Annotated in this window: 48 protein-coding genes; 32 read left to right on the top strand and 16 right to left on the bottom strand. The window is 66.2% G+C overall.

Annotated features, from left to right (window positions below):
* Window positions 1–380: 380 nt before the first annotated feature.
* From AC3WJE_RS12635 to AC3WJE_RS12620, 4 genes are all read left to right on the top strand, one after another.
* Window positions 381–761 carry a VOC family protein gene (locus AC3WJE_RS12635; RefSeq protein WP_493731158.1) on the top strand — a complete coding sequence of 127 codons (381 nt, stop codon included), beginning with the start codon at window positions 381–383 and terminating at the stop codon, window positions 759–761.
* 64 nt (window positions 762–825) lie between these two features.
* Window positions 826–1,293: a pentapeptide repeat-containing protein gene (locus tag AC3WJE_RS12630; protein ID WP_493731157.1), complete on the top strand. Its 468-nt coding sequence runs from the start codon at window positions 826–828 to the stop codon at window positions 1,291–1,293.
* Entirely contained in the window at window positions 1,290–1,637 is a 348-nt protein-coding gene (locus AC3WJE_RS12625) for a DUF488 domain-containing protein (RefSeq protein ID WP_493731156.1), read from the top strand. Before AC3WJE_RS12630 ends, AC3WJE_RS12625 begins: the two co-directional genes overlap by 4 nt.
* 503 nt (window positions 1,638–2,140) lie before the next feature.
* Window positions 2,141–3,136, top strand: coding sequence for a glycoside hydrolase family 53 protein (locus AC3WJE_RS12620; protein ID WP_493731155.1), 996 nt, complete (start codon window positions 2,141–2,143; stop codon window positions 3,134–3,136).
* 216 nt (window positions 3,137–3,352) lie between these two features.
* Here the strand turns inward: AC3WJE_RS12620 and galA are convergent, their stop codons facing one another.
* The 4 genes from galA to phhA form a co-directional block, all read right to left on the bottom strand.
* The gene (gene galA, locus AC3WJE_RS12615) at window positions 3,353–5,908 is read right to left on the bottom strand and encodes a beta-galactosidase GalA (RefSeq protein WP_493731154.1); all 2,556 of its coding nucleotides are present in this window, start codon (window positions 5,906–5,908) and stop codon (window positions 3,353–3,355) included.
* A gap of 149 nt (window positions 5,909–6,057) precedes the next feature.
* A complete protein-coding gene (locus AC3WJE_RS12610) occupies window positions 6,058–7,188 on the bottom strand; it encodes a glycoside hydrolase family 53 protein (protein WP_493731153.1) in 1,131 nt (376 codons plus the stop codon).
* Between the two features lie 38 nt (window positions 7,189–7,226).
* Entirely contained in the window at window positions 7,227–9,923 is a 2,697-nt protein-coding gene (locus AC3WJE_RS12605; protein ID WP_493731152.1) for a TonB-dependent receptor, read from the bottom strand.
* 475 nt (window positions 9,924–10,398) lie between these two features.
* Complete coding sequence (gene phhA / locus AC3WJE_RS12600) at window positions 10,399–11,289, bottom strand: phenylalanine 4-monooxygenase (RefSeq protein ID WP_493731151.1); 891 nt, start codon at window positions 11,287–11,289, stop codon at window positions 10,399–10,401.
* A 131-nt stretch (window positions 11,290–11,420) separates the two neighbouring features.
* Here phhA and AC3WJE_RS12595 point away from each other — a divergent pair, with 131 nt between their 5' ends.
* A complete protein-coding gene (locus AC3WJE_RS12595) occupies window positions 11,421–11,903 on the top strand; it encodes an Lrp/AsnC family transcriptional regulator (RefSeq protein WP_493731150.1) in 483 nt (160 codons plus the stop codon).
* A gap of 145 nt (window positions 11,904–12,048) precedes the next feature.
* Window positions 12,049–12,279: a hypothetical protein gene (locus AC3WJE_RS12590; RefSeq protein ID WP_493731149.1), complete on the top strand. Its 231-nt coding sequence runs from the start codon at window positions 12,049–12,051 to the stop codon at window positions 12,277–12,279.
* Window positions 12,280–12,502: 223 nt separating this feature from the next.
* Here AC3WJE_RS12590 and AC3WJE_RS12585 read toward each other — a convergent pair whose 3' ends face one another.
* Together AC3WJE_RS12585 and AC3WJE_RS12580 are read right to left on the bottom strand one after the other, a co-directional pair.
* Window positions 12,503–12,838 (bottom strand): hypothetical protein, encoded by a 336-nt coding sequence (locus AC3WJE_RS12585; protein WP_493731148.1) that lies wholly within the window; start codon window positions 12,836–12,838, stop codon window positions 12,503–12,505.
* The gene (locus tag AC3WJE_RS12580) at window positions 12,807–13,829 is read right to left on the bottom strand and encodes a patatin-like phospholipase family protein (protein WP_493731147.1); all 1,023 of its coding nucleotides are present in this window, start codon (window positions 13,827–13,829) and stop codon (window positions 12,807–12,809) included. Before AC3WJE_RS12580 ends, AC3WJE_RS12585 begins: the two co-directional genes overlap by 32 nt.
* Window positions 13,830–14,248: 419 nt before the next feature.
* Here AC3WJE_RS12580 and AC3WJE_RS12575 point away from each other — a divergent pair, with 419 nt between their 5' ends.
* Window positions 14,249–16,519, top strand: coding sequence for a TonB-dependent receptor (locus AC3WJE_RS12575; protein ID WP_493731146.1), 2,271 nt, complete (start codon window positions 14,249–14,251; stop codon window positions 16,517–16,519).
* An 8-nt stretch (window positions 16,520–16,527) separates the two neighbouring features.
* Window positions 16,528–17,850 (top strand): metal-dependent hydrolase family protein, encoded by a 1,323-nt coding sequence (locus tag AC3WJE_RS12570; protein WP_493731145.1) that lies wholly within the window; start codon window positions 16,528–16,530, stop codon window positions 17,848–17,850.
* A gap of 88 nt (window positions 17,851–17,938) precedes the next feature.
* Here the strand turns inward: AC3WJE_RS12570 and AC3WJE_RS12565 are convergent, their stop codons facing one another.
* The 3 genes from AC3WJE_RS12565 to AC3WJE_RS12555 form a co-directional block, all read right to left on the bottom strand.
* A complete protein-coding gene (locus AC3WJE_RS12565; protein WP_493731144.1) occupies window positions 17,939–18,862 on the bottom strand; it encodes a LysR family transcriptional regulator in 924 nt (307 codons plus the stop codon).
* Between the two features lie 171 nt (window positions 18,863–19,033).
* Window positions 19,034–19,873: an acid phosphatase gene (locus tag AC3WJE_RS12560; protein WP_493731143.1), complete on the bottom strand. Its 840-nt coding sequence runs from the start codon at window positions 19,871–19,873 to the stop codon at window positions 19,034–19,036.
* A gap of 184 nt (window positions 19,874–20,057) precedes the next feature.
* Window positions 20,058–20,882, bottom strand: coding sequence for an ABC transporter ATP-binding protein (locus tag AC3WJE_RS12555; RefSeq protein ID WP_493731142.1), 825 nt, complete (start codon window positions 20,880–20,882; stop codon window positions 20,058–20,060).
* A 135-nt stretch (window positions 20,883–21,017) separates the two neighbouring features.
* Between AC3WJE_RS12555 and AC3WJE_RS12550 the strand changes: the two genes are divergently transcribed.
* The 4 genes from AC3WJE_RS12550 (at window position 21,018) to egtD (ending at window position 25,071) form a co-directional block, all read left to right on the top strand.
* The gene (locus AC3WJE_RS12550; protein WP_493731141.1) at window positions 21,018–22,223 is read left to right on the top strand and encodes a DesA family fatty acid desaturase; all 1,206 of its coding nucleotides are present in this window, start codon (window positions 21,018–21,020) and stop codon (window positions 22,221–22,223) included.
* Entirely contained in the window at window positions 22,220–22,594 is a 375-nt protein-coding gene (locus AC3WJE_RS12545; protein ID WP_493731140.1) for an EF-hand domain-containing protein, read from the top strand. Before AC3WJE_RS12550 ends, AC3WJE_RS12545 begins: the two co-directional genes overlap by 4 nt.
* A gap of 204 nt (window positions 22,595–22,798) precedes the next feature.
* Entirely contained in the window at window positions 22,799–24,088 is a 1,290-nt protein-coding gene (egtB, locus tag AC3WJE_RS12540; protein WP_493731139.1) for an ergothioneine biosynthesis protein EgtB, read from the top strand.
* Complete coding sequence (gene egtD, locus AC3WJE_RS12535; RefSeq protein WP_493731138.1) at window positions 24,085–25,071, top strand: L-histidine N(alpha)-methyltransferase; 987 nt, start codon at window positions 24,085–24,087, stop codon at window positions 25,069–25,071. Before egtB ends, egtD begins: the two co-directional genes overlap by 4 nt.
* A gap of 21 nt (window positions 25,072–25,092) precedes the next feature.
* On the opposite strand, the gene AC3WJE_RS12530 is transcribed toward egtD, so the two are convergent.
* The 3 genes from AC3WJE_RS12530 to AC3WJE_RS12520 form a co-directional block, all read right to left on the bottom strand.
* Window positions 25,093–26,382, bottom strand: coding sequence for a type II toxin-antitoxin system HipA family toxin (locus tag AC3WJE_RS12530; RefSeq protein WP_493731137.1), 1,290 nt, complete (start codon window positions 26,380–26,382; stop codon window positions 25,093–25,095).
* Window positions 26,379–26,879: a helix-turn-helix transcriptional regulator gene (locus AC3WJE_RS12525; protein WP_493731136.1), complete on the bottom strand. Its 501-nt coding sequence runs from the start codon at window positions 26,877–26,879 to the stop codon at window positions 26,379–26,381. The genes AC3WJE_RS12530 and AC3WJE_RS12525 overlap by 4 nt, the downstream gene beginning before the upstream one ends.
* Before the next feature lie 137 nt (window positions 26,880–27,016).
* A complete protein-coding gene (locus tag AC3WJE_RS12520) occupies window positions 27,017–30,667 on the bottom strand; it encodes an indolepyruvate ferredoxin oxidoreductase family protein (protein ID WP_493731135.1) in 3,651 nt (1,216 codons plus the stop codon).
* Window positions 30,668–31,039: 372 nt separating this feature from the next.
* Between AC3WJE_RS12520 and AC3WJE_RS12515 the strand changes: the two genes are divergently transcribed.
* Together AC3WJE_RS12515 and AC3WJE_RS12510 are read left to right on the top strand one after the other, a co-directional pair.
* Window positions 31,040–31,603 carry a tetratricopeptide repeat protein gene (locus tag AC3WJE_RS12515; protein ID WP_493731134.1) on the top strand — a complete coding sequence of 188 codons (564 nt, stop codon included), beginning with the start codon at window positions 31,040–31,042 and terminating at the stop codon, window positions 31,601–31,603.
* Between the two features lie 72 nt (window positions 31,604–31,675).
* Complete coding sequence (locus tag AC3WJE_RS12510) at window positions 31,676–32,593, top strand: AEC family transporter (RefSeq protein WP_493731133.1); 918 nt, start codon at window positions 31,676–31,678, stop codon at window positions 32,591–32,593.
* A gap of 114 nt (window positions 32,594–32,707) precedes the next feature.
* Here AC3WJE_RS12510 and AC3WJE_RS12505 read toward each other — a convergent pair whose 3' ends face one another.
* Entirely contained in the window at window positions 32,708–34,189 is a 1,482-nt protein-coding gene (locus AC3WJE_RS12505; RefSeq protein ID WP_493731132.1) for an AAA family ATPase, read from the bottom strand.
* 221 nt (window positions 34,190–34,410) lie between these two features.
* Between AC3WJE_RS12505 and AC3WJE_RS12500 the strand changes: the two genes are divergently transcribed.
* From AC3WJE_RS12500 to AC3WJE_RS12460, 9 genes are all read left to right on the top strand, one after another.
* Window positions 34,411–35,043, top strand: coding sequence for a ParA family protein (locus AC3WJE_RS12500; protein ID WP_493731131.1), 633 nt, complete (start codon window positions 34,411–34,413; stop codon window positions 35,041–35,043).
* A 22-nt stretch (window positions 35,044–35,065) separates the two neighbouring features.
* Window positions 35,066–35,542 (top strand): SixA phosphatase family protein, encoded by a 477-nt coding sequence (locus tag AC3WJE_RS12495; RefSeq protein WP_493731130.1) that lies wholly within the window; start codon window positions 35,066–35,068, stop codon window positions 35,540–35,542.
* A 66-nt stretch (window positions 35,543–35,608) separates the two neighbouring features.
* Entirely contained in the window at window positions 35,609–36,283 is a 675-nt protein-coding gene (locus AC3WJE_RS12490; RefSeq protein WP_493731129.1) for a YceI family protein, read from the top strand.
* Window positions 36,280–38,244, top strand: a complete 1,965-nt coding sequence (locus AC3WJE_RS12485; RefSeq protein ID WP_493731128.1) for a phospholipase D family protein — start codon at window positions 36,280–36,282, stop codon at window positions 38,242–38,244. Before AC3WJE_RS12490 ends, AC3WJE_RS12485 begins: the two co-directional genes overlap by 4 nt.
* Window positions 38,245–38,295: 51 nt before the next feature.
* Complete coding sequence (locus AC3WJE_RS12480; RefSeq protein WP_493731127.1) at window positions 38,296–38,724, top strand: hotdog fold thioesterase; 429 nt, start codon at window positions 38,296–38,298, stop codon at window positions 38,722–38,724.
* Window positions 38,725–38,911: 187 nt separating this feature from the next.
* On the top strand, window positions 38,912–39,715 hold the full coding sequence (locus tag AC3WJE_RS12475) for a lysophospholipid acyltransferase family protein (RefSeq protein ID WP_493731126.1): 804 nt from the start codon (window positions 38,912–38,914) through the stop codon (window positions 39,713–39,715).
* A 20-nt stretch (window positions 39,716–39,735) separates the two neighbouring features.
* A complete protein-coding gene (locus tag AC3WJE_RS12470; RefSeq protein WP_493731125.1) occupies window positions 39,736–40,719 on the top strand; it encodes a YheT family hydrolase in 984 nt (327 codons plus the stop codon).
* A gap of 592 nt (window positions 40,720–41,311) precedes the next feature.
* A complete protein-coding gene (locus tag AC3WJE_RS12465) occupies window positions 41,312–43,384 on the top strand; it encodes a tetratricopeptide repeat protein (RefSeq protein ID WP_493731124.1) in 2,073 nt (690 codons plus the stop codon).
* 112 nt (window positions 43,385–43,496) lie between these two features.
* On the top strand, window positions 43,497–44,111 hold the full coding sequence (locus AC3WJE_RS12460; protein WP_493731123.1) for a YbhB/YbcL family Raf kinase inhibitor-like protein: 615 nt from the start codon (window positions 43,497–43,499) through the stop codon (window positions 44,109–44,111).
* Window positions 44,112–44,275: 164 nt separating this feature from the next.
* Here the strand turns inward: AC3WJE_RS12460 and AC3WJE_RS12455 are convergent, their stop codons facing one another.
* A complete protein-coding gene (locus AC3WJE_RS12455) occupies window positions 44,276–45,067 on the bottom strand; it encodes an undecaprenyl-diphosphate phosphatase (RefSeq protein WP_493731122.1) in 792 nt (263 codons plus the stop codon).
* Window positions 45,068–45,303: 236 nt separating this feature from the next.
* Here AC3WJE_RS12455 and glnA point away from each other — a divergent pair, with 236 nt between their 5' ends.
* From glnA to AC3WJE_RS12415, 8 genes are all read left to right on the top strand, one after another.
* Entirely contained in the window at window positions 45,304–46,713 is a 1,410-nt protein-coding gene (glnA, locus tag AC3WJE_RS12450; protein ID WP_493731121.1) for a type I glutamate--ammonia ligase, read from the top strand.
* A gap of 311 nt (window positions 46,714–47,024) precedes the next feature.
* Window positions 47,025–47,363 (top strand): P-II family nitrogen regulator, encoded by a 339-nt coding sequence (locus AC3WJE_RS12445; RefSeq protein ID WP_140724935.1) that lies wholly within the window; start codon window positions 47,025–47,027, stop codon window positions 47,361–47,363.
* Between the two features lie 72 nt (window positions 47,364–47,435).
* A complete protein-coding gene (gene amt, locus AC3WJE_RS12440; protein WP_493731120.1) occupies window positions 47,436–48,842 on the top strand; it encodes an ammonium transporter in 1,407 nt (468 codons plus the stop codon).
* 218 nt (window positions 48,843–49,060) lie between these two features.
* Window positions 49,061–49,822, top strand: coding sequence for an N-acetylmuramoyl-L-alanine amidase (locus AC3WJE_RS12435; RefSeq protein ID WP_493731119.1), 762 nt, complete (start codon window positions 49,061–49,063; stop codon window positions 49,820–49,822).
* 51 nt (window positions 49,823–49,873) lie between these two features.
* On the top strand, window positions 49,874–50,926 hold the full coding sequence (locus AC3WJE_RS12430; RefSeq protein WP_493731118.1) for a two-component system sensor histidine kinase NtrB: 1,053 nt from the start codon (window positions 49,874–49,876) through the stop codon (window positions 50,924–50,926).
* Window positions 50,919–52,346 (top strand): nitrogen regulation protein NR(I), encoded by a 1,428-nt coding sequence (gene ntrC, locus AC3WJE_RS12425; protein ID WP_493731117.1) that lies wholly within the window; start codon window positions 50,919–50,921, stop codon window positions 52,344–52,346. The genes AC3WJE_RS12430 and ntrC overlap by 8 nt, the downstream gene beginning before the upstream one ends.
* Before the next feature lie 62 nt (window positions 52,347–52,408).
* The gene (locus tag AC3WJE_RS12420; protein ID WP_493731116.1) at window positions 52,409–52,978 is read left to right on the top strand and encodes a superoxide dismutase family protein; all 570 of its coding nucleotides are present in this window, start codon (window positions 52,409–52,411) and stop codon (window positions 52,976–52,978) included.
* Window positions 52,979–53,031: 53 nt separating this feature from the next.
* Window positions 53,032–53,655, top strand: a complete 624-nt coding sequence (locus tag AC3WJE_RS12415) for a superoxide dismutase family protein (protein ID WP_493731115.1) — start codon at window positions 53,032–53,034, stop codon at window positions 53,653–53,655.
* Window positions 53,656–53,751: 96 nt separating this feature from the next.
* Here the strand turns inward: AC3WJE_RS12415 and AC3WJE_RS12410 are convergent, their stop codons facing one another.
* Both AC3WJE_RS12410 and AC3WJE_RS12405 read right to left on the bottom strand, forming a co-directional pair.
* A complete protein-coding gene (locus AC3WJE_RS12410) occupies window positions 53,752–54,183 on the bottom strand; it encodes an acetyltransferase (RefSeq protein WP_493731114.1) in 432 nt (143 codons plus the stop codon).
* A 79-nt stretch (window positions 54,184–54,262) separates the two neighbouring features.
* The gene (locus tag AC3WJE_RS12405; protein WP_493731113.1) at window positions 54,263–55,150 is read right to left on the bottom strand and encodes a hypothetical protein; all 888 of its coding nucleotides are present in this window, start codon (window positions 55,148–55,150) and stop codon (window positions 54,263–54,265) included.
* Window positions 55,151–55,253: 103 nt separating this feature from the next.
* Here AC3WJE_RS12405 and AC3WJE_RS12400 point away from each other — a divergent pair, with 103 nt between their 5' ends.
* The gene (locus AC3WJE_RS12400; protein WP_493731112.1) at window positions 55,254–56,534 is read left to right on the top strand and encodes an acetyl-CoA C-acetyltransferase; all 1,281 of its coding nucleotides are present in this window, start codon (window positions 55,254–55,256) and stop codon (window positions 56,532–56,534) included.
* Window positions 56,535–56,658 lie beyond the last annotated feature (124 nt).

Here is a 56,658-nt window from a genome sequence, read left to right as displayed (position 1 = left end):
TACAGGGGTCGCCAACGGCCCTACGCCATGTAAGGCCGTGCCCCAAACCTGTTCGGAATCCGCAGCACCGCGGCTTTCAGGCCGAGCAACGTTGCTCGTAAGGTGATCGCTGGTGGCCCGGGCGATTGCACCACGTACAGGCCGTTGAAAGCGTGGTGAATGTTGCTCTTGTCGGCTGAGTCGGGTGGTTCGTGAGCTCGTAGTGGCAAAGGAACCACTGGGTTTTCAGGCACGCTGGTATCCGTTTCGGTGTCCGTTCCACGGACTAGTTCAAGACCAGCAAGGCAAGTCGCCGAAGCCTGGCGTATGGTGATGCCCGATTGTTCCAGGCCCGTCTGACCTGGACGTCGCCTCCATTCCGTCAATCGGCGAGAGATGTCATGCACCATTCCCGACTTTGCGCACTGCTCATCGACTGCAACACCGCGGATATCGACCAGGCCGCCAACTTCTGGGCGGAAGCGCTCGGCCGCCCCGTGGACCCGGATCATCCGGGCACTCGCGGCAATTACCGGATGCTCGAAACACCGCAAGACGAGCCCGTCGTCCAGATCCAACGTGTCGATCACGAGAGCAGGGTTCACATAGACATCGAAACCGATGACATTCCCGCCGAGGTGGCTCGCCTGGAAAAACTGGGCGCTACCGTTGTCAACCGGATGGAACGGTGGACCGTCATGCAGGCACCCACCGGGCAGCGTTTCTGCGTGGTCCGGATACAGCGTCCTGGGTTTCCCAAGAATGCGACACGCTGGGCCTGAGTCAGACCACGCGCAGGTGGATTACCATCACCGTAAAAATTGATCCAACGGATTCTGGAAGCCAATGATAAAAATAACGTTCGAAACGGGAGAGCAAATCAACTTAAGCATTGATAGCCTGGAGTTTGCAGACCTGAGTGGTATGGAGCTTCATCGAGCCTTATTTGCGAACCAGAGGCTCGCAGGGACCAAGTTTGTGGGCGCAGACCTTCGTAACGCGCTATTCGATGGTGCAGACATGCAAGCTTGTGATCTACGACAGGCTCGTTTGATGAACGCCCTGCTTGTACGCGCCGATTTGAGAAGTTCCGATCTTCGGGACTCTATCTTGGTAGGGGCCGTTCTGGATGGCGCTGATCTAAGGGGGGCTGATCTGAGCGGGGCTGATATTGGATTTTCGAGCTTCAAGGGCGCTGATGTTCGTGGGGCCAAAATGCTGTGTGAAAGAATATTTGAGGCGGATATGAGCGACATCATTCGCGACGCCGATACGGTGTTCCCTGAAGGATTCAAGCCAGCGACGACCCAATGACGGTTTCCCTCAAACGTGTCTACGAACCGGCGGCCGCGAGCGACGGCAAGCGCGTTTTCGTCGAGCGCCTCTGGCCGCGCGGGATGACCAAAGAGGCCGCCGGGATCGATCTGTGGTTGAAGGACATTGCACCGTCCCCCGCACTGCGCACATGGTTCGGGCACGAGCTCGATAAGTGGGACGAGTTCCAGGCGAAGTACCGCGCCGAACTCGAAGGCAGCCCGGAGTTGGCGGAGTTGCAGGCGCTTGTGCGCCAGGGACATGTGACGCTGCTCTACGCGTCCAGGGATGAGCGACACAACAGCGCGCTCATCCTCAAGCGGGTTCTTGACGGAGCGGTGTAACCGGCTCCGCTTTATGCTGCCAGCGACCCGGCACGCGCCATGGAATTTTCGTTTTTCATCGATGCAGAAGCCGCTTGATCGGTATCGACCATGCCGTGAATTTTTGCTGCGTCGCAGCTTCACTCCCCGGCATGAAGACCTGCATACAGCTGGGTATTTCCACACCACATAGCTCTGACCCAACAATTCATTTGTGCGGCTCGAAGGGCGTTCCTACTCTCGCCTCGTAGCGATGGACATGACGGCGCGTGCGCGCCGTATTCCGCCCCGGCAGGATCCCTGACCGGATGAGAAGCGCATTGGGAGGCGGCAGGTTTTTGTGCATGGAAGTACTGCGCGAGTGGAGGCTTCGCGCAGTCGCGACTGTATGTACCACGTGTATGTACCAAACGAACGATCCGTGAAATCCATCGTGCAGGCCGCCGGCCCTGCGCCGCGCAGCGGCGTATCCGGACCGGCCCGATCGATGCCGTGTTCAAAACCAATCTGGGGAGGGATTTCTCATGCGTTTTTCGAAGATGATCAAGGTTGCCTGGTTGTTGGCGTTGCCGTTGGTATTCCAGGCCGGCTCGGCGATGGCTCAGTTCGCCAAGGGCGCGGACGTGAGCTGGATAAGCCAGGAAGAGTCGAGCGGTTATGTGTTCCGCAATGCGTCGGGCGTGCAGACCGATGCTTTCACGCTGTTGAAGAACAGTGGCATCAATGCGGTGCGTCTGCGTGTGTGGGTGAATCCGTCCGGCGGCTGGTGCGATGGCGCGGACACGCTCTACAAGGCCAAGCGTGCGGCGGCGCAAGGCATGCGCATCATGATCGACTTCCACTACAGCGACTCCTGGGCCGATCCGGGCCAGCAGACCAAGCCGGCGGCGTGGACCAGTCACGCCGGCTCGACGCTGGTCAACGACGTGTACACGCACACCTACGGCATCCTGAACTACCTCAAGTCCAACGGCATCACCGTGAGCTGGGTGCAGGTGGGCAACGAGATCAACAGCGGCCTGCTGTGGCCGGACGGCAAGGTCAACAACTTCAGCACGATCGCCAATCTCATCAACAGCGGCTACAACGCGACCAAGGCGGTGTACCCGAACGCGCCGGTGATCGTGCACCTGGCCAACGGTTATGACAATGCGGTTTTCCGCTGGTTCTTCGACGCGTTCAAGGCCGCCGGCGGCAAGTGGGACGTGGTCGGCATGTCGCACTATCCGGCCGCGAGTTCGTGGCAGACGAGCAACAGCCAAATCAATACGAACATGCAGGACATGGTGTCGCGCTACGGCAAGCCGGTGATGGTGAGCGAAGTGGGCATGGACTGGCAGCAGGCCAGCACGTCCTACTCGATGCTGGTCGATCTGATCGCCAAGAACAAGGCGCTCGGCTCGAATGGTCTCGGCGTTTTCTACTGGGAGCCGCAGGGATATCCGGGCTGGCAGGGCTATACGATGGGTGCGGTCAATGCCAGCGGCCAGTTCACTCAGGCGATGAATGCTTTCAACTGAGGTGGCTTGATCCACGGATGAAACAACGAGGCCCGCAATCGCGGGCCTCGTTGTTTTGGACGCTCGTTTTGGTTTTTCTTCGTCATTCCCGCGAAAGCGGGAATCCAAGGACGTTGTTGCTCAAGGGAGCTAACGTCCTTGGATGATCAGCCATTCGGCTGCTGAAAAGCTTCTCCCGCTTTCGCGGGAATGACGATTTCGAGCTTGCTCAGGCTTTCAAACCACGAAAGGCCGCGCACGCGTGGCTTGCACCGGAATTCGCAACGTCGCCGGCTTCAATCCCGGCGAGGTGGCCTGCAACGTGAGCGTGCCGGTGTCGCGGCTGGCCTGGACGATGGCCATGCACAGGCCGTTGAAGGCCTGGCGAGTGTCAGCCTTGTCGGCCTCGTGACTGGTCGGATTGCCGTTGCCGACGCCGAGCAGGTGTCCGGGGCCTTGCACCGCGAAGCGCACGGCGTTGTCCGCAGTCGGCACGACGCGGCCCTGTGCGTCGACGATCTCCACCGCCACCACGCTCACATCCTCGGCATCGGCCGATAGCGCCGGGCGATCGGTACGCAGGCGGATGCCGGCAGCCGGCCCGGCGGTCTGCCGGATTTCGGTCAGCACGACACGACCGTCGCGATAGCCACGTGCTTCGATCTCACCGGGTGCATAGCGCACCCGCCATTCGACGTGGCCGTGTCGCGGCACCTGTTGTTGGCCCTGGCTGACGCCGTTGACGAACAGTTCCACCGCGTCGAGGTTGCTGTGGCACCACACGTCGACCAGGCCGTTGGCGACCTCGGGCAGCAGGCCGTCCCAGTTCCAGTGTGGGAACAGGTGCAGCACCGGTTCGCGCGTCCACTGTGCGCGGTAGTACCAGTAGTTGTCCTTGGGGAATCCGCAGGTATCGAGTACGCCGAACTGCGAGGCGACATTGGGCCAGCGGTTGTACGGCGTGGGTTCGCCGCGATAGTCGAAACCGGTCCAGATGAAGCCACCGGCTACCCACGGCCGCTCGGCCACGAATGCCCACCACGATTCCGACGAGGATGCCCACCACGGGTAGTTGCCGTCGTAGGCGCTGGTGTAACCGCGCGTGTCGTCATTGAGGTATTCGCCGCGCACCGACACCGCGCTGGCAGTCTCGCTGCCGTAGACCGGGATATCCGGAAAACGCATGTGGAATTCATCCATCTGGTTGGTGCGGTAGTTGAAACCGACCACGTCCACGACTTTGCCGACGCCCTGGTCCCAGCCCTTGTCCATCGCGAAGGTGCTGAGCCGGGTCGGGTCGAGCCGGTGTGCCAGGTGCTTCATGCTGCCGACGATGCGCGCGCCGCGCGCGGTGACCATCTGCGGTTCTTCGTTGCCCAGCGACCACAGCACCACACACGGATGGTTGCGACCACGCCGGATCATCGCTTCCAGCTCGTGCAGCGCTTCGGCATCGGAGGACATGCGCCGGGTTTCGTCGATCACCAGCATGCCCAGCCGGTCGCAGATTTCCAGCAGCTCCGGCGTGGCCGGATTGTGGGCGCTGCGATACGCGTTGCAGCCCATCGACTTGAGCTGTTCGATGCGCCATTCGTTCAGACGATCGGGGATCGCGGTGCCGACGCCGGCATGGTCCTGGTGGTTGCAGGTGCCGTGCAGCTTGACCGTCTCGCCGTTGAGCAGGAAGCCGCGCTTGGGATCGAAGGCGATGCTGCGTACGCCGAAATGGGTGTCGACCGCATCGCGGCAGACATCGCCTGCATGCAGTTCGGTGACCATCCGGTAGCGTTGCGGGGTTTCGAGTGACCATAGCGCAGGCGTGCCCAGCACGATCGCCTGTTCTACGTGGCCGGTCTCACCGGGCCGCACCACGAGGGGTTGTGCGGCCTGACGAATGATTTCGTGGCCGTCAGGAGCAATCGCGCGCGTGACCACCGTGCATTCGATCGCCTCGGTGCCGTCGTTGCGCACTTCGCTGAAGACCTGTGCGATCGCGCGGCCGTCATGGATCTCGCTGCGCACGAACACGCCGTGGCTGGGCACGTGCAGCGGATCGGTGCGGCGCAGCCAGACATGGCGATAGATGCCGGCGCCTTCGTAGAACCAGCCTTCGCCGAGGGTGGCGTCCACGCGTACCGCGATGACGTTGCGCGCGCCGTAGTCGAGCACGTCGCTCAGATCGACTTCGAAGCCGGTGTAGCCACTGGCGTGATGCGCGACGATGTGACCGTTGCAGAACACCACGCAGTCGCGGAACACGCCGTCGAACTCCAGAGTGATGCGCTTGCCCAGATCGGACTCGGCGATCTCGAAGGTGCGCCGATACCAGCCGATGCTGGTCTCCGGGAAGGTGCGGCCCAGCGGCTTGTAGCCGTGCGCGGCGGCCGGATCTTCGCCTTTGATGCCCGCCGAGGCCGGATCGGGCTGGAATGGCAGCTCCACCGCCCAGTCATGTGGCAGATCCAGCGATCGCCAGCCGCTGTCGTCGAAATCCAGCATCGCTGCATCGGCGGTCTTGGCGCCGGCCTTGGCGTAGGTGTACTGGAACGTGCCGAAGTTGAAGTCACGCGCCGGATCGTTGGCATGCCCGAGGTGGAAGCGCCAACCGAAGTCGAACAACAGCCGCTCGCGCACGCTGGCGCTGGTGGCGGTTCCGACGCTGGTCGGCATGCGTGCGGGCGACGTGGCGGCAGCAGCGGGCAACGCCAGGCCGAGGCCGACCGCCGGGATGGATGCGCCTACGCCACTGGCCAACATGGCGCGCAGCAATTCGCGGCGGTTCAGTTCTGTCATGGAGTTTTCCTTTGGCGCTGTTTGCGTTTGGTGGGAAAGAGTTCCCTGAAGTAATTGAGCTGCCGGAGCCGGGAAGCTTCTGTGGGAGGGACTCCGGGTAGCCCTAGGCCACCCAGAGTCCCTCCCACAAGATCATCTACACAGCACGATCAGTGCCGCTTGTCCCAACCATAGTCATGCCGCGCGAAATCGATGCCGGGCAGCAGCTCATTGCCATGCTGGAAATCGAAGAAGCTGGCGTTCTCCCACGAAGAACCCACGCCCCAGCGCGTCTTGCAGGTGTTGCTGGTCCAGGCCGGTTCCCAGTACACGACACCGTTGCCGCCGTTGTCCACGACCAGCTGGGTCAGATCGACCATGTAACGCAGCTGGCCGTCCGGCGTGGCCGGATAACCGGCGATCAGCGAATCCTCGCCCAGCAGGTTGTGCGATTCGTCACCGGATGCGAGCGTCCACGGATAGGCGGTTTCCACCACCATCACGTCGGCTTTGTAGCGTCCGCGCAGGCGCTTGATGGTCGCGCCCAGCTCCGCCATCGACCACTTCGACCACTTTCGGTAATAGCTGATGCCGATCATGTCGAAGTCGGTGACGCCGGCCTTGGCCGCATCGGCGAACCAGGGCTCGACATACTCCGGCTGGGCGATGTGCAGCATCACCTTGGGCTTGATCTTGGAATGCGCACCGGCATCGCGTACCGCCTGGATGCCGGCATTGAACAGTTTGGCGTTGCGCGTCCAGTTGATCGGACTCTTCTTGTCCCACGCTTTGTAATCCATCATCTCCGGATTGGTTTCGTTGCCGACCTGCACCAGCTCCGGCATCAGCCCCGATCGATCCAGCGCCGCCAAGGTGTCGTAGGTGAAGTTGTAGAGCGTGCGTGCCAGGTCATCGACGTCCTTGATCTCGGCCCAGGCCTTGGGAATGAGCTGCTTTTCGCCGTCGGCCCAATCGTCGGAATAGTGGAAGTCGAGCAGCACCTGCATGCCCTGCTCGCGTGCGCGACGGATGGTTTTCTTGACGTCGGACAGATCGCTGTAATTAGTCCAGCGCGCATCGTTCCACAGCCGCACCCGCACCAGGTTCGTGCCGTGTTCCTTGAAGATCACGAACGGATCCTTCTCCACGCCTTGCTCGCGATAACGCACGCCGCAGTCTTCCATCTCGTTGACGTAGGACAGATCCGCGCCCAGGTACAGCGGATGGGCGGCCTCGCCGGCCCAGGCCGGCAGGGCGACCAGCGCCGCTGCCAGCAGGATGGCGCGCGGCCATCCTTTCATCGTGGTTGCCACAGGTATTCCTCCTTGCACAGCGACGTTCAGAATTTGAACGTCGCTTCGAGCGCAAACCGCCGTCCGAACAACTGGTAACCGCCATCGTCCATGTTCGCCAGCCGGTAAGGCAGGTTGTCGGTATAGGCGCGCATGGACTCGTTGGTGAGGTTGCTGACCTGCAGCTTCACGCCCCAATGGTCGGTGATCTGCCAGCCCACGCTCGCATCCCAGGTGCCCATGCTGTCCAGGCGGACCAGGCTCGCCGCGTTCCAGCCGTACACCGTGGTGTAGGGGCTGTGGTAGCTGTAGCCCACGCGCGCTTCCACCTTGCCGTTGCTGTACCAGAGATCGGCGGTGCCGGTCTTGCGGGCCAGGCCGCTCAGCGGCAGCGGATTGTTGGCCGGCGAGAACTCCTTGAGGTCGGAGTCGACGTAGGAGAAATTCGAATAGATGCCGAAGTTCTCCATGTGCGGGATGAACCAGAACGGAGTCTGGAAGGTCAGTTCCACGCCGTTGATGTGGCCGCCGCCGCCGTTGAACGGGCCGCTGATCAGGTAGTCATAGCCATTGATGGTTTCGTGCGCGGTCTTGTAGCCGATGCTCGAATCCACCCACTTGCGATAGACCGCCAGTGCGGCCAGTGCTTCCTTGCGGAAGTACCACTCGTAGGACAGGTCGAGCTGCTTGGCACGGAACGGGTCCAGCTTGGGGTTGCCGCCGCTGCCGGTGAGCTGGCCGCTGACCGTGGCCGGATTGTCCAGATAGCGGCCGGTGCGCAGTTCGTCCAGGGGCGGACGCGCGACGACCTTGGCGGCCGACAGGCGCAGGATCTTGTCTTCGGCAAGCAGGAAGTTCAGCGTCGCGCTCGGCAGCACGTCGGTGTAGTGGTTGCTGGTCTGGCTGGGCGAGTAGCTGGTGCCGTCGAGCGTGTCGTAGCCGGTGCTGGTGGTACGGGTGTTGACCAGGCGCACGCCGGCGTTGCCGGTGACGTCGATGCCGAACCAGTTGCTGCTGAAGTTGGCCTTGGCGAAGGCTTCCTGCACCTTCTCGTGGACCTTCCAGTGATCGAGCATCTGTTCGGTCAGCGCCGACGGATCGAAGCCGCCGAAGGCCTGGTCGGCGATGGCGTTGAGGTTGCCCGCGTACGCCGCCGGTACGTTCAGACCGGGGATGTTCACTTCGTGGTACAGCCCGTCGTAGGCAGAGATCGGCTGGTCATAGTCGGCGTAGTTGGCCAGGTAATGACGGTTCTGCTTGACCCGGTCGGAGGCGCGCACGCCGAACTCGATGCGGTTGATGGTGCCATCCAGCTGGCGGCTGGCGTTGAGGGCGACGGCGCCGATGCGATCGCGCAGCGACTGCGGCTCGTCGCTGCCGGAAACGCCCCAGGTCGGCGCGGACGAGCTGGCCGAGATCCACGGTGCGTGGCCGGGCGCGAAGTCCCAGGAGATGCTGTCCGGGTTCAGGCCGAACACGACCGAGCGCCAACTGTTGGTGCGCTTGGCCTGCGAGATCGACAGATCGGCATCGACGGTCCACACATCGCCGGTCCACTTGCCGTTGAGGCCGCCGGCCACCAGCGTCTTGACCTCGTTGTACTTGGCAATCACCTGATCCATTTCCAGCGGGGTGCCCCACTCGGAATTGATCATGGTGCCGCCAACCACGTTGTGGTCGATCATGTGCACGGACGAGCCGGGTTGGGCGTACGGGTTCCACCAAGACCAGATGCTGTAGTCCCAGTTGCGGTACCAGGTCTGCATCTGGTCTTCGTCGATGCGTACCTTCGAATACAGTGCGTCGGCCTTCAGCTCGAAGTTGCCGCTGCGCCACTGCAGCGTGGCGGTCGCGCCGGTGCGGGTCTGGTCGATCAGCTTGAGCTGATCGGCCGCGCCCCAGGGGGTGTAGTCCTTGACGCCGTCGCCGTCCACGTCCATCGCGCTGGCGTCGTCGGTGTAGCCCCAGCTGCCCATCAGCGCATTGGCGTTCTTCTGCTTCTGGTAGGTGGCGCCGAGCGCGATGGCGAGGTTGTCGTTGAACTTGTGCACCCAGCTGGCGCCGAGGCGGCTGCCCCACGGGCTGTAGCCGTCCACGTCCTTGCCCTGGTCGTAGAACACCGGTCCGGCGGTGCCGACGAATTGCGGGCCGGTGTAATCCAGCGGGGCGATCGTGGAGATGTCCACGGTGGCGGCGATGCCGCCCGCGATCAGATCGGCCGACGGTGTCTTGTAGACCTTGACGGTGGAGACGATCTCGGTCGGGAACACCTCCCAGCGCACCGCGCGGTCCGGCTCGGACGAGGCGATCTCGCGGCCGTTGACCGTGCCCATCGTCATGCGCGGGCCGAGGCCGCGCACGCTCGCCAGGCTGGCGTTGCCGCGGTCGAGCGTGGCGGTGACACCCGGCAGGCGCGCCAGTGCCTCGGCGACGGTCACGTTGGGCATCTGGCCCATGTTGTCGGCCGAGATCACCTCGACCACGTGATCGTCCAGTTGCTTGACCGATACGGCCTTGTCCAGCGCCGCGCGCTGGCCGGTGACCACGATGCTGTCGAGCGTGGTGGTGGAGTCCGTGCTGGACTGGGTGTTTGCGGCAGACGGCGATGGGCTCGCGGTCTGCTCCTGTGCCTGCGCGCTGAAACAGGCGAGCAGAGCCAGGGCCAGCATGGAGACCGGCAGTTCGCGGACAAAATCATGACGTGCCGACCGACGTTGCGGACGACGCTTATGCTGCGACGGCATCGTTTGTTCCCTCCCAGGACAAAGTTACCGATGGATATTGGTCAGCGGCCGCCGTACCCACGCGCTATCGCCGCAGGGCATGGCTCCGCTGGTGTCAGATGGTGTTTGCCGGCGCAATCGGCCGGGTCGTGCAATGACGATGTCTCATTATCTTTGACGCCACATGGGCGCCTCCCACAACACCCGCGTGGTGGTGGCGATGATTCGCCGCAAGCCGACGTGGATGACCGGCGGCATGACAGCCGCCGGCAAGAAATGAGACTAGGCGACACAGCTATGCAACGCCAATGAAATATTCGGTACCAGTTATATGGATTTTTGATGATGCTTTGCACCATGGGAAATGGCGCGAAAGGGGCGCGAGAAAGTGCGTGCGGGAGGAAGCGAGGGTTCGAAACTCCCAGAAACGTCATTCCCGCTTTTGCGGGAATGACGGGTAGAAAAAAAGGGTGTCAGGCGATCGCGCTATCGAGACTCACACGTCCCCACCATCACTCCAACCTTCACCACTGCCCCGCTGGAACACGCGATCGTCAGCAAGCACATCACCCGCGCCATGCGTCGGCGCTTCACGCAGGCCTGCATAGATCGGCGTGAAGTCCGGCGCAGTCGCCTGCATCAACTGCTCGAAGCCATCGATCACGAAATAGGTCTTCTGGTAACTGTCGATGCGGTAGCGCGTGCGCATGATCCGTTCCAGGCCGAAACCGATGCGGTTGGGCGCGGACGATTCCAGTGAGTACAGCGATTCACCCTTCGACGACACAATGCCTGCGCCATAGATGCGCAGCCCGTCCGGCGTGTTGATCAAGCCGAACTCCACCGTGTACCAGTACAACCGGGTGAGGTTCTGCAGTGCCTCCGGGCCGATGCCGTGCGCCTTCACGCCGCCGCGGCCGTAGGCCTGCATGTAGTCGGCGAATACCGGGTTCATCAGCAGCGGTACGTGGCCGAACAGATCGTGGAACAGGTCCGGTTCGGCGATGTAGTCGATCTGGTCCGGGCGACGGATCCACCAGGTCACCGGGAAGCGGCGGTTGGCCAGGTGCTCGAAGAAATCCAGTTCCGGCAGCAGGCCCTCGACACCGACCAGCGTCCAGCCGGTGGCCGCACCCAGCACCTCGTTGAGCTGGTCGAAGCGCGGGATCGTGCGCGCATCCATGCCCATCTCGTCCTGTGCGCGCAGGAACTCGTCGCAGGCGCGGCCGATCAGCAGCTCGCGCTGGCGCGCGTAGAGCGTGCCCCAGGTGCGATGGTCGTCGGCCGAGTAGCTCTCCCACGGTTGCTCGACCACGGCGGTGGCATAGACCGGCACGTAGCCCTTGTCGGTGAGCTGGTTCTCGACACGGCGGGGAACGGCGTTCATCGCGGGCTCCAGGGAATGAAACAGGTGTCCTGCACGATAGCGGAGCAGCGCCGCAACAGGCTTGCGAAAGTTGCGTGGATAGCCGTATTGAGCGCAATCTTGTTGCGTCCATTGGTTTTGCAGCGCAACACATGGCCGCCTCGATCCCGCTCGACCGCACCGATCTTCGCCTGCTGGCCCTGCTGCAGACACAGGGCCGCACCAGCAACGCCGACCTGGCCGCGCAGATCAACCTGTCGCCCTCGGCCTGCCTGCGTCGCACCCAGCGACTGGAGGCGGCCGGGATCATCGCCGGTTACGGCGCGCGATTGGATGCGCGCGCGCTGGGGTTGGGCTTGCAGGCGTTCGTGCGCGTGCAACTCAAGCAGCACGGCCAGGCCGACATCGAGCGTTTCGCCGAAGGCGTGCGTGGTTGGGACGAGGTGGTCGCGTGCTGGGCGCTGACCGGTGACATGGACTACCTGCTGCAAGTGCAGGTGCAGGATCTGGAGCATTTCTCGCGTCTGCTGCTGGATCGTCTGCTCAATGCGACCGGGGTAGCCGACGTCAATTCCAGCTTCGTGCTGCGCACGGTGAAAGAGCCGGTCGCGCTGGCGTTGTCGCATCTGGGTTAGCTGGTTTGTCGCTGTGTCGCCGCGCATCGATGCTGCGCGGGGATGGAGTGTGCGTCGTGATCGGCCTAGACTTGCCGCCGCGCGCCCGGGACAGGGCGGTGTATCGGCTTGGACCAAGGACGGGGGCGTCAAGATGGATGTGGGTATGGATAAGCCTGCGGCGGAGTACCGCGTGAGTGGGGTGTTCTTTGCCAGTGGACCGGGATTCTGGGAGGCCCGCCCGGCGTTCTGGTTGTTTCTGGCGGTGGCTGCGTTGTCGCTGGTGTTCGTGTCGCGGATGCTGGGGTGGAGTGGGTTGTCGGTGTTGTTGCTCGGTGCCTGGGTTAGTCGGCGTGGGTGGCGGCATCGGGAGGTGCGGAGGTTGGCTTCGGGGTAGCGCTTTTGGCGGCTGCGGGCTGCTTCTCCGTAATCTCACTACCGTCGTCCCCGCGAAGGCGGGGACCCAGTGACTTCCGCTCCATCTATCTGCCGTCCTCTGCCATCTCTCTACCGTCATCCCCGCGAGAGCGGAGATCCATGGACGTTGCTTCTTAGGTTTGAAGTTGCTGTGACAGCAAAGGCAAAGGCAACAGCCAAGGCTTTCGCTCCTTCGGAGCGAGTCACCTTTCTTTGCTCGTGCAAAGAAACGTAACCCAAAGAAACACGCCCCAGTCCTCGCGCCCTTCGCTGCGCTGCGGGTTCACTCCGCCAGCGGGATTTTCTGACGCGGCATCCATGCCGCGGCAGAAAACGACGCACATCCATGTGCGTCGCCCTTCGGGTTTTTCCCGCTGGCTCCGTCGCTGCGGATGGGGGCCCCGGGAAGTCAAAAGAAAAAGCAAAATCACGAGCAACAGCAACAGCAACAGCAACAGCAACAGCAACAGCAAGATCAACCGCAGTCTGCTGCGGTCGTTGCGTTCTTCAGTTGCCGGGCGCCACTGCGCAATCACCATCGCGGCGCATCAGCTTGCTCAGCCTTGAGCGGTTTTCCAGGCAGTCGCGATACGCGGCTTCGGCGGCCTGTTGGGCGGCGGTGCGTGCTGCGTCGGTGCGCTGGGACTGCAGTTGTGCGATCGCGGCGCGGATCTGTGGCATGGCGGCCATCGTGGCGCGTTCGCCTTCCAGGATCGCAGCGTTGCGTTGGGTGAAGTCGGCGGCGCCGATGTCGAGTACCTTCGGGCGGATCACGATGTCGGCGCGCTTGAGTTCGGCTTCGCCCAGGCGTTGGCCCATGATCGCGATCGAGCGGTTGACCGTGCCCAGCAGGTCGCCGGGATTCTTGCCGTTGGCCTTGCTGGAGATGTCCACGGCGATGACGAACTCGGCGCCTAGTTGGCGCGCGGCGTCCACCGGTACCGGGCTGACCACGCCGCCGTCGACGTAGTGGTACTGGCCGATCGTCACCGGCTCGAACACGCCGGGAATGCTGCTCGATGCGCGCACCGCCTGACCGGTGTTGCCACGCACGAATACGGTGCGCTCGCCGTCCTCCAGGCGCGTGGCGACGACGGCGAACGGCTTGGCGAGCTTCTCGATCGATTTACCGCCGACCTGCTGGTTGACGTAGTCCTGCAGCTTCTGGCCCTGCACCAGACCGCCGGAGAACAGGCGCACGTCGCGGATGCTGGTCTGGTCCAGCGCCACGGCCTTTTCCTGCATCTGGAAGGCGTCCATGCCGCTGGCGTAGAGCGCGCCGACCACGCTGCCGGCGCTGGTGCCGGATACCACCGCCGGGGCAAAGCCGTTGGCTTCCAGCATCTTGATCACGCCGATGTGGGCGAAGCCCTTGGCGGCGCCGCCGCCGAGGGCGATGCCGATCTTCACCGGCTTGGTGTTCTGTATCTGCGGCGGCGGAGTGGCGGCGGCCGGTCGCGGCGCGTCGTGCGCGCAGGCGCCCAGCAGGGCGAACGTGAGCAGGGCCAGCGACAGGCGAAGCGGTTTCATCGGTGAATGCGGAGGGGGCGGGCGGGCAGCATAGCGCTCGCGATCGCACCCGCACAGGCGGGCCCGGTATGTCAGGTTATTCGGCGGCCGTGATTAAAAAATCTGATGGTGATGCCTGGATCGGGCGGGGTCTTCAGCGCTCTTCCCGGTCATGACCACGGTCTGGGGCCATTTAAGCCTCTTCACGCCGACTTAACAGGCAAATCTGGTGATAACCAGAAGTCATGCCAATCAGAAAATCTGCATTGGCTGACACTGGACTTGCGGGGCATGCTCGGGCTGGACATATCGTCGCGGATGTCCAAGTGCCGCGATGCCACGGGGAAAATCTTCGATCGTTCTTTCATCGCCGGTGAATTGGCGGGATCCCCTATTGTCCGCGCTGTCCCCGCCGCCCCCTACCTGTGCGAGGAATTCCCATGCTGGCCCGTCATCGTTCGCGTTGTCTGCTCCGTCCTACCCGCCTGGCGTTGTGTACCGCGCTTGGGCTGCTGCCCGTTGTCGCCGCCGCGCAGGAGGCGCCATCCGCTGACGGCGCGCAGCCACAAAGTGCGGGCATCACCCTGGACACCATCACCATCACCGCGACCAAGCGCGCCACCAGCGTGCAGGACACACCGCTGGCGGTGACCGCGATCACCGCTGAAACGCTGAAGGACACCGGTGCGGTCGACGTGAAGGACTACGCCCGGCTGGTGCCCGGCCTGAGCGTGCAGGACAACGGGCCGGGTGCCTCGCGCCTGTCGATGCGCGGCATCTACTCGACCGGCGAGGCCACCACCAGCCTGTATTACGACGAAACCCCGGTCAGCGGCACGATGGGGACCACCAACGATGCCGGCGGGCGCAGCCCGGAGCTGGACCTGTTCGACGTCGAGCGGATCGAAGCGCTGCGCGGCCCGCAAGGCACGCTGTATGGCTCCAGTTCGATGGGCGGTTCGGTGCGGGTGATCTTCGAGAAGCCGTGGCTGGACAGCTTCGCCGGCAAGGTCCAGACCGGCTACGCGGTGACCGAGGGCGGCGATCCGTCCTGGAACACCCATCTCATGCTCAACCTGCCGCTGATCAAGGACGTGCTGGGCGTGCGCGCGGTGCTCTACAAGGGCCACAGCGGCGGTTACATCGACAACACCTACCTCGGCAAGGACAACGTCAACGATGCCGATCGCGAAGGCGGCCGGCTGATGCTGCGTTACAAGCCGACCGACGATCTGACCATCGATGCGAGCTTCTCCAGCAGCAACACCGAAGCCGGCCCGGCGTTCTGGTCGCCCCGCTCGGGCGTGCGCTACGCCTCGGTCGCGCGCACGCTGGCGCCGTACGAGGACCACACCCACATCTCCAACGTCACCCTCAACTGGGATCTGGGCTGGGCCACGCTGACCGGCGTCAGCTCGTATTTCGATCGCACCTCGCTCTACAGCATCGATACCACCCAGCTGTTCGAGTTGTACGCGGCGGCGCTGCCGGCTTACCGCAGTTATCTGCAGAGCCTCAGCCCGGCGGTGCTGCTGTATTCGGGCACCACCCGCAACTGGTCCAACGAGTGGCGGTTGGCGTCCAATGGCAACGAGGTGCTGGACTGGACCACCGGCGTGTTCGCCGAGAACCGCCGCAACGGCCTGTTCAGCGAGATCGCACGCGCCAATGCGGCCACCGGCGAGGCGCTCACGCCGTACCAGCTGGTCATGCGTCGACACATCTACGATCAGCTCAAGCAGCAGGCGGTGTTCGGCGAAACCACCTGGCATGCCACCGACAAGTTCGATGCGACGCTGGGCCTGCGCTACTACCGCTACGACAAGCTGGTGACCGGCTACATCGACATCCCGATGGCGTTGATCGGCGCGCCGCTGCGCAGCCTGTCCTCGGTCAAGGCCGACGAGAGCGGCTGGCTGAAGAAGCTCAACCTCGCCTATCACGCCAGCAAGGGGCTGATGTTCTACGCCACCGTCGCCGACGGCATGCGTCCGGGCGGCGCCAATCAGGTGATCGGGTTGAGCGAGGCGCTTACTGCGTACCGCAGCGACAGCCTGTGGAACTACGAGCTGGGCGCCAAGACCAGCTGGCTGGACGACAGCCTGCGTCTGAACGCGGCGCTGTACCAGATCGACTGGAAGGACATGCAGATCACCGGCGTGACCGCCAATGGCTCCTACGGCTTTCTCACCAACGCCGGCCAGGCGCGCATGCGCGGCAGCGAGTGGGAGCTGACCTACCGGCCGCTGGCGGGGTTGGAGCTGGGCGCCACCGCCAACTACATCGACGCCAAGCTGGTCGCCGATCAGATCAACAACGATTTGCAGGTGACCAGCACGCTGGGTCGCAAGGGTGATCGCATCCCGTACATCCCGCGCCTGACCGCCAGCCTCTACGGCAGCTGGCGCTGGTCGCTGAGCAGCACGTTGGACGGCATGGCGCGGCTGGACAGCAGCTACGTCAGCGAGGCCTATTCGACCTTCCGCCCGACCGATCCGGCGCGCGCACGCTTCGGCGACTACACCACGGTGAACGCACGCGTGGGCGTGGAGACGACCGATGGACGCTGGAGCGCCTATCTGTATGCGAACAACCTGTTCGACCGCTTCGCCGTGGTCACCGCCAACTACAACACCGCCTTCTATCCGCAGGGCATGGCCTATAGCCTGACCCCGCGCACCATCGGCGTGGACCTGCAATACAACTTCTGAGGATGCTGATGAAGACCAAGTCCTACCATCCCCGTCGCCGCGTGCTGGCGACCTGCCTGGCGCTGCTGGCCTCGCCGGCCTGGGCCGGCGATGTGGTGATCCACGCCGGGCGCTTGATCGACGGCACCGGCGCGGCACCGCGCGAGAAGGTCTCGATCGTGATCCACGACCAGCGCATCCAGTCGATCCAGGATGGCTATGTCGAGGTGCCCGGCGCGCAGGTGATCGAATTGCCGAACGGCACGGTGCTGCCCGGCCTGATCGACGCGCACCTGCACATCACCTCCTCCAACCTGGATCCACCACAGCGCACCACCGCCGCGGCGACCGCGCTGCAGTCGGTGGAGAACGCGCGGCTGACCCTGCTGGCCGGCGTCACCTCGGTACGTGATGTGGCCGCTGCCGACGTCACCGTGGTGGTCGCGCTCAAGCGCGCGATTGCCAAGGGCACCATCCCCGGCCCGCGCCTGTGGGTGTCGGGGCAGGCACTCGGCCCGACTGGCGGGCATATGGATCCGAGCAACGGCATGTCGGCGGAATGGGGCGATCATCCGGGCGACTGGAAGAACGGTGTCGTCGATGGTCCCGATTCGGCCGTGCGCGCGGTGCGCTGGATGCACCAGCAGGGCGCCGACCTGATCAAGATCGCGCCGAGCGGCGGCGTCGCCAGCGAGGGCGACGATCCCAACGCGCAGTTGATGAGCGATGCCGAGATCAAGGCGGTGGTCGACACCGCGCATGCGCTGGGCATGAAGGTGGCCGCGCACGCACACGGCAAGCAGGCGATCGAGAACGCGGTGCGGCTGGGCGTGGACTCGATCGAGCACGGCACCTTCGCCGACGCGCAGACCTATGCGTTGATGAAGCAGCACGGCACCTTCATGGTCGGCACCCAGACCGTCGGCCACGACATCTACGCGATCGCCAAGGCGCACCCGGAAAAGCTTCCGCCGGGCGTGGCCGAAAAGACCATGGCGGTGACGCCGGTGCTCGACCACAACGTCGCCGCCGCCTACAAGGCCGGCGTGAAGCTCGGCGCCGGCAGCGACAACTTCGGCGGGCTGGCGCCGTTCGGCAGCGACACCCGCGAGTTCCAGTACATGGTCGAGAACGCCGGCGTGAAGCCGATGGACGCGATCGTGATCGGCACCCGCAACAACGCCGAGCTGATCGGCGCGAGCGCCGACATCGGCACGCTGCAGGCGGGCCGCTACGCCGACATCATCGCGGTGCCGGGCGACCCGCTGGCTGACATCAAGCAACTGCAGCAGGTGCAGTTCGTGATGAAGGGCGGCAAGGTCTATAAGAGCGAAGGGAAGCCCACGCTGTAGGCGTGGGCGGGATTCGGGATTGGGGATTCGCAAAAGCGGGTTTGGCGGGGGTTTTCGTTTTTACGAATCCCCAATCCCCAATCCCGAATCACCCAAATCGGGGGTACCGCTTGATCAGCGCCGTGTGCAACAGCTCGAACAAACGCGCGGCATTGCCGGTCAGCAGCGCGTGGTCGACGCAGACCATCGCGACGTAGGCATCGGGCACCGGTTCGGCGATCTCGATCGCCTGCAGGTGCTCATTGATCGCCAGGCTGGGCAGTACGCCTGGTTCGTAGCTCATCCGCGCCAGCAGCGCGATGGTGTCGCTCTCGGTCAGCAGGTGGCTGCTCAGCAGCAGCGAGGAGCATTCGGTGATGCGCTCCGGCAGCGGCAGGCCGTTCTGCTGGAACAACTGGTAGAACACCGAGTTGGGGTCTTCCGGGTCGTCGGCGGTCTGCCAGTGCGCGCCATGCAGCTCGTGCAGGCTGCGCGCGTTGCGCAGCGGATGCCGGACGCCGGCCAGGATCTGGGTCGGCAGCCGGCAGATCAGTTCCCATTGCAGCGGTGAGGGCTGCGCCGGCAACTGCGAGATCAGGCCGAAATCGAGCGCGCCTTCGCGCAGCGCCGCCAGGATCTGCGCCGGACGCAGTTCGCGCACGTGCAGGCGGGTACGTCCGTGCGCGGCCAGGAACGCGCTGATCGCCCCGCGCACCGGCGGTAGCGCAGCGGTGGCCGAGGTCACCCCGATCGCGATGTCGCGATTGGCCTGGCCCTTCATCTCCTCGATGTCCTGGCGTGCGCGGCGCAGGTCTTCCAGCGCATGCCGCGCATGCACCAGCAGGCGCTCGCCGTAGGCGGTCAGGGTCACGCCGCGGTTGCTGCGCACCAGCAGCATCACCCCCAGCTCGGCTTCCAGTTCCTTGATCGCCCGGCTCAGCGCCGGCTGGGTGACGTGCAGGACCCGCGAAGCCTCCTGCAGGCTGCCGGTCTCCTGGACGGTGAGCAGGGTGCGCAGTTGCTGCAGCTTCATTCGGTTCGCACGCGGAGGGGAGCGGATGACTCTAGACGATGCTGATGCCATGTGGAGACGCTCCAGGGGGCGCCACCTCATGAGCAACCGGGTTCCGTAGGAGCGGCTTCAGCCGCGAGGGGCTTTCCCGGTAGAGCCTCATCGTGGCTGAAGCCGCTCCTACGAAATCTGTTACAGCGCGCTGTCGGGGCGGACCTTCAGCACCTCGGTCTCGGCCGCGCAGTCCTGCGCCGGCTTCAAGCCCTGCGCGCGGACGGCGGCGATTTCCTTGCGTGCCGCCGCCAGGTCGCTGCGGAACGCGGCATCGTCGTGCAGCCGTGCCACCGTGGCCGCGCCCATGAAGCGGCCTTCGAGGATGTCGCTCTGCCAGTGCACATTGCACACCAGCCGGCTCTCGCCGTAATTGCGCCCGCGCGCCTGGATCGCATCGGCATGCGTCGGGTCGATCTCGCTCAGGATCAGCGCCCAGGCCCAGCCGATCGAGGTATGCCCGGACGGATACGAGCCGTTCTTGCGCAGTCCGGCTTCATCGTCCGGCGTGCAGGTGGGCTGATCGTTGAGCATGAACGGACGCGGGCGCTGGTAGTGGTTCTTGGCGGCCTTGGTCGCCGCGCTGGCGTCGATGCGGCTGCGTTCCAGCAAGGTGTACAGATGTGGCGTGTGTTGACGGTCGATCGGCACCCCGACCGCACAGGCGAAGTGGTCGGCCCCGGCCGGGAAACTCAGGTCGGCGTCACGGGTGGCCTGCACGAAGCGCGGTGTGCCGCGCAGCGCCAGCGCCTGCTTGCTCACGGCTTCGTCGAGCGCGAAACCGGCCGATCCGGCCGCCGGCGGTGGCGGCACCAGCGCCAGGCTGTCGGGCACCGCGTTGGCGGCGAGGTAGCCGATCGCCTTGGCCTCGCCTTCGTGCGCGCTGCCGGCGGTGGTGTGCGGGGTGCTCGAACAACCGGTCAGCGCCAGGCTTGCGAACAGAGAGGACAGGGCGATAGTGCGCAGGCGGGCAGAGGGCATGGATGTTGGCTGGATGTGTTCTTGAAACGGGAGAAGGAAAGGCCGGGTTAGGTTCGATGTGGGCGAGCCTGGCAGAGTGGCTTCAGCCTTTGTAGGAGGGACTTCAGTCCCGACAGAAGCTATCGGTAAAGCATCGGGACTGAAGTCCCTCCCACAAAGGATCACCGGCCCATATGGGCAGCTATCAGCCCGCCACCGCCGAATAACGCCCATCCTCACACTGCACCCGGATCGGGCCGTCGAACACCGCCGAAAGCTTCTCATCGGTCAGCAAGGCATCGCGTTCGCCATCGGCAAAGATGCGGCCGCCCCGCAGCAGGATCACCCGCGTGATCTCCGGCACGATTTCCTCGATGTGGTGGGTCACCAGCACCAGCGTGATGCCCTGCTGGGCGAGGTGGCGCATGGTCTCGACCAGATGCTGGCGGGCGATCAGGTCCAGCCCGGTGGACGGCTCGTCCAGCAGCAGTGCCTGCGGGCGGTTGACCAGCGCCCGCGCGATCAGCACGCGCCGGGTCTCGCCGGCCGACAGCTCGGCGTAGGGGCGATGCAGCAGCGGCAATGCCCGGGCCAGTGCCAGTGCCTCGCGGGCACGCTCGCGCATCGTCTCGCTGACCTCGCGGTGGGCCGGCACCACATAGCTGGCGAAGAACCCGGTCAGCACCGCGTCTTCCACCGTCAGCCCCGGCATGTCGGCGAGGTTGACGCTGAGGTCGCCGGTGACGATGCCCAGCTGTGAGCGCAGCCGGTCGACCTGCCAGCGGGTCTGCCCCAGCACCCGTACCGGCGCCTCGCCGGTGGCGCGCGCCAGCGGATACAGCTCGCGGGTGATCAGCTTGATGAAGGACGACTTGCCGCAGCCATTGGGGCCGAGGATCGCGGTGTGCTGGCCGGCGTCGATGCGCAGGCTGAGTTCGTGCAGCACCTTGACCTGGCCGCGCATCACGCTGGCGTGGTCGAGTTCGATCAGAGCGGGTGAAACGGCGACGGCATGGGCGGCTACGGACATGAATGCGGAGTCTGGCGGCATCGTGAGGGATCGCCTGAACGACATACGCCGGCGACGGGTGAAGTTTGCCGCCAATCGCCCCATGATGTCTCCACCCAGTGCCACCCGCGCCGCCCGTCGACAAGGAGCCCCGCCATGCTGTTCGACCCGATCATCAACTTCCTCGTCGGCGGCCTGCTCGCGCCGGGCTGGTGGGGCATGCTCGCGGTGCTGCTGGTCTTCACCCAGATCACCATCTTCGCGGTGACGCTGTACCTGCATCGCAGCCAGGCGCACCGCGGCGTCGACTTCCATCCGGCGCTGGCCAACTTCTTCCGCTTCTGGGTGTGGCTGACCACCTCGATGATCACCCGCGAGTGGGTGGCGATCCACCGCAAGCACCACGCCAAGGTGGAGACCGAGGAGGATCCGCACAGCCCGCAGACCAAGGGCATCAGCCGGGTGTTCTGGCGCGGCGTGGAGCTGTACCGCGAAGCGCGCGCGATGCGCAGCGACATCGAGCAGTACGGCAAGGGCGCGCCGGACGACTGGATCGAGCGCCACCTCTACACCCCGCACGCCAACCTCGGCCCGGTGCTGCTGTTTGCGATCAACACGTTGCTGTTCGGCCTGCCCGGCGTGGCGCTGTGGGCGATCCAGATGGCGTGGATCCCGTTCTGGGCCGCTGGCGTGGTCAACGGCCTTGGCCACTGGTGGGGCTACCGCAACTTCGCCTCGGCCGACACCTCCACCAACCTGACGCCATGGGCGTTCTGGATTGGCGGCGAGGAACTGCACAACAACCACCATGCCTTCCCCAGCTCGGCGCGCTTCTCGATGCGGCGCTGGGAGTTCGACATCGGCTGGGCTGCGATCCGCATGCTGGAACCGCTGCGCCTGGCCAAGGTGCTGCGCGTGGCGCCCAAGCTCGACATCCGCCCGAACATCGCCGTGCCCGATGCCGACACGCTGCGCGCGCTGCTCTCGCACCGCTTCCTGGCGATGACCGACTACCAGCGCAACGTATTCACGCCGGCATTGAAGGAAGAAGCCGCCGCCGCCGGCGCCAAGCTGCGCCAGCTGCTGCCGCGGCGCCTGCGCAAGGGCCTGGTCGACGACGGCCGCTGGCTCAAGCCGGACGCGCGCGAGCAACTGCGCGCCTGGGTCGAACAACGGCCGCGCATGCGGACCCTGGTCGAATACCGCGCACGCCTGTCGACGTTGCTGGAAGCGCGCAGTCACGATGCGGCCGAGCGCCTGCGCAACCTGCAGCAGTGGTGCCACGAGGCCGAGGCCAGCGGCATTGCTGCGCTGCAGGCCTATGCCGAGCGGCTCAAGGGTTACGCGCTGCGCACCGCATGACACCCGATCCACGCATTACCGCCGGACGCCGCCTTGTGCGGCGTTCGTCGTACTGGGCGCTGCTGACGCTGGTCTTGGCCGGTACCGTCGCGGCACAGGTCACCGATACCGGCGAATACCTGCGACGCATGGATCGCGATGGCGATGGTCGCATCAGCCTGGATGAATACCTGGATTGGATGACCTACGCCTTCGATCAACGTGACCGCAATCACGATGGCGTGCTCGATGCCGGCGAGTTGCCTGGCGGCCAAGGCAAACCGGTGACGCGCGCGCAGCACCGCGCGATGCTGACCGAGCGCTTCCACAAGCAGGATGCCGACGGCGACGGTTATCTCAGCGCGAAGGAATTATTGGCGCCGCCGCGTTAAGGAAGCCTCGAACAAATCCGCGTTGGATTGCCATTCTTGGATTGTCATTCGTGATGGGCTTTCGCACAGCCGGATGACTGGCAAGGCGGAAACCATGACCGCGATCGCGTGTTTCAACATTTCTGGAGCATCGCGTCTGAAACATAGTGATGAACAGGCGCCGCGCTGACGGTGTGTTCACACCTGCTGCCCAAGCATGCAGGCATGCATTCGATTCCCACGGTTTCCGATCCACGCGACGGCCAGCGCGATGCCATGCTGCTCGACGCCTTCCTGCAGACACGCAGCTTGACCACGCAACTGGCCGCACCATTGAGTGCCGAGGATGCGATGGTGCAGAGCATGGACGATGCCAGTCCGGCCAAATGGCATCTGGCGCATACGACGTGGTTTTTCGAGCGTTTCGTGTTGCGTTCGGATTCGCACTATCGGCCGCTCGCGCCGACCTGGGATGTTCTGTTCAACAGCTACTACCAGAGCATCGGCCCGGCGCATGCACGGCCGCGTCGCGGATTGCTGTCGCGGCCGTCGCTGGCGCAGGTGCGTGATTACCGCGCCGCGGTGGAAGCTGCCGTGATCGAGCGTCTGCAACGCGGCGTACTCACAACGCAGGCGCTCGACGCATTGCAGCTGGGCATCCAGCACGAGCAGCAGCATCAGGAACTGCTGTTGACCGACATCAAGCACGCGTTGTGGAGCAATCCGCTGCAGCCGGCGTATCGCGACGACCTGAAATCCCGACACGCCGGCACCTCCACGCTGCGCTGGCTGCCACGCGGTGAACGCATCGCCCAGATCGGTGCGGCCGCATGGCCGGCTGCCAGCGCGTTCGCCTACGACCACGAATCGCCGCGTCATCGCGTGATGGTGCCGGCGCACGCGTTGGCGAGCCGTCCGGTCAGCAATCGCGAATACCAGGATTTCGTCGATGACGGCGGTTACGTGACGCCGACCCTGTGGCTCAGCGAGGGTTGGACGACCGTGCAGGCGCAAGGCTGGCAACGGCCGCTGTACTGGCACGTGGACGGTCTGCGCGAATTCACACTGGCCGGCTGGCGCGAACGTGATGCGGATGCGCCGGTGTGCCACCTGAGCCTGTTCGAGGCCGATGCGTTCGCGCGCTGGGCCGGCGCGCGGCTGCCGAGCGAGGCCGAGTGGGAACAAGCCGCCACCGGCATGCAGGTGAACGGCAATTTCGTCGAGGACGATGCGCTGCACCCGTTGTCGGTGACGACCAGCGATGCCGGCCTGCAACAGCTCTACGGCAATGTCTGGGAATGGACCGGCAGTGCCTACCTGCCCTACCCCGGCTTCAAGCCATGGCCCGGCGCATTGGGCGAATACAACGGCAAGTTCATGAACGCGCAATGGGTGCTGCGCGGTGGCAGCTGCGCGACGCCGCGCGATCACGTCCGTGCCAGCTATCGCAATTTCTTCCCATCCGATGCGCGCTGGCAGTTCACCGGCGTGCGCCTGGCCAAGGATCTGCCATGAACGCGCCTGCTGTCGTGAGGCAGCACACACGCGTGGTGTTGACCGATCTTCATCCACCGTCGAGCGATATCGCCGCCGACGTGGTCGCTGGATTGGCGGGTAGCCCCAAGCGCCTGCCGTCCAAGTATTTCTACGACGCCGAGGGCTCGCGCCTGTTCGAAGCGATCACCCGCGAGCCGGAGTACTACCCGACCCGCACCGAGCTGGAGTTGCTGGAGGCGCGCATGCCGGCGATCGCGCAGGCGATCGGCCCCGGCACGCACGTGGTCGAGTACGGCAGCGGCAGCGGGCGCAAGACGCGACGACTGCTGGAAGGACTTGCCGATCCGGTGGCGTATACGCCGGTGGAGATTTCGCGCACGGCGGTGCTCGATGCCACCATGCGCCTGTCGCGACGTTTCCCGCAGCTGGAGATGCTGCCGGTGTGCGGTGACTTCACCCGCCCGCTGGCACTGCCGCATGCGCAGCGGCATGCACGACGCATGTTGATGTTCTTCCCCGGCTCCACGCTCGGCAACTTCACCGATGCCGAGGCGGTGCGCCTGCTGGATGCGATGCGTAGGAGCATGGGACGCGAGGGCGTCTCGCTGATCGGCATCGATCTGATCAAGGAACCGGCGCTGATCGAGGCCGCCTACAACGACGCGGCCGGCGTCACCGCGCGCTTCACCCTCAATCTGCTGCTGCGCCTGAACCGTGAGATCGGCAGCGACTTCGACCTGAAAGGCTTCGTGCATCGCGCGGTGTACGTGATCGAACGCGAACGCGTGGAAACATTCCTGGTCAGCCAACGCGCGCAGACCGTGCACGTGGCCGGCCGCAGCTTCCGCTTCGAGGACGGTGAGTCGATGCAGGTCGAATACAGCCAGAAGTACAGCGATACCCGCTTCGCCGAGCTGGCTGCGATCGCCGGGCTACGCGTGACCCATGGCTGGAATGATCCGCGCAATTGGGTGGGGCTGCGGTTGTTGCGTGCATCGTGACCGTGAGAAGCCACGGAATTTTCAGGTATCGGCAAGGGCCGCCTGAAAAAGCTTGAGGGTACGATGGCAGGCGGCTGCGATGGCTTGCAGCAAACGATCGAGGATCGGGTGATCGATTCCCTCCTCGTGAAGTGTCAGCGCCAGGTCGTGAGCCAGCTCGGGAAGCATGCCGGCGGTAGACATGATCCAGGACAGCATCTGGTCCTTGTCCAGGCGCATTTCCGCCGCCAGTGCGATCCAGTCGCTGGGACGGATATCCCACCAGCGGTAGTGGCTGCCGACTTTCATCGCCAGCTTGATCTTGCGCTGCTGCAGCTGTGGGTAAGGCAGCGCGCTGGAGATGTCGTAAAGCGGCGCCAACCGAACTTGACCGCCTTGGCCGAGCAGGAGCGAGTAGTTCTTGGCGTGTGCATCGGTACCGCCGGCCAGGTAATTGAATACCAGTGCCTGGAACAGCGTTTCGACATCTCTGCGCGGTTGCGAGGAATAACTCCACAGGACGCCTGCCAGATCGGTAGCGCTCGGGCCACCCTGGTTCTGGTACTTGATCTGGGGCATGACGCCCAGCGCCTGGCAGAAGTCCTCCTGGTGGATGCGCAACCAAGCATCGCCGTGATGGAGGCGATCGTAGCGTTCGACACAGATCGCCATTTCCTCGCCGAAACGCAAGGCTTCGCTCCAGGCCGTGGGCAGGCCGAGCCGATGCGCCAGACGCAGGCAGAACAGCTCGTTCTCAACGAAGCCGTCGTACTCCCCGCTCGGCGGCTTGAGGATGTGGGTCGTGGGGATGCGGCCGGCGGGAATGGCCCAGCCACTCCCGGTCTTGAGCAAGGCGATCTTGGCCTGCGCGCCGGCCAGGCTGAACTGACCAACGTCGTCGGGTTGGCGCCCGGCACCGACGTCCTGGCGCACGCGCCGCAATCGCATGGCGACTCCGTCCTCGGACAGCGGCTCGATTTGATCGGCTGCGCCGGAGAGAACTTCGCTCAGGCGCGTCTCGTCCACAAACTGCACTGCACCGGCGCAGTCCTCGCCGACATGCGACAGCAATGCCAGTGGGTTGCGTGGCGAAACCTGGAATCGCGAAGCCCATCGCTGCAGCGTGTGCTCATTGTCCGGAAGCAGACCCCACAGCACGGCCGCGACGGTGTCTGGCGGATGTCGGTCGCGGCCGAGTGGCAGGCTGAGCGAGAGCGGGATGGCGGAAGGATCGTCCTGCCAGTCACGTTCGTAGGCGAACGTCGGGCGGCCGTGGCTGTCGGCATCGAGCGCGCCGATGACACGGTCTGCAAGCAGGACACGCAATGTCATTGCGTGTTTTTCCCGGGCTTGGCTGGAGGCTTGCCGGGGAGGTGCTTGTTTGTGCGCGAGGGCGGCAGCGTTGCTTTCGTATCTGCCGGGCCTTGCCCAGCCACGGTTCGGTCCGGCGAGACGGCTGCTTCCTGCACTCGGTAGGTATGCGGTTCCACGATCCGGTGGTGCGTGTATCGGTCCAGGATCGCGTTGATGTCCACGCTGGCAGTCGGCGTCGTGGGATGGAATGCTGCGGCTGGGTTCGCTGCAGCATCCATGGGCGTGGTCACGCTCAATCGCAGGTCAAGTACGTGCAGTGCGCGCAGCACCAGTTGCAGTTCCGCACGCGCCTTGCCCTTCTCGATATCGATGATCCATTGCCGGCTTACACCGATCTCATGGGCGAGCCTTGCCTGATCCCAGCCCAGGGCCTTGCGCTGGCGCCGGATCGCGTTGCCGATATCGCCGGGGGTCTGCAGGATGCTCATGGCCACAATGTAGACGAACGACGACATCGGGGCAATGTATTCGAACGCTTACATGTCCTCGCCATGCGTCGATAATGCGCCTCATCGGCAAGGGACGAAAAGTAACCATTCGATTACATTGACTGAATGTCAACGAACGCCGACATGTATGCGTCGTCCTCGATTCAAGCCGCCTGCACGATGTGCAACGCCTTCGGATTGCGCCATTGCGCCAGCAGCGCGGCCTCGCGTGCCTTGGCTTCCTGCAGGTGCGCTTCCTTGACGTGGCCATAGCCGCGGATGTGTTCGGGAATGGCGGCGATCTGCGCGGCCAGGCCGACGTTGTCGGCGTCGAGCTTGTCCAGCAGCGATTGCACGGTGACGGCGTAGTCGGCGATCAGCTGGCGCTCGCTGCGGCGCTCGGCGGTGTAGCCGAACACGTCCAGACGGGTGCCACGCAGTTTCCTGAACTTCGCCAGCCACTTGAACGCGGTGAACATCCACGGGCCGTACTCGCGCTTGAGCAGGTGGCCGTGCGCGTCGCGCTTGGCCAGCAGCGGCGGTGCGAGGTGGAAGCGGACCTGGTAGTCACCTTCGAACTGCTGCTGCAATCGCCGCTGGAAATCGCCGCTGGTATACAGCCGCGCCACTTCGTACTCGTCCTTGTAGGCCATCAGCTTGAAGTAGTAGCGCGCCACCGCCTCGGTCAGCGCGGTCGAGCCCGGCGCGCGGCGTGTTTCGGTGGCGCGTACGCGTTCGACCAGGTTGCGGTAGCGAGCGGCGTAGGCGCTGTCCTGGTAGTCGGTCAGGAAGGCGATGCGGCGGTTGATCAACTCGTCCAGCGAGCGCGACAGGCGGGTGTCGTCCAGCGGCGCGTGCTCGTCCAGCGACTGATCGGGACGATGCTGAACCAGGCGGGCCGCGCCGCTCTCGCGCTCGCTCGGCAGCAGACCCGGCACGGAATGCTCGTCGGCCGTGGCCGGGGTGCGCTGCCCGGCCGCCTGCTGCAGGGCCGGCAGGTCGATCACCGCCAGCCGGCCCCAGGCGAAGGCCTGCTTGTTCATCGCCACCGCCGCGCCGTTGAGTTCGATCGCGCGCATCAACGCCGCCAGCGACACCGGCACCAGGCCGAGCTGCCACGCATAGCCGAGCATGAACAGGTTGGCGGCGATCGCATCGCCGAGCAGCGCGGTGGCGAGCTGGGTGGCGTCGAGCAGATACGGCTCGCGACCGCCCAGCGCCACGCGCACGCCGGCGACGATCTCCGCCGCCGGGAAGCGCATGTCCGGCTGCGTGGTGAAGCTGCCCGGCATCGCCTCGTAGGTGTTGAGCACGACCTGCGAGCGCCCGGCGCGCACCTTCGACAGCGCCCAGTAGTCGTTGACCACGACCATGTCGCAGCCCAGCACCAGATCGGCTTCGCCCGCGGCGATGCGCACCGCGTGCAGGTCCTGCGGGGTGCGCGCAATGCGGAAGTGCGTGGTCACCGCGCCGCCCTTCTGCGCCAGACCGGTCTGATCGAGCACGGTTGCGCCCTTGCCCTCCAGGTGCCCGGCCATGCCGAGCAGCGCGCCGATCGTCACCACGCCGGTGCCGCCGACGCCGGTGATCAGGATGTTCCAGGGCCGCGACAGATCGCTGCGGAATTCCGGCTCTGGCAGGTTGTCCAGCAACGTCGCCGCGTCGCTCTTCTCGCCCTTGCGCAGCTGGCCGCCGTGCACGGTGACGAAGCTCGGGCAGAAGCCCGACACGCAGGAGAAGTCCTTGTTGCAGTTGGACTGGTCGATATCGCGCTTGCGTCCGAACTCGGTCTGCTTCGGCAGCACCGACACGCAGAAACTCTTCTCGCCGCAATCGCCGCAGCCCTCACAGACCAGCGAGTTGACCACGGTGCGCTTGGCCGGATCGGGCAGCTTGCCGCGCTTGCGGCGGCGGCGCTTCTCGGTGGCGCAGGTCTGGTCGTAGATCAGGATCGACACACCCTTGACCTCGCGCAGGCGCTTTTGCACCTCGTCGAGTTCGGCGCGATCGTGGAACTCGACATCGGCCGGGAACAGCTCACGCCGGCGCGTCCATTTGTCGATCTCATCGGACACCAGCGCGATGGTGTGGATGCCCTCGGCGCGCATCTGCTGGGCGATGTCAGGCACGCTCAGCGTACCGTCCACCGGCTGGCCGCCGGTCATCGCGACCGCATCGTTGTAGAGGATCTTGTAGGTGATGTTGACGCCGGTGGCGATCGACTGGCGGATCGCCAGCGTGCCGCTGTGGAAATAGGTGCCGTCGCCCAGGTTCTGGAACACGTGCGGCGTGTCGGTGAATGGCGCCTGCCCCGACCAGGTGACGCCTTCGCCGCCCATGTGGGTGAAGGTTTCGGTGTGGCGGCCCATCCAGGTCACCATGTAGTGGCAGCCGATCCCGCCCATCGCGCGCGAGCCGTCCGGCACCACCGTGGAGGTGTTGTGCGGGCAGCCGGAGCAGTAGTGCGGCACGCGCGGAAAGTTGGCGCGCGGCTGGGTCATCTCCGCTTCCTTCTCCTCCATCCACAGCAGTCGCTGCACGATCGATTCGGTACTGAAGAAGCGCTGGATGCGCTTGCCGATCACCGCGGCGATGGTGGCCGGGGTCAGCTCACCGGTCGAGGGCAGGATCCACTCGCCGCGCTCGTCGTACTTGCCGACGATGCTCGGACGCGCGCCCCAGGCCGCCGGCCAGTTGTAGAACAGCTCCTTCATCTGCGACTCGATGAAGGCCTTCTTCTCCTCCACCACCACGATGTCTTCGAGCCCGCGCGCGAACGCGCTGATGCCGTGTGGCTCCAGCGGCCAGGTCATGCCGACCTTGTAGAGGCGGATGCCGATATCGGCGCAGGCACGCTCGTCCAGGCCCAGGTATTCCAGCGCCTGCAGCACGTCCAGATAGCTCTTGCCGGTGGTGACGATGCCCAGCCGCGCGTTCGGCGCGTCCATCACCACCTTGTCCACGCCGTTGGCGCGCGCGAATGCCTGCGCGGCCTTGACCGCATAACGGTGCAGGCGCATTTCCTGGTCCAGCGGCGGATCCGGCCAGCGGATGCTCAAGCCGCCCGGTGGCAGTTCGAAATCCTCCGGCAGCACGATCCGGCGCGCGAACGGGTCCACGTCCACCGAAGCCGACGACTCCACCGTCTCGGCGATCACCTTGAAGCCGATCCAGCGCCCGGTGTAGCGGCTCATCGCCCAGCCGACCAGGCCCAGGTCGAGCACGTCCTGCACGCCCGACGGGTTGAGGATCGGCATCATCGCGCTGACGAATTCCTCCTCGCTGCCGTGTGGCAGGGTCGAGCTGCGGCAGGCATGGTCGTCGGCGGCCAGCGCCAGCACGCCACCGCGCGGCGAGGTACCGGCGGCATTGGCGTGTTTCAACACGTCGCCGGTGCGGTCCACGCCCGGGCCCTTGGCGTACCACATGCCGAACACGCCATCGACGGTGGCGCCGGGGAACAGGTTGGTCTGCTGCGTACCCCACACCATCGTCGCCGCCAGGTCCTCGTTGAGGCCCGGCGTGAACTTCACCTTGGCCGCTTCCAGGTACTTGCGTGCACGCCACAGCTCCAGGTCGAAGCCGCCGAGCGGGCTGCCGCGATAACCGCTGACGAAGCCGGCGCTGTTCAACCCGGCCGCTTCATCGCGCAGCCGCTGCATCAACGGCAACCGCACCAGCGCCTGCACGCCGCTCAGATAGATACGCCCGTCGGTGCGGGTGTACTTGTGATCGAGCGTGTAGTCGGTATCCAGAGTGCCGAGCGCCGGGGTGTTGGCAAAAGAAGGCGACGTGAGTTCGGCGATGCTGGTCATGGCGTTCCCGGTAGGGTGGCGGGTGGGAATCTCATCCAAGAGCTTCCACAACGGCTGCACGATTGTAACAGCGCGCGTTTTTTCCCTTGAGGTCGTGTGCTCACTCTGTTCGTGTCGGAGCGTGTGAAGAATGTCGAGACGCGTGTGAAGCCCGCCTCTCGATGGCTGGCCGTCGGTGGCATGCAGTGGAGGCGCTGCACGGCCGGCCATCCACGTATCTCTTCTTAAAGTGCGTGACACGTTCTAGGATGGGGCCGGGAGGAGGCTTTACTTGCAGGTTTTCAGGGGGACGACATCGTGAAAGTTTCAAATGCATGGGCTTTGCCGTGGGCCCTGCTGGGGCTTGTCTGCTTCGGGGCGCAGGCACAGGGCTTGCCCAAGCCCAAGGAGTTCTACTTCGACGAGGACAAATCCACCACGCGCGCGATCGTGGCCGTTCCGGGCCAGGGCGATGCGGTGGTCGATCGGTTGGCGTCGATCGTGCAGCGTGATCCGCGCGCGGTGGAGGCACGCGTGCAGCTGGCCAGCATCGCCTTCCGCAGCGGTCGCCGCGAACTCGGCGAGCAGCTCTATCAGACAGTGATCGCCAACCTGCCTGGCACCAGCCAGCAGTATCGGACCGTGGTCTGGAACTACGGCTGGGACCTGTTGCACACCGGCGATGCTGCCCGGGCCGTCGAGCAATGGAGTCTGTTGACCGGCGGCCGACCAAGCGCCCCCGGCTGGCTGCCGCCGACCCTCGCGCTCGGTCTGTGGCAGGCCGGTCGCAAGGACGAGGCGCTGCAGTGGTACGCCGCGGCGATGCGCACCTGGCCGGACAAATGGAACGATGCCGCCAGCGTCGCCGCACAGCTGCCGGAGTGGAGCGATGCCGATCGCGCCGCACTGGCCGACGTGCTGGCCGCCTGGCGGGCCAATCCGCCGGCGTGGCCGTAGCGGTGGATCGCCATGGTGGCGGGCATGCGATCCTGAGCTTCCCTCACGATCGACCGTTGTTGCACGGCTGACATGGCTTTCGATGCGTTTGCCCTGATCCTGGCGATGCTCGCGCTGGGATTGCTGTTCGCACGCCTGCGCGCATTGCCGGAGAACACCGCCGACGTGCTCAATCGCGTCGTGCTCTACGTGTGCCTGCCGGCCTCGGTACTGACCTATGTGCCGCGCCTGCATCTGGACGCCACGCTCGCCGGGCTCGTGGTGACACCGTGGCTGCTGGCCATCGTCGCGACCGGCCTGGTGTGGCTGAGCACGCGGCTGTTCGGCTTCCGTCGCGAGGAACACGCCGCGCTGCTGATGTGCGTGGTGCTGACCAATTCGAGCTTCATTGGCTATCCGATGGTGCGCGCGCTGCTCGGTGATCCCGCGTTGCCGTATGCCGTGGTGTACGACCAGTTCGGGACGTTCGTGTTGTTGTCGACCTTTGGCGTATATGTGATGGCACGCTACGGTGGCGACACGCCGCCGAGCACGCGCGCGGTGGTGCTGCGGATGCTGCGTTTCCCGCCGCTGTGGGCGCTGCTGTTCGCCGCCACGCTGATGCCGGAGCAGCCGCCGGCCTGGATCGGTGCGGCGTTGAAAAGCCTGGCCGACGCGATGCTGCCGCTGGTGATGCTGGCAGTGGGCTTCTCGCTGCAACTGCGCCTGCCCGCCGACGAACTCAAGCCACTCGGCGTCGGCCTGCTGCTCAAACTGCTGGTGATGCCGGCATTGTCGCTGCCGTTGTCATGGGCGCTCGGCCTGCATGGCCTGATGCTCCAGGCCAACGTGCTGGAAACCGCGATGCCGACGATGATCACCGCCGCCGCGATGGCGATCTCGCACCGCCTCGCCCCGCGCCTGGCCGCGGCGATGGTCGGCTACAGCATCCTGCTCTCGCTGCTGACACTGCCGGCCTGGGCGTGGCTGCTGGGGCGGCTGGCGGGTTGATCCGGGTCGCTTCCCGGTGACTTCGACTCCCGCCTGTGCGGGAATCACAAGCTGATCCCCTCACCACGGATGACACGCCCTGGCCAGCATCGTGCCCGCAAGGAATCGATCGCCTCAATCAGCCGGCACGGTCCGCTCGGCAGCCCACTCGCGCAGCGCCTGCACCTGCTCGGCCATCATCACCGACAGCGGCCGGGTGCCGCGGATCTCGGCCATCAGCAGGTCGGTGTCGAGTGGGCGCTGCTCGGCGTGCGCGGCGTACAGGCCGGCGACGATCGCCTGCTCGATCTCCGCGCCGGAGAAGCCATCGCTTGCTGCTGCCAGGGCCGGTAGCGCGAAGCCTTCCGGGTCCAGCCCACGGCGTGACAGATGCAGGCGCAGCAACTCCACGCGCGTGTCCGGCGTGGGCAGGTCGACGAAGAAGATCTCGTCGAAGCGGCCCTTGCGCAGCAGCTCGGCGGGCAGCTCGTGCACCTGGTTGGCGGTGGCGACGATGAACACCGGCGCCTTGCGCTCGGCCATCCAGGTCAGCAGGTAGCCGAGCACCCGGCGCGAGACGCCGCCGTCCTCGCCGCCGCTGGCCAGGCCCTTCTCGATCTCGTCGATCCATAGCACGCACGGCGCCAGCTGCTCGGCCGAGGTCAGCGCCGAGCGCAGGTTCTTCTCGGTCTCGCCGTGGTACTTGTCGTAGAGCGTGCCGAAGTCCAGCCGCAGCAGCGGCACGCCGAAGCCGGCGGCGGTGGCCTTGGCCAGCATCGACTTGCCGCAGCCCTGCACGCCCAGCAGCAACACGCCGCGCGGCGGGTCCAGTCCGGGCGGCGCGGTGCCCGACACGAACACCGCGCGGCGCTGGCCGATCCAGCGCTTGAGCCGGTTGGCGCCGGCCACGTCGGCAAAGCGCGCGCTGTCGTACTCGTAGTGCAGGTGGCCGCTGCGGTTGAGCAGTTCGAACTTCAGCTTCGCCAGCTGCGGCAGGTCGTCCTGGCTGAGCGCGCCGTCGGTGAAGATCAACTGGCGCGCGATCCGGCGCGCATCCGGCAGGCCCAGGCCCTGCAGGTTGCGCAGGATCTGCTGGACCGCGGCGTTGTCCACTTCCACGCGCCGGCCGCCGTGCTCGCGGGCGTAGTCGGCGCCTTCCTCGCGCAGCATCTTCAGCAGCGCGTTGGCGTCGGGCAGGCGCGGATTGAAACGGGTCGCCAACGGTTCCAGTTCCGGCGGCAGCTCGATCCTGGCGCCGATCATCACCAGCACATGTGGCTCGCAGTGGCGGCGCTGGATGATGTCGCGCAGCAGGCGCTGGTGGCTGGCGTAGCCCAGGTACGGGTGCACGTCGAGCATCAGGTAGATGCCGCGCTGGTCGGCCTGGCGGATCATCTGCAGCAGCGCACTGGCGTCGGGCGGCCCGACCGGCTCGTCCTCGCGGTCCAGGTCGATCCGGCGCAGGCCCTCGGTGATGGTCCAGCGATACAGCGCGCGCCACACCTGCATCAGCGCCTGCCGGAACAGCTCCACGATCCGGCCCTCGTCCTGGGTCTCGATGACGATCAGTGGGGTGTTGGCGCGGATCAACGCGCTCAGGTCCTGCAGTTCGCTCACGGCGGCTCCCTTGCTTGGGGCATGTCACCCGTCCCCGACAGATCCAACAAGACCCGCCCGGGCAAAGGGTGACGCGCCCGAGGGGCCGCCACGATAACAAGCGATCCGGGGTGTATCGACATTTGTCGATTCGACCCCGGGCACGACGGTCATCATCCTCGACTACCTCCTCACCGGCACGCGGTGTACGCTGCCAGCCTGTTCCCGGAAGCGAGACGTGCATGAAGACGTTCCTGGTGGCGGGCTCCAAGGGCGGCGTGGGCAAGACCACGATCGCCACCAATCTGGCGGCACATTCGGCATTGCAGGGCAGGCGGACGGTACTGGCGGACGCCGATCCCCAGGGTTCGTCCACGCGCTGGGCCGAGCGCCGCGCCGGGCTGGAATCGGCGGTCCTGCCGGTCGACGCGACCCGCAGGCGCAAGTGGCTCGGATCGGTTCCCGAGGACACCCAGCAGCTCATCATCGATGCCCCGGCCGGGGCGATGGCCGAAGAACTGGAACCCTTTCTGGAGCGGGCCGACGCGGTGGTCGTACCGGTGCTGGCCTCGGCGCTGGACATCGAGGCGATCGTCGGTTTCCTCAACACCCTGGCCAAGGTGCCGCGGGTCCACCAGCGCAAATTGCCGGTCGGGCTGGTGCTCAACCGCAGCAAGCCGTGGACCCAGACCAGCCAGCAGGCGGTCGAGATGATCGGCGCCTGGCCCTACCCGCTGGTCGCCCAGCTGCGCGACAGCCAGGCCTACGTGGTGCTGGCCGGGCTGGGGCGCAGCCTGTTCGATTACCGTTCCGCCCAGGTCCGCGATCACCAGCAGGACTGGGAACCGCTGCTGGCATGGTTGGACAAAGCCTGAATCTGGAGTCTGGAAGAACCCAATGCGCGAACTGATTCTGCTGCGACACGCCCATGCCGAGCCGGCCGACACCGGCCAGGCCGATTTCGATCGCCCGCTGTCCCCGCACGGCCTGGCCGAGGCCGAGGCGGCCGGGCGCTGGCTGAGTGAACAGCGGCTGGTGCCCGACCGCGTGCTGTGCTCGCCGGCGCGACGCGCCCGCGAGACGCTCGAGGCGGTGCTCGGGCTGACCGGCTACATCGAGCAGCGGCTCGAAGAACGTATCTACGAGGCCACCCCGGGCACGCTGGCCGGGATCGTCGATGAGCATCGCGAGGCCGAGCGGCTGCTGCTGGTCGGCCACAACCCCGGCCTGGAACGGCTGGCGGCGCTGATGCACAGCGGCCAGACCGGCGACTACCGCGGCATGCCGACCGCCTCGATCGCGCTGCTGGCGCTGCCGCTGGAGGCGACGATCGAACCGGGCATCGCCCGCCTGACCGCATTCTGGTGGCCATGAGCGCTTGATCATGATCCAGCCGCGGTATGCCGGATCTGAGGGGAAGCACGGGGAAGGAGGCAGCGCATGTCGTCTTGCGACTGCGTCATGATGCCGGCCTGCGCCTCATCGAGCCCGATCCACCGGGGCGTCGCAGGACCGCCGCGTGGATTGCCCCTGCGGGCAGCAGGGAGCATCTGGCACTGGCTGGCGGCGGCACTGCTGGCGCTGTGCTGGGCGCCGTCGGCGCTGGCACAGCAGAAGTTGCCGCTGGACCCGGAGCGCTCGCAGTTCGGGTTCGAGATCCGCACCCGCTTCGGCCAGAAGATCGTCGGGGTGTTCCACCGCTTCGACGGTGACATCCTGGTGCTGCCGGACGGCCGCCATCAGGTCCAGCTGCGCATGTTCACCGACCAGGTCGAGATCCCCGGCAAGCCGCGTTACACCGCCTGGATGCGCGGCGAGGATTTCTTCGACGTGGCGCATCACCCGGTGGTGCAGTTCGACTCGCTGCCGTATTCGCCGACGATCGGCGAATACGGTGGCGATATCGTCGGAAACCTCACGCTGCGGGGCGTCACCCACCTGGAAACGCTGAGGGTGATGCCGGCGGAATGTGTCCGCCCGGGCTATGATTGCGACGTGATCAGTCGCGGTACGGTCCTGCGTGGACGTTATGGAATGGACAGCTGGCAGGTGGCCCTGGGTGACAGGGTGACCTTCGTACTGCGCGCGCGCCTTCTGGAGAAGCCGCAACCGTGAGTTCGCCGCTGCGGTACCTGATGCTGGCAGCCGTGCTGTTCGCCAGCGGTTGCGCCAGCCTGTCCAGCGCCCAGCGCAACCAGGCCGCCGCGATCGCCGTGGCCGCGCGCCAGACCACGCTCGATTGCGACCAGCCCGACCGCTGTGCCCGACCCTCGCCGCTGCGCGCGCTGGGCGGTAGCGCGATCACCCAGTCCACCGCACAGACCCCGCGCCACTACGCCACCCTCCTCGACCATGGCGAGGAGGCGCTGGTCGCACGCCTGAACCTGATCCACGCCGCCACCCGCAGCATCGACCTGCAGACCTACATCTTCGACAAGGACGACAGCGCGCGGATGGTGATGGACGCGCTGCTCGACGCGTCCCGGCGCGGGGTCAAGGTGCGGCTGCTGATCGACCAGCTCTCGGCGATCTCCGACCTGCGCATCCTCGGCGCGCTGGCCGGCGCGCACCAGAACTTCGAGCTGCGCATCTACAACCCGACCTTCGGCAAGGCCAAGCTCAGCTACTTCGACTACGTTGGCAGCGTGCTGTGCTGCTTCCGCCGCTTCAACCAGCGCATGCACAACAAGCTGCTGGTGATCGATGACGTGGTCGGCGTGGTCGGCGGGCGCAACTACCAGGACGATTACTACGACTGGGACAGCGAGTACAACTTCCGCGATCGCGACGTGATCGTCGCCGGCCCGGAGGTGCGCGCGATGGCCGCCAATTTCGACGCGTTCTGGCGCGCGCAGCGCAGCGTGCCGGCCGAGCGGCTCAACGATGTCGGCCGCATGCTGTTGCAGCAGGGCGTGCCGACGATGCCGCCGGAACCCTTCAAGCGCCCGGATCGGGTCGCGCGTGTCGCCGCCGAGGCGGCCGATCCGGACTTCGTCCGCGAACGCTTCGTCGATACCGCACTGCCGGTGCAGCGCGTGCGCTACTACGCCGACCTGCCGCAGAAGCATCGCAAGGAACACAACGCCAAAGCGGTATCCACCGCGCCGGAACTGGACGGGTTGATCGCCGGTGCGCAGAAGGAAGTGATCCTGCAGACGCCGTACCTGGTGCTGTCCGATCCGGCACGGCAGATCTTCCGCGAGCTGCGCAAGCACGAGCATCCGCCGCACATCGTGGTGGCGACCAACAGCCTGGCTTCGACCGACAACCCGATCGTCTACGCGCTGTCGTACAAGTACAAGCGGCGCAACCTGCGCGAGCTGGGCTTCAACATCTACGAGTACAAGCCGTTCCCGCTGAACGCGCCGATCGATTACGAGAACCTGCTGCCGCATCCACTCGGCGAGAACGGCGGCAATCATCGCGACAACCGCGTGATCGGCGGCAGTGCGTTCGGCAACGCCGTGCGCGGCAGCGGCGGTGCCAGTGGCAGTGGGCGTGAGGGCGGCAGCGTGGTGGATCGACGCCTGCTGCGCACCGAGACGCGGCCTTCGTTCCTGGGCACCGGCGCGGTCAACAAGCCGCTGCCGGTCACCCGTGACGGCGCACGCATGGGCCTGCATGCCAAGTCGCTGGTGGTGGATCGTCGGGTCGGCGTGGTCGGCACGCACAACTTCGACCCGCGCAGCGAGAACTACAACACCGAAGGCGCGGTGGTGATCGAGGATCCGGCATTCGCGCAGGCGCTGGCGGCCAGCATCGAGCGCGACATCTCGCCGGAGAATTCCTGGACCGTGGCGCCGCGGGTGAAGCCGCCGGTGCTCAGCGGGCTCAACTACAGCGTCGGCAAGGTGTCCGAGGCGCTGCCGGTGCTGGATTTCTGGCCCTGGCGCTACGCCACCAACTACGAATTCAAGCCGGGCCCGGATTGCCCGTTCCCGCTCAAGCGGCAGGACCCGTATTTCCACCAGTGCTATGTCGCGGTGGGGGATTTCCCCGAGGTCAACGTCGGCCCGAAGTGGCTGCTGGTGCGGATGCTGACGGCGTTCGGTGCCGGCCTGGTGCCGATTCTGTGAAGAATGCGCTCCTACGGTGCCTCGATATCCAATTCACGTCCGGAGCAGCCCATGGTCTTCCGTGCCCCCGTTTCCATCGATCAACTCAATGAACTCAGTCGCAACACGCTGATCGAACACCTCGGCATCGTGTTCACCGAGGCTGGCGAGGATTGGGTGCGCGCGACCATGCCGGTCGATGCGCGTACCCGCCAGCCCTATGGCCTGCTGCACGGTGGCGCTTCGGTGGTGCTGGCCGAGACGCTCGGCAGCAGCGCCGGCAACCTGTGTGTCGATCCGGCCACGCAGATGTGCGTGGGTCTGGAGATCAACGCCAATCACCTGCGCGCGGCCACCGAAGGCCGCGTGACCGGGACCGCGCGCGCCGTGCATGTCGGACGCAGCACCCAGGTCTGGGACATCACGATCGAGGACGAGGCCGGCCGCCGCGTCTGCGTCTCGCGGCTGACCCTGGCAGTGGTGACGCGGTCCCGACCGTAGCGCCGAGCTTGCTCGGCTGAGACTTCACCGGGGGATGCTTCAGCCGAGCAAGCTCGGCTCTACGTGGCGTACAGAGCCGGTATGTGCCGCCACTGGAACACGCTCACCCATCGCCGGCACTGCGCGGAGCGGCATCTGCTGCCACAATAGCCGCGCTTCCTCCCACGTTTTCCGGTACCTTGCCCGAATGAGCGAGTCTTCCCTGCCCGCCACGCGCGACGCTGGCGGCACGCTGCGCTGGTTCCGTTACCTGTACCGCGTGCCGCTGCTACTGCTGCATATCCTGATCGGCCTGCCGGCCACGATGTTGTGCATCGTGGTGACGCCGCTCGCCAATATCCGGTTCGGCGCGTACGACACCCTGGAGCAGGTGATGATCCGCTGGTGGCAGGGCAACCTGATGCGCATCTTCGGGTTCCGCCTGCGTCGTTTCGGCACGCCGCTGAATGGCCCGAGCGTGTTCGTGGCCAACCACGTCAGCTGGGTCGACATCAGCATGCTGCACAGCCAGCGGGTGATGGGCTTCGTCGCCAAGCAGGAGATCGCCGGCTGGCCGTTGATCGGTTGGCTGGCCGCGCGTGGGCAGACCATCTTCCACCAGCGCGGCAACACCGAATCGCTCGGCGGCGTGTTGCAGGTGATGCTGCAGCGGCTGCGCAGTGGCAGGTCGATCGGCGTGTTTCCGGAAGGGCGCACCCGGGGCGGTGCGGAAGTCGGCCCGTTCCATGCCCGCATCTTCCAGGCCGGCGTCGAGGCCGGCGTGCCGGTGCAACCGGTGGCGCTGCGCTACGGCGAGCGCGGCAGCGCGCAGACCACGGTCGCGTTCGGGCCGCACGAGAGCTTCTTCGCCAACTTCCTGCGCCTGCTCGGTGAACCGGCGCGCGTGGCCGAGATCCATTTCCTCGAGCCGATCGCCGCACACGACCTGGAAGGCCGGCGCCTCATTGCCGAAACCTCGCGCGCGCGCATCGTCGCGGCGATGGATTCCTGACCGCGCGGAGGCGTGCATGCATGAACGCCGACGACTTCAATCCGCCGCGCTGGCTTCGCAATCCGCATGTGCAGTCGGTGCTCGGCTCCAGTGCGCTGCGCCGCCGTCGTGGCGAACGCCTGCTGGCGGCGACTGGCGCGATCACCACTGAGCACATCCTCGATGGTGGCGACGGTGTACGCCTGCAGGGTTGGCTGAGCGTCCCGCGCGAGGGCGAGCCGCGCGGCACCGTATTGTTGTTGCACGGCTGGGAAGGCAGCGCCGATTCCAATTACATGCGGATGACCGCTGCGCGCCTGCTGGGGCTGGGTTATCAGGTGTTCCGGCTCAACTTCCGCGATCACGGCGGTACCCATCACCTCAACGCCGATCTGTTCCATTCCGATCGCGTCGAAGAGGTCGTCAATGCGGCCTGCGATCTGTGGCGACGGTTTCCCGCGCCGCGTCTGTTGGCCGCAGGTTATTCGCTGGGCGGCAACTTCGCGCTGCGCGTGGGGTTGCGTGCGCCGGCCGCGGGATTGCCGCTGGAACGTGTGGCTGCGGTGTGCCCGCTGCTGGATCCGGCCACCACGATGGTGCGTATCGAGGACGGCCCGCAGTTCTATGACTGGTATTTCCGCCGCAAGTGGCGCGAGTCGCTGGAGCGCAAGCGTGCGCTGTTCCCGGAGCAGCACGGGTACGACGATGCGACGCTGGCGATGGACATGCGCGGGTTGATGGCGTGGTTGGCCGAGCGCCATACCGGGCATGGTTCGCTGGAGGCGTATTTCGACAGTTATTCGATCGCGGGTGATCGGTTGGCGGGCTTGCAGATTCCGGTCGACATCCTGATGGCCGAGGACGATCCGGTGATTCCTTTCGAGGATTTTCATGGGTTGCAGTTGCCGGCCAGTGCGCATCTGGAAGTGGCGCATTGGGGGGGGCATTGCGGGTTTCTTGAGAATGCCCGGGGGGATGGGTTTGCGGAGCGGTGGGTGGCGGAGCGGTTGGATTTGGGTGGTTGAATTTGTGTTTGTTGTCGGGCGGTGAGCTGACGCTTATTGCCTCCGCAGGGATGGGATTACGTGCGTTTTCGAGCCAACGTGCCACCGTCATCCCCGCGTAGGCGAGGGCCCAGCGACTTCCCGCCATCTATCTACCGTCATCCCCGCGAAGGCGGGGATCCATGGACGTTGCTTCTCGGGTTTGAAGCAACAGCAACAGCAACTTCAACAGCAAAGGCTTTCGCTCCTTCGGAGCGAGTTACCTTTCTTTGCTTGTGCAAAGAAAGGTAACCCAAAGAAAGCACACCCCGGCCTACGCGCCCTACGCTTCGCTACGGGTCCGCGGAGCCGACGGGATTTTCTGACGCGACTTCCTGTCGCGGCAGAAAACGACGCACATCCATGTGCGTCGCCCCTGCGGGGTATTACCCGCCGTCTCCACCGCTGCGGCAGGGGCCCCGGTAAGTCAAAGGCGAAGAGCAAAAGCAAAATCACGAGCAACGGCAACGGCAACGGCAACGGCCAAGCTAAAGCCACGGCCAAACCACGGCCAAAGCCGGGTGTGCGGGTTGGGCCGGTACAATAGGGGTTTGACTCGAAAACGTCGGACGCCATGCAAGAACAGATTCTCGAAGCCCTGCGCCGCGATGCGGCTGACGATGCTGTTGCGCTGGCCCGTGAATGGGTGGCTCGGGATGCGCATGCGCCCGGCGCGCAGCGCTGGTTGGGCGTGGCGTTGCAGCAGCAGGGCGACGTTGCCGGCGCGTTGGCCGCCGTTGATGCGGCGATCGCGCTGGCGCCGGAGGAGGCTGGGCTGCATCTGCAGCGTGCCGGGCTGTTGGTCGCCGGGCGTGATCTGGATGCCGCCGACAGCGCGCTTTCGCTCAGTACCTCGCTCGATCCCAATCAGCTGGCGACCTACGTGATGCAGGCGCATCTGGCGATCGCGCGGCAGGATCTGGACGAGGCCGAGCGCTTGACCAAGACCGCCGCGCGGGTCGCGGCAGACCATCCGCAGGTCACCACATTGGAAGGGACCGTGGCGCTGCACCGTGGCGATGCCGATCGCGCGCTGGCGTTGCTCGCGCGTGCCTCCGAACAGCTGCCGGACGATTCGCGCGTGCTGTTCTCGCTCGGCTTCGCCTACCTGCAGAAGGGTCACTTCGCCTTCGCCGAGCGTGCTTTCGCGCGGGTGATCGGGTTGAATCCACCGGGCACGGCGTTGCGTGGGTTGATCGCGCAGCTGGCGCAGCGCCAGGGCCGTATCGATGATGCGATCGAGGCGATCCAGCAGGTGTTGGCGCAGCCGGATGGCGACACGCCGGCGATGCGTCGGCTGGCCGGTGAGTTCGAGCTGCAGGCCGGGCATCCGGCCGAGGCGGTGCCGCATCTGAAGCAGGCGTTGGCGGCGTGGCCGGGCGAACGCCGCACGTTGCAGGCGCTGCTGGTGGCGTGGGAACGATTGGGCGCGGTCGACGACGCGCGCGCCACGCTGGAAGCCGCGTTGGCGACCAGCAGCGGCGTGCACGATCTGTGGCTGGCACGGCTGGCGATCGAGCCGGTCGGTGGCGACGCGGCGCGCGAAGTGGTCGAGCGCTGGCTGCTGGTGATGCCCGAGCACATGCCGGCCCTGGAGACGCTGATGCGCATCCACGACATGCAGGGAAATGCTGAAGCGGCCGAGAGCGTGGCGCGCCAGATTGTGGCGGTCGAACCGGGCCGGTTCAGTGGCGAGCGGCGCATCGTCGAGGCGCTGCTGCAGCGTGATCCGCCGGCGGCGGTGGCGTGCGTGCAGTCGCTGATCGAGAGCCTGCCCGAGCAGCAGCGCACCGTGCTGCGGCCGTGGCTGGGGCAGGTGCAGGATCGAGCCGGGCAGCCACAGGCCGCGCTGGACACCTGGATGGAATTCCACCGCGAGCAGGCCCAGCACCGTCTGCCGTTGCCGCCGCAGGCCGAAAGCCAGCCGAGCCAGTGGCCGGTGCTGGAGCCGGTCGCGGCCGAGGTCACCGCGCGGCCGTTGTTCGTGTGGGGTGCGCCGGGCTCGCAGGTCGAACGACTGATCGCGGTGATGGGCGCGGCCAGCCCGGTGCTGTGCGATGACCGCTTCGGCACCACGCCGCCGCAGGACGCCTTGCAGAACTACCGCACGCTGGAGCGGCTGGCTTCGGGCGAGCTGGCGCCGGCAGCGCTGGTGGAGAGCTGGAAGGGGCAACTGGCGGCGCGCGACGCCGCCAACGGCAATATCGTCGACTGGCTGCTGTGGTGGGACAACACGCTGCTGCAGGCGCTGCGCCCGCACCTGCCCGAGGGCAGGCTGGCGATCGCGCTGCGCGATCCGCGCGACATGCTGCTGGACTGGCTCGCGTTCGGTGCGCCGGCCCCGTTGGCGGTCGCCTCGCCCGAGCAGGCCGCCGATTGGCTGGCGACGATGCTGGAGCAGGTCGCGGTGCTGCACGAGAAGGAGCTCTACCCGCATCGCCTGATCCACCTGGACGGGATCGAGGCCGATCCGCAGGGCGTGGCGCGCGTGCTCGGCGAGGCCTTCGGTCACGACTTCCCGGTGCTGCCGTCGCTGGGCGGTCAGCGCCTGGCGGCCGGCCGCTGGCGCGACTACGCCGGCGTGCTGGCCGCACCGTTCGCGACGCTGACGCCGATCGCGATGAGGCTTGGCTATCCGTTCGAATGAGCGCCGCCATTCCGTAGAGCGCAGCTCGCTGTGCTGAAGCCTTCCCGGTACTGCCCCAGCCGAGCGAGCTCGGCTCTACCCCAACCCCACCATCGCCTCACGGAGACACCGCATGCGCCTGAGCAGCCAGAGCATTGAGAACGGCAAGCCGATCGCGGCCGAATTCGCCGCTGGTGCGCCGGAGGGCTTCGCGCCCAACCGCAATCCGCAGTTGGCGTGGAGCGAGGTGCCGGCCGGCACGCGTTCGTTCGCGCTGCTGTGCATCGATCCGGATGTGCCGACCGTGCCGGAAACGGTCGGCCGTGACGACATCGAGATCCCGGTCGAGCAGCCGCGCGCTGACTTCGTGCATTGGGTGATGGCCGATATCCCGGCCGACGTGCACGAGATCGCCGCCGGCAGCTGCAGCGATGGTTTCGTCATCAAGGGCAAGCCGGATCCGGCCGGGCCGGCCGGCGCGCGCCAGGGCGTGAACAGCTACACCGGCTGGTTCGCCGGCAATCCCGACATGGCCGGCGATTACCTCGGCTACGACGGCCCGTATCCGCCGTTCAACGACCTGCGCCTGCACCGCTACTTCTTCCGCCTGTTCGCGCTGGACGTGGCGACGCTGGAGTTGCCGGCGCGCTTCGAGGCCGGCGATGTGCTGCGCGCGATCCAGGGCCACGTGCTGGCCGAGGCGGCGATCCATGGGACGTACACGTTGAACCCGAAGCTGCGCGGGTGAATCCCCAGCGAGTTTCGGATTGAGCTTGATCAACCGTAGGAGCGGCTTCAGCCGCGATGGGGCTTTCGCAGATCCCTCTGCAAAAACCCGCACATCCCTTGGGGGGATTCAAACGGGGAAAGCCCCGTCGCGGCTGAAGCCGCTCCTACGAGGAGCGGGTGACTTCAGGCCGCCGGCAACCACACCAGCAGCGCCACGCCCAGCACGATGCGGTACCAGGCGAACACCGTGAACTTGTGCGACTTGATGTAGCCGAGCAGCCACTTCACCACCGCGAAACCGGTCACCATCGCCGCAACGAAGGCCACACCGACGTCGGTGAAGTTCTCGCTGCCGATCCCGCCGCTGTGGAACAGCTCCAGAAGCGCGTAGCCGCTGGCCGCGAACATGGTCGGGATGCCGACCAGGAACGCGAATTCGGCCGCCGCCGGACGCCGGCTCAAGCCCAGCAGCATCGCCACGAAGATGGTCGTGGCCGAGCGCGAGGTGCCGGGGAACACGCCGGCCAATACCTGCGCCAGACCGACCGCGATGGCGATCTTCCAGGTGACGGTGTCGCGATCGGGCAGGCGCTCGGCGAAATGCTCGGCGATCATCATCCAGACGCCGCCGATGATCAGCGCCCAGGCCACCGGCTGCAGCGTATCCGGTAGCTGCCAGCCAGCCTTGCGTACGACCAGCCCGACCACCGCGGTCACCGCGAAGGCGCAGAGCAACTTGGCCACGTAATCGCGGTTGGCGCGTTCGCCCAGCCCGGTGGCCAGTGACCACAGCCGCTGCCGGTAGACCAGGGTGATCGCCAGGATCGCGCCGGCCTGGATGACGATGTTGAAGAAGTCAGAACGCCGGCCGAGCCATTGCTCGGCGATCAGCAGGTGGCCGGTGGAGGACACCGGGAGGAATTCGGTCAGGCCTTCGATGATGCCCAGCAGGAGGGCGGAGAACAGATCGGACATGCCAGGCGCGGGGGAGCGTGAGGGGTGCCAAGCATAGAACATGCTCGCCTTTGAAACCGGTTAATCACCATTTTGGTGCAAATAAGTGCGCGCGCACCTTTTTGTGGCGCGAATGTGAGTGTTGCGTGAAACCATATCCATACAAATCAAGGGCTTGTGCCGGATTGGAGGTTGGCACGGCGATTGCTGTAGGGAACGGGCCAATTCACCAATTCACCAACCCGAGGTTTTCTCCGATGTCTGCGGAAAATGTTGAGAAGCTGATCAAGGACAACAAGGTCGAGTTCATCGACCTGCGTTTCGTCGATATGCGCGGCGTGCAGCAGCACGTGACGTTCCCGGCCAGCATCGTGGAGCCCTCGCTGTTCGAGGAAGGCAAGATGTTCGACGGCTCCTCGATCGCCGGCTGGAAGGGCATCAACGAGTCCGACATGGTGCTGCTGCCGGACGCCGACACCGCCTACCTTGATCCGTTCTACGCCGATCCGACCCTGGTGCTGACCTGCGACATCCTCGATCCGGCCACCATGCAGAGCTACTCGCGCGATCCGCGCGGCATCGCCAAGCGCGCCGAGGCCTTCCTGAAGTCCTCCGGCATCGCCGAGCAGGCGTTCTTCGGCCCGGAGCCGGAATTCTTCATCTTTGATTCGGTCCGCTTCGGCAACGAGATGGGCCACACCTTCTTCAAGATCGATTCCGAAGAGGCGGCCTGGAACACCGGCGCCAAGTTCGAAGGCGGCAACAGCGGCTACCGTCCGGCAGTGAAGGGCGGCTACTTTCCGGTTCCGCCGACCGACCAGCTGCACGATCTGCGTGCCGAGATGGTCAAGACCCTGGAGCAGGTCGGTATCGAAACCGAAGTGCACCACCACGAAGTGGCCACCGCTGGCCAGTGCGAGATCGGCACCAAGTTCTCCTCGCTGGTGAAGAAGGCCGACGAGCTGCTGACCACCAAGTACGTGATCAAGAACGTCGCCTACCGCAACGGCAAGACCGCGACCTTCATGCCCAAGCCGATCGTCGGCGACAACGGCTCGGGCATGCACGTGCACCAGTCGCTGGCCAAGGGCGGCGTCAACCTGTTCTCCGGTGACGGCTACGGCGGCCTGTCGCAGCTGGCGCTGTGGTACATCGGCGGCATCTTCAAGCACGCCAAGGCGATCAACGCGTTCGCCAACTCGGGCACCAACAGCTACAAGCGCCTGGTGCCGGGCTTCGAGGCGCCGGTGATGCTGGCCTACTCGGCGCGCAACCGTTCCGCTTCGTGCCGCATTCCGTGGGTCTCCAACCCGAAGGCGCGCCGCATCGAAATGCGCTTCCCCGATCCGTTGCAGTCCGGCTACCTGACCTTCACCGCGCTGATGATGGCCGGCCTGGACGGCATCAAGAACCAGATCGATCCGGGCGCACCGAGCGACAAGGATCTGTACGACCTGCCGCCGGAAGAAGAGAAGCTGATCCCGCAGGTCTGCTCCAGCCTCGACCAGGCGCTGGAAGCACTGGACAAGGATCGCGAGTTCCTCAAGGCCGGTGGCGTGATGACCGACGACTTCATCGATGGCTACATCGCGCTGAAGATGCAGGAAGTCACCAAGTTCCGTGCCGCCACGCATCCGCTGGAGTACCAGCTGTACTACGGCAACTGAGCAACCGCGGCGATGGCGAAGGCTCCCCCTCCCACCTTCGCCATCGCTGCACCTACCTTGCGGCTGGGGAGTCGCAAGGACAGGAACGATGGGCAACAACACCGCCTTGGTGCGGTGCGATCCAGGGGCAAGAGAGAACGGACCGGTTCTTGGGCCTTCGCCTCCTCCACGTTCGCGGGCGCCGTGGCGCCCGCTGGAGGTCCGGGAACGGTGCGTGCAGTACAGGGGGACGCCGGCCAGGCGTTCCGGGTGATTTGAAAACGCCGGTCGGCGCAATGCCGGCCGGTTCCTTCCACCATCGGGGTATGCGCATGAAACTGATCACCGCCATCATCCGACCGTTCAAGCTTGACGAGGTGCGCGAAGCACTCTCGCAGGCGGGCGTGTCGGGTATCACCGTTACCGAGGTCAAGGGCTTCGGGCGGCAGAAGGGTCACACCGAGTTGTATCGCGGCGCCGAATACGTCGTCGATTTCCTGCCGAAGATCAAGATCGAGACCGTCGTCACCGACGATCGACTGGATGCCGTGGTCGAGGCGATCCAGACCGCGGCCGGCACCGGCAAGATTGGCGACGGCAAGATCTTTGTCACCGCGATCGAGCAGGTCGTGCGCATCCGCACCGGCGAAATCGGCGCCGACGCGCTCTAACCCCCACTCGGAGGCCTCGTTATGAAGATTGGTCTTGCTGCCGGGTGGAAGACCCGGTTCTACGCTGTTTGCATGCTGATGCTGTTCAGCGCCCTGGCCGTACTCGGTACCGCCGGCACCGCCCATGCGCAGGATGGTGCGACCCAGACCACGCCGGCGCCGACCGAACCGGTCAGCACCGAGCCGCTGCCGGAAGCCGCGCCAGCCGCTGTTGCTGCCCCGGCCGCCGAAGCCGCCCCGACGCCGGTCGTCGACAAGGGTGACGTCGCCTGGATGCTGACCTCGACCATGCTGGTGCTGCTGATGGTGGTGCCCGGCCTGGCGTTGTTCTACGGCGGCATGGTGCGCGCCAAGAACGTGTTGTCGGTGGTGATCCAGGTCGGCGTGGTGTTCTCGCTGATCGCGATCCTGTGGGTGCTCTACGGCTACAGCCTGGCCTTTGCCGACGGTGGCGCCTTCATCGGCACGCTGGGTAAGGCCCTGCTGAAGGGCGTGGATGCAACCACGCTGGCTGACACCTTCTCCAAGGGCTTCAAGCTGCCGGAGTACGTGTTCGTCACCTTCCAGCTGACCTTTGCCGGCATCACCGGCGCGCTGATCGTCGGTGCGTTCGCCGAACGCGTGAAGTTCGCCGCGGTGCTGCTGTTCACCGTGCTGTGGTTCACCTTCGGCTACCTGCCGCTGGCGCACATGGTGTGGTCGACCCCGGGCTTCCTGTTCGCCAAGGGCGCGCTGGACTTCGCCGGTGGCACCGTGGTGCACATCAACGCGGGCGTGGCCGGTCTGGTGGGTTCGTACTTCGTCGGCAAGCGCATTGGCTTTGGCCAGGTCGCACTGAAGCCGCACAACGTCACCATGACCTTCACCGGTGCCTCGCTGCTGTGGGTGGGCTGGTTCGGCTTCAACGCCGGTTCGGCGCTGGAAGCCAATGCCACCGCTGCGCTGGCGTTCCTCAACACCATGCTCGCCACGGCCGCTGCGGTGCTGGCCTGGTCGCTGACCGAGAAGTTCACCAAGGGCAAGTCCTCGGCGCTGGGTGTGGCCTCGGGCATGGTCGCCGGCCTGGTCGGCATCACCCCGGCCGCGGGTACCGTGGGTCCGTTCGGCGCGATCGCGATCGGTGTGGCCGCTGGCGTGATCTGCGTGTGGGGCGTGACCGGCCTGAAGAAGCTGCTGGGCGCTGACGACACGCTCGACGTGTTCGGCGTGCACGGCATCGGCGGCATCGTCGGCGCGATCCTGACCGGCGTGTTCACCGACGCTGCGCTGGGCGGCAGTGGCTATGCCGAGGGCGTGACCATGGGCCACCAGGTGCTGGTGCAGGCCACCGGCGTCGGCGTCACCGTGGTGTGGATCGGTGTCGTGTCGGTGGTTGCCTTCCTGATCGCCAAGGTCGTGTTCGGCCTGCGCGTCTCCGAAGACGCCGAGCGCGAGGGTCTGGACATCACCTCGCACGGCGAATCGGCCTACGAGTCGTAAGCAAGTTTGCGCCGGCCCACGGGTTCGCCCGCGGGCCGGCGGTTTTTCGCGGAACGTTTTGATGCCGCTGTCATGTTGGGGCTCCCTGGGGCGGAGTACCTGGAGCTCGTTCTATCAAGGTGCAGCCATGCCCGTCCGCCCCGCCGCTGTTGTGCTGGTTCTTCCCTCCGCCGCGATGCGCGGCTTGCAATACGGCCTGGTCGTCGCTGCAATGGGATATGGACGCACGCATCCTGTTTGGTTTTTCCCGCCTGCTGTCGCTGCTGTTGATGGCGACGCTGCTGGGCGCCTGCGCGCATGTGGCGCGCAATCCGATGGCGCAGTGGGTGCCATCGCCGAATCACAACCCGCGCCAGCCGCTGCTGATCGTGCTGCACCACACCGAGCAGAACTCGGTGGAGCAGAGCCTGCACACGCTGCGCACCCGCAATGGTGGCGGGCCGGTCAGCGCGCACTATCTGGTGGGCCGGGACGGCGCGCTGTACCAGCTGGTGCCCGACAGCGAGCGCGCCTGGCATGCCGGCGCCGGCCGCTGGGGCACGATCACCGACGTCAACTCGGCTTCGATCGGGATCGAGCTGGACAACAATGGTGATGAACCGTTTGCGCCCGAACAGATCGCCACGTTGCTGCGGTTGCTCGACGACCTGTGCACGCGCCTGCGCATCCCGCGCAGCCAGGTCATCGGCCATGCCGACCTGGCGCCGGGCCGCAAGACCGATCCGAGCCGCTATTTCCCGTGGGACCAGCTCGCCGCAGCCGGCTTCGGCCTGTGGCCCGACCCTGCCGATGGCCCCGCGCCAGCCGGTTTCGATGCCTGGTTGGGCCTGCAGGCATTGGGCTATCCGCTCGCAGACCCCGCCGCTGCGGTACGCGCGTTCCACCGGCATTTCCGTGGTCGTGACGACCTCGGCGACGCGCTCGACGCCGGCGACGCCCGCATCCTTTACTCGCTGCTGCGTCAGCAACGCCAACGCTGACGCGCGTTCAGGCGCGGCCCTGGCGCGTTGCACTACATTGGTGCAATGCGCATGACGGCGGCCTTGTTCCCTTCGCTCGAAAGCCTCGGCACTCCGGTTGCCTGGGCCGATACCGATGGCCGCGTGCTGGGGGTCAACCCGGCGTTCGCGCGCTGGCTCGGGGTCAGCGCCCGGCGCGTGCAGGATCAGCCATTGGCCTCGCTGGAGATGCAGGGCGACGCGCTGGCGCGGTTCCTGATCAATCAGGAGCGCGACGTGCTGCGCCTGCACCGGGTCGCGATCGGCCTGCCGGGCGAGACCCCGCGCTTCGCCGAGGGCTGGCTGACCCGGCTGGATGACGGCGGCTGGTTGCTGGAAGCGCACCCGGTCGATGAATTCCCCGCGCTCGATCCCACCCACGCCCTGCCCAGCGCGCTCAGCGCGGCGTTGAAGGGCCTGGCGCACGAATTGCGCAACCCGCTGGCCGGGCTCAAGGGGGCCGCGCAGCTGTTGGCGCGCCGTGCGGTCAACCGCGATCAGGACGAGCGCGAACTGATCGAGCTGATCGGCTCGGAGATCGAGCGCCTGAACACCCTGCTGGAACGGCTGCTGTCACCCTCGCCGGCGCACCCGCACGAGGGCCTGAACATCCACGCGGTGCTGGAGCGCGTGCTGCGCCTGGCCGAGAGTGAGGGCGGCTGGTCGGTGCGCCTGCAGCGTGATTACGACCCGAGCATCCCCGAGATCCTTGGTGACGCCGATCGTCTGACCCAGGCGCTGTGGAATCTGGTGCGCAACGCGATCCAGGCCGGCGCCAGCGTGGTGACGCTGCGGACCCGCGTCGAACACGGCCAGCGCATCCGCGACCGCGTGCATGCGATGTCGCTGCGGCTGGAGATCGTCGACGACGGCCGTGGCGTGCCCGAGGAGCTGGCCGAGCACCTGTTCCTGCCGCTGGTCTCCGGCCGCGCCGAGGGCAGCGGTCTGGGGCTGGCGCTGGCGCAGCAGGTCGCGCGCGAGCACCACGGCACCCTGACCTTCCGCTCGCGTCCCGGACATACCGTTTTCACCCTGCTGTTGCCGCAGTTGACCGGCGAGCACGACAAGGAGCACCACCATGGCTGATGCCGATCCCGCCGCGCACCGCATCTGGGTCGTGGACGACGACCGCTCGGTGCGGTTCGTGCTGTCCACCGCGTTGCGCGATGCCGGCTACACCGTGGACGGCTTCGACAGCGCCTCGGCTGCGTTGCAGGCACTGGCGGTGCGGCCGGTGCCGGACCTGCTGTTCACCGACGTGCGCATGCCCGGCGATGACGGCCTGGTGCTGCTCGACAAGCTCAAGGCCAAGCACCCGCAGTTGCCGGTGATCGTGATGTCGGCCTACACCGACGTGGCCAGCACCGCCGGTGCGTTCCGCGGCGGCGCGCACGAGTTCCTGTCCAAGCCGTTCGACCTGGACGATGCGGTCGCGCTGGCCGCACGCGCACTGCCCGATGCCGACGAACGCGATGCGTCGGCGGTGATCTCGCCGATCGCCGAAGGCAACGCCCAGCTGATCGGCGACACGCCGCCGATGCGCGCGCTGTTCCGCGCGATCGGCCGGCTCGCGCAGGCACCGCTGTCGGTGCTGATCAACGGCGAGACCGGTACCGGCAAGGAACTGGTCGCGCGCGCGCTGCACAACGAGTCGCCGCGCGCGCGCAAGCCGTTCGTCGCGCTCAACACTGCTGCGATTCCTGCCGAATTGCTGGAAAGCGAGCTGTTCGGTCACGAGGCCGGTGCGTTCACCGGCGCGGCCAAGCGTCACATCGGCCGTTTCGAGCAGGCCGATGGCGGCACCTTGTTTCTCGACGAGATCGGCGACATGCCGTTGCCGTTGCAGACCCGGTTGCTGCGCGTGCTGGCCGAGAATGAATTCTTCCGCGTGGGCGGGCGTGAGCTGATCCGCGTGAACGTGCGCGTGATCGCCGCCACCCACCAGGATCTGGAAGCGCTGGTCGAGCAGGGCCGCTTCCGCGCCGATCTGCTGCATCGACTGGACGTGGTGCGGCTGCAGCTGCCGCCGCTGCGCGAGCGTCGCACCGACGTGGCGCAACTGGCCGAGAACTTCCTGGCGATGGCCGCGCGCAAGCTCGACATGCCGTCCAAGCGCCTGTCCGCGGCCGCGCTCGAGGCCCTGCGCCGGCACGATTGGCCCGGCAACGTGCGCGAGCTGGAGAACGTGTGCTGGCGCCTGGCCGCGCTCGCCACCGCCGACGTGATCGATGCGGCCGACGTCGAGGCGGCGTTGTCGCCGAGCCGGCGCTCGGCACGACCGGTCGAGGATGGCGAGTGGGACGCGTTGCTCGCCAACTGGGCGCGTCAGCGCCTGGATGCGGGCGCGCAGGGGCTGCATGCCGAGGCACGTGAGCGTTTCGACAAGGCATTGCTGGAAGTGGCGCTGCAATTCACCCAGGGCCGCCGCGCCGAGGCCGCCGCCAGGCTGGGCGTGGGCCGTAACACCGTCACGCGTAAACTGGGCCCGGGACGCCGGCGACGCTGATCCCGCGCCCTTGATGGCGCAGGTGCGCCGGCATGGCTGGCACGCTGCGGAGGAACGGTTCGATGCGAGGAGTCTGGAAAGTCACGGCGGCAGGATTCGTACTGGCCCTCGGCGCGTGCAGCAGCACGCCGCCCCCGGCGCCTTCCGTCCCGGCGCCGGTACCGGTGACCCCCTCGGTCGCCAAGGCCGATGCCGCGCTGGCGTCCGCGTCCGGCAGCCTGGTCAGCGGGCGGGTGGTGCTGCTGCCGGCGATGCAGGGCGTGCGCATCACCGGCACCATCGGTGGGCTGCGCCCGGGTGGCAACTTCGGCTTCCACGTGCATGAGCGCGGCGACTGCAGCGCGGTCGATGCCAGCAGCGCCGGCGGCCATTTCAACCCGGGCGGCGCGCAGCATGGCCGCGCCGGCACGCACAACCATCACCTCGGCGACATGGACAACCTGGTCGCCGACCGCGAAGGCCTGGCGCACATCGATCTGGTGCTGCAGGGCGCCAGCCTGGGCGGTGGTGCCGGCACCGACATCCTTGGTCGGGCACTGGTCGTGCATGCTGATCCCGACGATTACCGCAGCCAGCCGGCCGGCAATTCCGGCGTCCGCGTGGCCTGCGGCGTAATCAAGGTCGCGCGCTGAGCGGCGACCCTGCCCGTGGGCCACAAGCCCCGCTACGTTAGGAGACAACCTCGATGCGCATGATCCCGACCACCCTCTTCATCGCCACCGCACTGGCGCTGGTCGCCTGCAAGCGCGAGCAGCCGGCAGCGGAAGCCGCGCCCGCCACGCCCGCTGACCAGCACGCCGAAGGCCACACCCCGGATGCGCCGGCGCCGACGGGCACCGAACAACCGGCACCGGTCAGTGCCACCGCCGAAATCAAGCCGACCAAGGACAGCACGGTGAACGGCACGGTCACCTTCAAGATCGTCAATGGCGCCTTGCACGTGAGCGGCCAGGTCAGCGGCCTGAAGCCCAATACCGAGCATGGCTTCCACATCCACGAGAAGGGCGATTGCAGCGCGCCGGACGGTTCCAGTGCCGGCGGCCACTTCAATCCGGCGCAGAGCGAACACGGCAGCATCAGCAGCGATCCGCACCACGGCGGTGACATGCCGAACATCGTTTCCGATGCGCAGGGCAACGCGACGATCGACGGGCCGGTGTCGAGCAACGTGAATCTCGGCAAGGGCGATGCCTACGACATCGCCGGGCACGCGGTGATCGTCCACGCCGATCCGGACGACTACAAGACCCAGCCCACCGGCAACGCCGGCGGCCGCCTGGGCTGCGGCGTGATCACGACCCATCCGTAAGCACGCGCAACCGTAGAGCCGGGCTCAGTCGATCCCCTGAAAGGGATGCGGGCACAAGCCCGGCTCTGCGGTGATCCGGGTCTTGTACGGCGTGGATCAGTACGCCATGTGCACCAGCGGAAACGGCCGCCCGGCCGAGTCCGTTTCCGAGCGGCCGACGTCTTTGAACCCGTAGCGCCGATAGAAGGCATGCGCACGCGGATTCTGTTCGTTGACGTCCACGCTGAGGTGCGGATGTTGTGCCCTGAGATGGTCGAGCAGGCGCGTGCCGACACCTTGGCCGGCCAGTTCGGGATCGACGAACAGCATCTCCACCTGCGCCTGGTTGGCGCCGATGAATCCCGCGATGCGGCCTTCGCTGCTTTCTTCCACCCACAGCGCGACACTCGGCAGGTAGAGATCCCTGACCTGCGGATAGAGTTCCTCGATATCGCGCTCGCTGAGAAAGCTGTGCGTGGCGCACACGGCGCGATGCCAGATCTCGACCAGGATGGAATGGTCCGCCAGGACGCCGCTGCGGATGCTCATGTCAGGCCTGCCCTCTGTTCGCATCGATCCCGCTGAGCGAGCCTGCGTTGCTCGCCCTGTCTACGGGATGCTTCGATCTTTACGCGCCGGCCAACGCCGCGCGCGCGTCCTGGCCATTCTCGACGTGTACGTACAGCACCGGAATGTTGTGTGCTTCCAGCACCGCGGCCATCTGCCGCTGGCGTGCCAGGAACTGTTCGTAGACGGCTTCCAGGCGTTCGCAGTCGTTGCGGTCGTGTCCGTAGTGCGCGCACCAGCTGGCCGGATCGAACAATGCCATGCGCACTTCACCGCCGACGTAGCGCAGCAGCGGTTCCGGCGGCGCATCCAGCCATTCCTCGTGCTGCGGTGCCAGCAGCGCGGTCTCGATCAGCGGCCACAACGCGGCCAGGCCCTGGTTGTCGTACTGCATCGACACCATCGCGGCCAGGTCGTGCACGGTCAGGTAGCGCGCGTGTTCGATGCGCGCGCCGAACGCGTCCTGCGCGAGCAGCGCGGTATCGGCCTGCGCCATGCCCTGCGCCAGCAGCACGTCCTCCAGTGCCTCGGCGACCTGCCGCACGCGGACCGGATCGCCGCTGAGCAGGAACGGCAGCACGCGCAGGCTGCCGCCGCTGAGTGCGGCATCGGCCTGGAACGGCAACGGCACCTCGCCCTGCGCATCGGCCCCGAACGCCAGCAGGCGCGGGCCCTGGTCGCGGCCCGGCGCACGCGCCTGCAATTCATCCAGACGGCGGTGCATCGACCAGCCCGGGCGCAGTACCTCGGCCGGATCGAAATGCGCCGCGGCCAGGCTCAGCTCCAGCTCGCGCACCTGCGGCACCCACTGTGCGAGGTCGCGGCCGACGTGCTCGGCCAGCGTGCCGGCCTGTTCGGAGGAAAGCGCGGCCACGCGCGGTACGGTGCCGCCGGCCAGTTCGAGGGCCAGTACGCCGAGGGCGGTGCTGCCGGGATCAGTCGTGCTCATGGTTTGCGGTTGGCCCATCACAGGGTCGAAGCTACACTTTGACCATTATGCCTGCGTCCCCTTGCAGGCCATCCCGAGTCTTCCATCCATGCCAGGTTCCTCGATGTCCTCTCCTCGCCCCGTCGCCATCCTGGGCGGCGTCCGTATCCCGTTCTGCCGCCAGAACACCGCCTACTCGGACGTCGGCAATCTCGGCATGTCGGTGCGCACGCTCGGGGCGCTGGTGGAACGCTTCGGGCTGCATGGGCAGCAGCTCGGCGAAGTGGCGATGGGCGCGGTGATCAAGCACTCCTCGGACTGGAACCTGGCGCGCGAGGCGGCGCTGTCCTCCGGGCTGTCGCCGCTGACGCCGGGCATCACCCTGCAACGCGCCTGCGGCACCTCGCTGGACACGGTCATCCACATCGCCAACAAGATCGCGCTGGGCCAGATCGACTCCGGCATCGGCGGCGGCTCGGATACCACCTCCGACGTGCCGATCGTTTATGGCAAGAAGCTGCGCGCGCGCCTGCTCGCCGCCAATCGTGCCAAGACCACCGGCGACAAGATCAAGACGATCCTGAGCGGTTTCCGCCTGAACGAGCTGAAGCCCGAGTTCCCCGGCGTGGCCGAGCCGCGCACCGGCAAGAGCATGGGCGAGCACTGCGAGGACATGGCCAAGGAGTGGAACATCTCGCGCGACTCGCAGGACGAGTGGGCGGTGTCCTCGCACAAGAAGCTGGCCGCGGCCTACGAGCGCGGCTTCTTCGAGGATCTGATCGCACCGTTCCGTGGCGTCAGCCGCGACAACATCCTGCGTGCGGATACCTCGCTGGAAAAGCTGGCGACGTTGAAGCCGGCGTTCGACAAGGTGTCCGGTCGCGGCACGCTGACCGCCGCCAACTCGACCCCGCTCACCGACGGTGCCGCCGCGGTGTTGCTGGCCAGTGACGAGTGGGCGCGAGCACATGGCCATGAGCCGCTGGCGTACTTGCGCGATGCGCAGGTCGCCGCAGTCGATTTCGTGCACGGCGAGGGCCTGCTGATGGCGCCGACCGTGGCGGTGCCGGAGATGCTCAAGCGCCAGGGCCTGACCCTGCAGGACTTCGACATCTACGAGATCCACGAGGCCTTCGCCGCGCAGGTGCTGTGCACGCTGCGCGCCTGGGAGAGCGAGGATTACTGCCGCAACCGGCTCGGCCTGGACGCACCGCTCGGCCAGATCGACCCGAGCAAGATCAACCCGCTGGGTTCCTCGCTGGCCACCGGCCACCCGTTTGCCGCCACCGGTGCGCGCATCATCGCCACCGTCGCCAAGGAACTGAAACAACGTGGTGGCGGCCGCGCGCTGGTGTCGATCTGCACCGCCGGCGGCATGGGTGTGGTGGCGATCGTCGAGCGGTAAGGCGAGACATTCGTGCGGCTGCCCTTGCTCGTTTTGGACGGGCAGTACCACCGACAACAGCGCGATGCCTCGTAGGAGCGGGGGGGGGGGGGGGGGGGGGGGGGGGGGGGGGGGGGGGGGGGGG

The sequence above is a fragment of the Pseudomonas sp. GW821-FHT07E12 genome, from assembly GCF_058986605.1.
The sequence above is the reverse complement of the archived record's forward strand: the minus strand, read 5'-3'. Positions and strand labels throughout refer to the sequence as shown.

What these genes read in the sequence shown, in the direction of transcription:
- AC3WJE_RS12635 (WP_493731158.1), top strand. Translation starts at nt 381, where the DNA reads ATGCACCATTCCCGACTTTGCGCACTGCTCATCGACTGCAACACCGCG.
- AC3WJE_RS12630 (WP_493731157.1), top strand. Translation starts at nt 826, where the DNA reads ATGATAAAAATAACGTTCGAAACGGGAGAGCAAATCAACTTAAGCATT.
- AC3WJE_RS12625 (WP_493731156.1), top strand. Translation starts at nt 1,290, where the DNA reads ATGACGGTTTCCCTCAAACGTGTCTACGAACCGGCGGCCGCGAGCGAC.
- AC3WJE_RS12620 (WP_493731155.1), top strand. Translation starts at nt 2,141, where the DNA reads ATGCGTTTTTCGAAGATGATCAAGGTTGCCTGGTTGTTGGCGTTGCCG.
- galA (WP_493731154.1), bottom strand. Translation starts at nt 5,908, where the DNA reads ATGACAGAACTGAACCGCCGCGAATTGCTGCGCGCCATGTTGGCCAGT.
- AC3WJE_RS12610 (WP_493731153.1), bottom strand. Translation starts at nt 7,188, where the DNA reads ATGAAAGGATGGCCGCGCGCCATCCTGCTGGCAGCGGCGCTGGTCGCC.
- AC3WJE_RS12605 (WP_493731152.1), bottom strand. Translation starts at nt 9,923, where the DNA reads ATGCCGTCGCAGCATAAGCGTCGTCCGCAACGTCGGTCGGCACGTCAT.
- phhA (WP_493731151.1), bottom strand. Translation starts at nt 11,289, where the DNA reads ATGAACGCCGTTCCCCGCCGTGTCGAGAACCAGCTCACCGACAAGGGC.
- AC3WJE_RS12595 (WP_493731150.1), top strand. Translation starts at nt 11,421, where the DNA reads ATGGCCGCCTCGATCCCGCTCGACCGCACCGATCTTCGCCTGCTGGCC.
- AC3WJE_RS12590 (WP_493731149.1), top strand. Translation starts at nt 12,049, where the DNA reads ATGGATAAGCCTGCGGCGGAGTACCGCGTGAGTGGGGTGTTCTTTGCC.
- AC3WJE_RS12585 (WP_493731148.1), bottom strand. Translation starts at nt 12,838, where the DNA reads ATGGTGATTGCGCAGTGGCGCCCGGCAACTGAAGAACGCAACGACCGC.
- AC3WJE_RS12580 (WP_493731147.1), bottom strand. Translation starts at nt 13,829, where the DNA reads ATGAAACCGCTTCGCCTGTCGCTGGCCCTGCTCACGTTCGCCCTGCTG.
- AC3WJE_RS12575 (WP_493731146.1), top strand. Translation starts at nt 14,249, where the DNA reads ATGCTGGCCCGTCATCGTTCGCGTTGTCTGCTCCGTCCTACCCGCCTG.
- AC3WJE_RS12570 (WP_493731145.1), top strand. Translation starts at nt 16,528, where the DNA reads ATGAAGACCAAGTCCTACCATCCCCGTCGCCGCGTGCTGGCGACCTGC.
- AC3WJE_RS12565 (WP_493731144.1), bottom strand. Translation starts at nt 18,862, where the DNA reads ATGAAGCTGCAGCAACTGCGCACCCTGCTCACCGTCCAGGAGACCGGC.
- AC3WJE_RS12560 (WP_493731143.1), bottom strand. Translation starts at nt 19,873, where the DNA reads ATGCCCTCTGCCCGCCTGCGCACTATCGCCCTGTCCTCTCTGTTCGCA.
- AC3WJE_RS12555 (WP_493731142.1), bottom strand. Translation starts at nt 20,882, where the DNA reads ATGTCCGTAGCCGCCCATGCCGTCGCCGTTTCACCCGCTCTGATCGAA.
- AC3WJE_RS12550 (WP_493731141.1), top strand. Translation starts at nt 21,018, where the DNA reads ATGCTGTTCGACCCGATCATCAACTTCCTCGTCGGCGGCCTGCTCGCG.
- AC3WJE_RS12545 (WP_493731140.1), top strand. Translation starts at nt 22,220, where the DNA reads ATGACACCCGATCCACGCATTACCGCCGGACGCCGCCTTGTGCGGCGT.
- egtB (WP_493731139.1), top strand. Translation starts at nt 22,799, where the DNA reads ATGCATTCGATTCCCACGGTTTCCGATCCACGCGACGGCCAGCGCGAT.
- egtD (WP_493731138.1), top strand. Translation starts at nt 24,085, where the DNA reads ATGAACGCGCCTGCTGTCGTGAGGCAGCACACACGCGTGGTGTTGACC.
- AC3WJE_RS12530 (WP_493731137.1), bottom strand. Translation starts at nt 26,382, where the DNA reads ATGACATTGCGTGTCCTGCTTGCAGACCGTGTCATCGGCGCGCTCGAT.
- AC3WJE_RS12525 (WP_493731136.1), bottom strand. Translation starts at nt 26,879, where the DNA reads ATGTCGTCGTTCGTCTACATTGTGGCCATGAGCATCCTGCAGACCCCC.
- AC3WJE_RS12520 (WP_493731135.1), bottom strand. Translation starts at nt 30,667, where the DNA reads ATGACCAGCATCGCCGAACTCACGTCGCCTTCTTTTGCCAACACCCCG.
- AC3WJE_RS12510 (WP_493731133.1), top strand. Translation starts at nt 31,676, where the DNA reads ATGGCTTTCGATGCGTTTGCCCTGATCCTGGCGATGCTCGCGCTGGGA.
- AC3WJE_RS12500 (WP_493731131.1), top strand. Translation starts at nt 34,411, where the DNA reads ATGAAGACGTTCCTGGTGGCGGGCTCCAAGGGCGGCGTGGGCAAGACC.
- AC3WJE_RS12495 (WP_493731130.1), top strand. Translation starts at nt 35,066, where the DNA reads ATGCGCGAACTGATTCTGCTGCGACACGCCCATGCCGAGCCGGCCGAC.
- AC3WJE_RS12490 (WP_493731129.1), top strand. Translation starts at nt 35,609, where the DNA reads ATGTCGTCTTGCGACTGCGTCATGATGCCGGCCTGCGCCTCATCGAGC.
- AC3WJE_RS12480 (WP_493731127.1), top strand. Translation starts at nt 38,296, where the DNA reads ATGGTCTTCCGTGCCCCCGTTTCCATCGATCAACTCAATGAACTCAGT.
- AC3WJE_RS12475 (WP_493731126.1), top strand. Translation starts at nt 38,912, where the DNA reads ATGAGCGAGTCTTCCCTGCCCGCCACGCGCGACGCTGGCGGCACGCTG.
- AC3WJE_RS12470 (WP_493731125.1), top strand. Translation starts at nt 39,736, where the DNA reads ATGAACGCCGACGACTTCAATCCGCCGCGCTGGCTTCGCAATCCGCAT.
- AC3WJE_RS12465 (WP_493731124.1), top strand. Translation starts at nt 41,312, where the DNA reads ATGCAAGAACAGATTCTCGAAGCCCTGCGCCGCGATGCGGCTGACGAT.
- AC3WJE_RS12460 (WP_493731123.1), top strand. Translation starts at nt 43,497, where the DNA reads ATGCGCCTGAGCAGCCAGAGCATTGAGAACGGCAAGCCGATCGCGGCC.
- AC3WJE_RS12455 (WP_493731122.1), bottom strand. Translation starts at nt 45,067, where the DNA reads ATGTCCGATCTGTTCTCCGCCCTCCTGCTGGGCATCATCGAAGGCCTG.
- glnA (WP_493731121.1), top strand. Translation starts at nt 45,304, where the DNA reads ATGTCTGCGGAAAATGTTGAGAAGCTGATCAAGGACAACAAGGTCGAG.
- AC3WJE_RS12445 (WP_140724935.1), top strand. Translation starts at nt 47,025, where the DNA reads ATGAAACTGATCACCGCCATCATCCGACCGTTCAAGCTTGACGAGGTG.
- amt (WP_493731120.1), top strand. Translation starts at nt 47,436, where the DNA reads ATGCTGATGCTGTTCAGCGCCCTGGCCGTACTCGGTACCGCCGGCACC.
- AC3WJE_RS12435 (WP_493731119.1), top strand. Translation starts at nt 49,061, where the DNA reads ATGGACGCACGCATCCTGTTTGGTTTTTCCCGCCTGCTGTCGCTGCTG.
- AC3WJE_RS12430 (WP_493731118.1), top strand. Translation starts at nt 49,874, where the DNA reads ATGACGGCGGCCTTGTTCCCTTCGCTCGAAAGCCTCGGCACTCCGGTT.
- ntrC (WP_493731117.1), top strand. Translation starts at nt 50,919, where the DNA reads ATGGCTGATGCCGATCCCGCCGCGCACCGCATCTGGGTCGTGGACGAC.
- AC3WJE_RS12420 (WP_493731116.1), top strand. Translation starts at nt 52,409, where the DNA reads ATGCGAGGAGTCTGGAAAGTCACGGCGGCAGGATTCGTACTGGCCCTC.
- AC3WJE_RS12415 (WP_493731115.1), top strand. Translation starts at nt 53,032, where the DNA reads ATGCGCATGATCCCGACCACCCTCTTCATCGCCACCGCACTGGCGCTG.
- AC3WJE_RS12410 (WP_493731114.1), bottom strand. Translation starts at nt 54,183, where the DNA reads ATGAGCATCCGCAGCGGCGTCCTGGCGGACCATTCCATCCTGGTCGAG.
- AC3WJE_RS12405 (WP_493731113.1), bottom strand. Translation starts at nt 55,150, where the DNA reads ATGAGCACGACTGATCCCGGCAGCACCGCCCTCGGCGTACTGGCCCTC.
- AC3WJE_RS12400 (WP_493731112.1), top strand. Translation starts at nt 55,254, where the DNA reads ATGTCCTCTCCTCGCCCCGTCGCCATCCTGGGCGGCGTCCGTATCCCG.